General features: G+C 54.8%; 31 protein-coding genes and 1 pseudogene (1 of these 32 running past the window's edge). 23 read left to right on the top strand and 9 right to left on the bottom strand.

Annotated elements, in window-relative coordinates:
• Positions 1-233: 233 nt before the first annotated feature.
• Positions 234-1,316, bottom strand: a complete 1,083-nt coding sequence (locus AYI96_RS16660; protein ID WP_039034192.1) for an adenylate/guanylate cyclase domain-containing protein — start codon at positions 1,314-1,316, stop codon at positions 234-236.
• A 122-nt stretch (positions 1,317-1,438) separates the two neighbouring features.
• The gene (gene mutH, locus AYI96_RS16655; protein WP_039034193.1) at positions 1,439-2,113 is read right to left on the bottom strand and encodes a DNA mismatch repair endonuclease MutH; all 675 of its coding nucleotides are present in this window, start codon (positions 2,111-2,113) and stop codon (positions 1,439-1,441) included.
• 698 nt (positions 2,114-2,811) lie between these two features.
• Between mutH and rppH the strand changes: the two genes are divergently transcribed.
• From rppH to AYI96_RS16605, 10 genes are all read left to right on the top strand, one after another.
• Positions 2,812-3,336, top strand: coding sequence for an RNA pyrophosphohydrolase (gene rppH, locus AYI96_RS16650; RefSeq protein WP_025010542.1), 525 nt, complete (start codon positions 2,812-2,814; stop codon positions 3,334-3,336).
• Between the two features lie 25 nt (positions 3,337-3,361).
• Complete coding sequence (gene ptsP / locus AYI96_RS16645; protein WP_039034194.1) at positions 3,362-5,596, top strand: phosphoenolpyruvate--protein phosphotransferase; 2,235 nt, start codon at positions 3,362-3,364, stop codon at positions 5,594-5,596.
• Positions 5,597-5,643: 47 nt separating this feature from the next.
• On the top strand, positions 5,644-6,444 hold the full coding sequence (locus tag AYI96_RS16640) for a sulfite exporter TauE/SafE family protein (RefSeq protein ID WP_039034195.1): 801 nt from the start codon (positions 5,644-5,646) through the stop codon (positions 6,442-6,444).
• 37 nt (positions 6,445-6,481) lie between these two features.
• The gene (gene lgt, locus AYI96_RS16635; RefSeq protein WP_039034196.1) at positions 6,482-7,309 is read left to right on the top strand and encodes a prolipoprotein diacylglyceryl transferase; all 828 of its coding nucleotides are present in this window, start codon (positions 6,482-6,484) and stop codon (positions 7,307-7,309) included.
• Positions 7,309-8,103 carry a thymidylate synthase gene (gene thyA, locus AYI96_RS16630; RefSeq protein ID WP_039034197.1) on the top strand — a complete coding sequence of 265 codons (795 nt, stop codon included), beginning with the start codon at positions 7,309-7,311 and terminating at the stop codon, positions 8,101-8,103. Before lgt ends, thyA begins: the two co-directional genes overlap by 1 nt.
• 117 nt (positions 8,104-8,220) lie before the next feature.
• On the top strand, positions 8,221-9,396 hold the full coding sequence (gene nhaA, locus AYI96_RS16625; protein WP_039034198.1) for a Na+/H+ antiporter NhaA: 1,176 nt from the start codon (positions 8,221-8,223) through the stop codon (positions 9,394-9,396).
• The gene (locus AYI96_RS16620) at positions 9,393-9,776 is read left to right on the top strand and encodes a hypothetical protein (protein WP_039034199.1); all 384 of its coding nucleotides are present in this window, start codon (positions 9,393-9,395) and stop codon (positions 9,774-9,776) included. Before nhaA ends, AYI96_RS16620 begins: the two co-directional genes overlap by 4 nt.
• Before the next feature lie 16 nt (positions 9,777-9,792).
• Positions 9,793-10,701 carry a transcriptional activator NhaR gene (gene nhaR / locus AYI96_RS16615; RefSeq protein WP_039034200.1) on the top strand — a complete coding sequence of 303 codons (909 nt, stop codon included), beginning with the start codon at positions 9,793-9,795 and terminating at the stop codon, positions 10,699-10,701.
• A gap of 98 nt (positions 10,702-10,799) precedes the next feature.
• Positions 10,800-11,039 (top strand): succinate dehydrogenase assembly factor 2, encoded by a 240-nt coding sequence (locus AYI96_RS16610; protein ID WP_028779782.1) that lies wholly within the window; start codon positions 10,800-10,802, stop codon positions 11,037-11,039.
• Positions 11,020-11,442 (top strand): protein YgfX, encoded by a 423-nt coding sequence (locus tag AYI96_RS16605; RefSeq protein WP_039034201.1) that lies wholly within the window; start codon positions 11,020-11,022, stop codon positions 11,440-11,442. The genes AYI96_RS16610 and AYI96_RS16605 overlap by 20 nt, the downstream gene beginning before the upstream one ends.
• Positions 11,443-11,458: 16 nt before the next feature.
• Here the strand turns inward: AYI96_RS16605 and nadB are convergent, their stop codons facing one another.
• Positions 11,459-13,069 (bottom strand): L-aspartate oxidase, encoded by a 1,611-nt coding sequence (gene nadB, locus AYI96_RS16600; protein ID WP_144362025.1) that lies wholly within the window; start codon positions 13,067-13,069, stop codon positions 11,459-11,461.
• 199 nt (positions 13,070-13,268) lie between these two features.
• Between nadB and rpoE the strand changes: the two genes are divergently transcribed.
• The 11 genes from rpoE (at position 13,269) to acpS (ending at position 22,814) form a co-directional block, all read left to right on the top strand.
• A complete protein-coding gene (gene rpoE, locus AYI96_RS16595; protein WP_144362024.1) occupies positions 13,269-13,847 on the top strand; it encodes an RNA polymerase sigma factor RpoE in 579 nt (192 codons plus the stop codon).
• A gap of 24 nt (positions 13,848-13,871) precedes the next feature.
• A complete protein-coding gene (locus tag AYI96_RS16590; RefSeq protein WP_039034203.1) occupies positions 13,872-14,492 on the top strand; it encodes a sigma-E factor negative regulatory protein in 621 nt (206 codons plus the stop codon).
• A 9-nt stretch (positions 14,493-14,501) separates the two neighbouring features.
• Positions 14,502-15,434, top strand: a complete 933-nt coding sequence (locus tag AYI96_RS16585; protein ID WP_039034204.1) for a MucB/RseB C-terminal domain-containing protein — start codon at positions 14,502-14,504, stop codon at positions 15,432-15,434.
• 10 nt (positions 15,435-15,444) lie between these two features.
• Positions 15,445-15,924 carry a SoxR reducing system RseC family protein gene (locus tag AYI96_RS16580; RefSeq protein ID WP_144362023.1) on the top strand — a complete coding sequence of 160 codons (480 nt, stop codon included), beginning with the start codon at positions 15,445-15,447 and terminating at the stop codon, positions 15,922-15,924.
• A 117-nt stretch (positions 15,925-16,041) separates the two neighbouring features.
• Entirely contained in the window at positions 16,042-17,832 is a 1,791-nt protein-coding gene (gene lepA / locus AYI96_RS16575) for a translation elongation factor 4 (protein ID WP_101053493.1), read from the top strand.
• A gap of 437 nt (positions 17,833-18,269) precedes the next feature.
• Complete coding sequence (gene lepB, locus AYI96_RS16570; protein WP_025887849.1) at positions 18,270-19,184, top strand: signal peptidase I; 915 nt, start codon at positions 18,270-18,272, stop codon at positions 19,182-19,184.
• On the top strand, positions 19,181-19,864 hold the full coding sequence (rnc, locus tag AYI96_RS16565; RefSeq protein ID WP_144362022.1) for a ribonuclease III: 684 nt from the start codon (positions 19,181-19,183) through the stop codon (positions 19,862-19,864). The genes lepB and rnc overlap by 4 nt, the downstream gene beginning before the upstream one ends.
• Complete coding sequence (gene era, locus AYI96_RS16560) at positions 19,861-20,850, top strand: GTPase Era (RefSeq protein WP_144362021.1); 990 nt, start codon at positions 19,861-19,863, stop codon at positions 20,848-20,850. Before rnc ends, era begins: the two co-directional genes overlap by 4 nt.
• 8 nt (positions 20,851-20,858) lie before the next feature.
• Positions 20,859-21,584, top strand: a complete 726-nt coding sequence (recO, locus tag AYI96_RS16555; RefSeq protein WP_144362020.1) for a DNA repair protein RecO — start codon at positions 20,859-20,861, stop codon at positions 21,582-21,584.
• A gap of 112 nt (positions 21,585-21,696) precedes the next feature.
• On the top strand, positions 21,697-22,434 hold the full coding sequence (gene pdxJ / locus AYI96_RS16550; protein ID WP_071477137.1) for a pyridoxine 5'-phosphate synthase: 738 nt from the start codon (positions 21,697-21,699) through the stop codon (positions 22,432-22,434).
• Positions 22,434-22,814, top strand: coding sequence for a holo-ACP synthase (gene acpS / locus AYI96_RS16545; protein WP_144362019.1), 381 nt, complete (start codon positions 22,434-22,436; stop codon positions 22,812-22,814). The genes pdxJ and acpS overlap by 1 nt, the downstream gene beginning before the upstream one ends.
• A 144-nt stretch (positions 22,815-22,958) precedes the next feature.
• Here acpS and AYI96_RS16540 read toward each other — a convergent pair.
• The 5 genes and pseudogenes from AYI96_RS16540 to AYI96_RS16520 form a co-directional block, all read right to left on the bottom strand.
• Positions 22,959-24,347 (bottom strand): annotated as a pseudogene (locus AYI96_RS16540) (PfaD family polyunsaturated fatty acid/polyketide biosynthesis protein); the annotation flags it as partial.
• A 268-nt stretch (positions 24,348-24,615) separates the two neighbouring features.
• Positions 24,616-30,516 (bottom strand): beta-ketoacyl synthase N-terminal-like domain-containing protein, encoded by a 5,901-nt coding sequence (locus AYI96_RS16535; RefSeq protein ID WP_260853017.1) that lies wholly within the window; start codon positions 30,514-30,516, stop codon positions 24,616-24,618.
• Between the two features lie 15 nt (positions 30,517-30,531).
• Positions 30,532-32,667 carry a PfaB family protein gene (locus AYI96_RS16530; protein WP_144362017.1) on the bottom strand — a complete coding sequence of 712 codons (2,136 nt, stop codon included), beginning with the start codon at positions 32,665-32,667 and terminating at the stop codon, positions 30,532-30,534.
• Positions 32,664-40,262 (bottom strand): type I polyketide synthase, encoded by a 7,599-nt coding sequence (locus AYI96_RS16525; RefSeq protein ID WP_144362016.1) that lies wholly within the window; start codon positions 40,260-40,262, stop codon positions 32,664-32,666. Before AYI96_RS16525 ends, AYI96_RS16530 begins: the two co-directional genes overlap by 4 nt.
• A complete protein-coding gene (locus tag AYI96_RS16520; RefSeq protein WP_039034214.1) occupies positions 40,259-41,044 on the bottom strand; it encodes a helix-turn-helix domain-containing protein in 786 nt (261 codons plus the stop codon). The genes AYI96_RS16525 and AYI96_RS16520 overlap by 4 nt, the downstream gene beginning before the upstream one ends.
• A 400-nt stretch (positions 41,045-41,444) precedes the next feature.
• Between AYI96_RS16520 and AYI96_RS16515 the strand changes: the two genes are divergently transcribed.
• Both AYI96_RS16515 and AYI96_RS16510 read left to right on the top strand, forming a co-directional pair.
• Positions 41,445-41,729 carry a hypothetical protein gene (locus AYI96_RS16515; RefSeq protein WP_144362015.1) on the top strand — a complete coding sequence of 95 codons (285 nt, stop codon included), beginning with the start codon at positions 41,445-41,447 and terminating at the stop codon, positions 41,727-41,729.
• 160 nt (positions 41,730-41,889) lie between these two features.
• The gene (locus tag AYI96_RS16510; protein WP_144362014.1) at positions 41,890-42,618 is read left to right on the top strand and encodes a 4'-phosphopantetheinyl transferase family protein; all 729 of its coding nucleotides are present in this window, start codon (positions 41,890-41,892) and stop codon (positions 42,616-42,618) included.
• Between the two features lie 61 nt (positions 42,619-42,679).
• Here the strand turns inward: AYI96_RS16510 and queF are convergent, their stop codons facing one another.
• Positions 42,680-43,438, bottom strand: partial view of an NADPH-dependent 7-cyano-7-deazaguanine reductase QueF gene (queF, locus tag AYI96_RS16505; protein ID WP_186300084.1) — the 3' portion only. It continues 99 nt past the right edge of the window; 759 of the gene's 858 nt are visible here — the last part of the coding sequence; its start codon lies off the right edge, out of view; the stop codon is at positions 42,680-42,682.

Here is a 43,438-nt window from a genome sequence, read left to right as displayed (position 1 = left end):
TCAATGGCGGCTTCCATGTCAAATGTAGGTTTGGTCATTTGAATATCCTTTTGGGTGTATATTACTCAAATGACACAGATTTATGAACACTACCAATTAGTTGTCTTGTGAGGTGTAGAATGAAATTTAAACTGTTATTGATTTTTTGTGTGTCTATGCTGTTTGCTGGATGTGCTTCTGTACCTACTGAAAGGGCGTTGCCACTTAAAATTTAGCCCTTAATAGGCTGTTTTTTATGACTGATTGCCTTGTTTTGGTTTAACCCCGAACACTTCAATGGAGTGTTGTTTACCCTTTAACTTGACCGGTCCTAAATTGGTGAGCTGATACTCGCTGTCATCATTTTCCAGCCTAGCTACCAGCGCGCCGGAGAGCAGCATCCTTTGTCCTAAGGGGTTACACTGATCCTGTAGTCGCGCTAGGGTGTTGAGCACGTCGCTGAAGAAGCTGATCTCCTGTTTTTGCACCCCGACCACAGCTGCAACCACTTGGCCACAGTGAGCCGCCGCCTTGAATTTGGGGACAAAGCCATAGTGTTCTTCAAAATAGCGTCGCTGCCAATTGAGCTGCTGGCTGAATTCAAAGTAGATATTCATACATCTGTCGTTAATGATGCCGTCTTCCAGCGGCCAATGGATGAGCACGGCATCACCCATGTAACGATAGATCTCGGCATCATTGTTGGTGACTGTATCGGAAAGCAAGCTGAAACTGTCCTGTATCAGCCGGGCAAAGCGGTAATCCCCCAGAGATTCGGCATGGGTAGTGGAAGCTACCATATCGAGATAGAGAAATAGCCGCTGTTCATATCTGGGCTTGTGATACTTACCCAGACCTATGTTTAACAGGATCCTGGGGCCTACCAGTAGTCCCATCTGTTCAATAAAGGCGAGCCCGACCCTGACTACCACCAGATAAATAATTAACGCCTGGAATGAGGGACTATAGAGGATATGCACTGTCAGCATCTGCCTCAAGGTTGCCATATGGTTCTCTATGGCCCACATATTCAGGTACTGGGTCATATAAGCCAAAGTGGTGGCACCCAAGAGCAGAAACAGCCCTTTAAAGATGACGGAGAAGACATAGGGCAGGCGATTGATGGCACTGAAGTCGGCTATCAGGTTTGACATCCAGTGCAAGCTACCGAAAATAATTCCCATGTAGGCGGCCAGCGTCGCGAGATCCGCCGAGCCGACAGCCCACTGAGGTAGCTCAGTGGTTTGGGCATAGCGAAAAAATACAAAAGCTGCCATAGCTACTGTCCATGCCATTATGGCAAACAGAAGCTTTTTGGCCTGGCGACGCGCTCTCACGGGGTAACTTCTATCCTAAATTAACGGGCCTTCTCAGGATGCGCTAGTTTATAGAATATACCCCTCTGATTTCCAGTGGTAATTGTGATCTTAATCAAGGCAAGTGCCGATTAGAGGCGATATCAGCCAAAAAAGCGCTCAAGTAACCCTTTTGTGAACTGAGTTTTGAGATAAAAGCCCCTGGGGTTGGTCATCTGGATACTGCCATCCTCGGCAATACTCTCGGTTAACACCTTACTGTTGGCCGCCTTTGGCCTTAACTGTAATACTTCACCGTGCCTGGCCGTGATCTTGCTGACCTTGCCCATGCTGATAAGCTCCATGATTTCTTCCCAATCCTGGCGCAATAGCCTGTCTTCCTCGACGCTTGGTTCCCATAAAAGCGGCGAGCCGATACGTCGGACACCCGGGGGAAGATCCCTGTCCCCCTGAACCGGGATCCACAGTACCCGCTGCAATTTGTGATACACCAGACTCTGCTCCCAGCGCAGTCCTGAAATATTGGTTAGCGGCGCGACACAGACATAGGTGGTTTCCAGCGGCATACCGCGTTCATCTATTGGAATGCTCTTCAGTTCTACCCCAAGGTGCAGAAAGTCCTGTTCGGGCTTGGAGCCTGCGGTCGCTCCCAATGCCAGCTCCAGTAGTTGTCCGGTCCAGCCTTTATCACGGCGAAAGTCTTTGGGCACGGCTACCCCTAAAGATTCGGCGAGCTGTCCCAGAGTCAGCCCGGCGATATCGTCGGCGCGCTTTAGCAGTTGTGCCAAGGAGCTTGGCGGCAAGATATTGGTTTTCATGGCGTTGATTTTACCTGAGCGGGATTGGATAACAAGTTTGTGCAAAAAATGCTCATTGCGATGTCGGGTGAAGTCATCCCCAAAATTAATTTCTCTATCATTATGTTTTTATTGACTAAAGTTTTCATCTTCAACTATAGGGGAATGGATTTCCTGAGTTACTCGCCGATTTCCCCTGTGTTGCCAACAAACTTATCCACAGCATTTTGGGATAACTGAACAATTATGGCCGCAATAAAACAAATAATGGTCGGTGTCAACCGGGTTTTGACGCTGTTTTTCAGCTTGAAAGTCGAGTTTTTGTCCGTAGGGTGTGAATAAAGTTTTGTGACATTGCCGAGAAATTGCTTCTGATCGAGTGCGGGTTAAAAAGTGTACTATTGGTGGTTTGGTTGTGGTTGTATTCGTTTTTGCGCCTTGTATCATTATGTATTTTAAGTGTTTTTGTTGGGTTTGTGTCTTTGTCAATTAGGAGGGGAAGGTTGTAAAAAGCAGCGTTTCCAGAAGTTCAGCCGAGTTTCAAACAGAGATATCCACAGTTTTTGTGGATATCCACTCAAGCAGAGATGGTTAATTGTTGATAAAGTGGAAAAGCTTATTTGATTATCCAAAGAAAAAGCCGTAAATAGAGAATTGCTGCCGACGTGGGATTGTGAAACAATCGAATCATTGAAATTTATCGCTTTTTCGGAGTCCATGTGATTGACAGCGACGGTTTTCGCGCAAATGTGGGCATCATTATCTGTAACAGATTTGGCCAAGTAATGTGGGCCAGGCGTTTTGGTCAGCACTCCTGGCAGTTTCCCCAAGGGGGATTGGATGACGGTGAATCCGCCGAAGATGCCATGTATCGAGAGCTGTATGAAGAAGTCGGGCTCAGGCCGGAACATGTGCAGATATTAACATCCACCCGCTCCTGGTTGCGATACAGATTGCCAAAGCGTTTGGTGCGCCAAGACAGCAAGCCTGTCTGTATCGGTCAAAAGCAGAAATGGTTTTTGCTGCAGCTCAAGAGTCAGGATAGTGCCGTTAACTTGAATTCGTCCGGCCATCCTGAATTCGATGACTGGCGCTGGGTCAGTTATTGGTACCCTGTGCGTCAGGTCGTATCTTTTAAACGTGACGTCTACCGGAAAGTGATGAAAGAGTTCGCCACCACGGCTCTGGCATTGCAGACCCGGGAGCCTTCACGCCGAAGGGGACGACAAAGAGCAGCAGGCTGAGGTTTGATATCGAAAGGGGGAACAGGTGTTAAACACGCTCAGGGATATTACTCAGGCAGTTGCGGCCGCAAGGGATCTTGAGGCTGCCCTTGAGCTATTGGTCGGCCAGATAAAGGCCGCCATGAGCACTCAGTGTTGTTCTATCTATATTCTGGATAAAAATGAGTTGGTCCTCTCGGCCACTGATGGTCTTAAGCCCAGTGCCGTTGGCCAGGTTCGCATGCCGTTGACCGAAGGTCTGGTGGGCTTGGTTGCTGAGCGTGAAGAAGCCATCAACCTTGCCGATGCCAGAGCACATCCCAGATTCAAACTCTTTCCCGAAGTGGCTGAAGAGGAATATCGAGCTTTTCTCGCCGCGCCTATTATCTATCAGAAACAGTTGCTTGGCGTCATAGTGGTGCAGCAGCCCAGTGCCCGTCAGTTCAGCGAAGGGGAAGAAGCTTTTCTTATGACGCTGGCGGCGCAGTTGGCCATGGCTATTCGCGGCCTCAAACAAAAGGCCAGCGTCAAGGAAGATCAGCTGCAAATCCTGTTTCAGGGCACACCGGCTTCCAATGGTATCGCCATTGCCCATGCTTTGGTGCTGGGTGGTCAGATATCCCTGGAGCAGCCGGATCAAACCGCAACAGATATCCCCAATGAGCTTGAACGCCTCAAGGCGGCAATCGAGCGTTGCCGTAACACTCTGAGCACCCTGGCACAGCGTTTTGACCGCGAGCAGGATGAAGAGGTGGTGTCTATCTTCTCGGCGCTGCAGCTCTTGCTGGAAGAGGCCAGCCTTGGGGGCGAATATCGCGATGAAGTGCTTGCGGGTTGGTGCGCCGAGTCGGCGGTCAGCCGCGTGTCTTTGCGTTATATCACCCAGTTTATGGCGATGGAAGACCCCTATCTCAAGGAGCGGGCCAGCGATATCCGTGACTTGGGGCAGAAGGTGCTGCGCCAGTTGATTGAGCCGGAACGGTTGGAGCTCAATGCCGATAAGCCGGTTATTCTGGTGACCCGTGAAGCTGATACCACCTTGCTGGCCGAGTTTCCGCGGCAAAAGTTGGCCGGAATAGTGACAGAACTTGGCGGGGTCAACTCCCATGCTGCTATTCTGGCCCGGGCGCTGGGTGTGCCGGCCATCACAGGGGTCGACCAGGTTTTGGCTGCCGATATCGACAAGAAGCTTTTGGTGCTCAATGCCACCCGCGGTCAGCTGATGGTGTCGCCGTCTCCAGCCGTGGTCGGTGAGTACCGCAGTTTGTTGTCCGCCGAGAGAGCGTTACAGCGGCAATACGCCAGAGAACTGAACCTGCCGGCCGAGACGGTCGATGGCAAACGTATTCATCTATACATGAATGCCGGCTTACTCAGTGGTTTGGCCTCGGAAATTGCCGAAGGCGCCGATGGTATTGGGCTATATCGCACCGAAATCCCTTTCATGTTGCAGCAGCGTTTTCCCAGCGAGTCTGAGCAGGTCAAGGTGTATCGCCAGGTGTTGGAGGCGGCATCGGGGCGCCCCGTGGTGATGCGCACCCTGGATGTGGGCGGAGACAAACCCTTGCCTTATTTCCCCATCAAGGAGGAAAACCCATTTTTGGGCTGGCGTGGCATTCGTTTGTCGCTGGACCATCCAGAGCTGTTTCTGGTGCAAATTCGCGCCATGCTCCAGGCCAGCGGCAGCGGCGAGCAGCTGCATATTCTGCTGCCCATGGTCAGTAATCTCGATGAGATAGATCAATCGCTTGAATATATCGAACAGGCTTATTCCGAGCTTAAGTCGGATGTGAATCCTGAGCTGAAAAGACCCAAGGTGGGCATTATGCTGGAGGTGCCGGCGCTGTTGTTTCAACTGGATGAAGTTGCCAAGCGGGTCGATTTTGTTTCGGTCGGCAGCAACGATTTGACCCAATATCTGTTGGCGGTGGATCGCAACAACCCCAGGGTCAGCGCCCTGTTTGACAGTTATCATCCGGGGATATTGCGTTCGCTGAAACAGGCGCGGGAGACCTGCCGTCTATATGGCCTCGGTGCCAGTGTCTGTGGCGAGTTAGCCGGTGAACCCGGTGGTGCCTTGCTGCTGGTTGCTATGGGCTACAACCGCTTGAGTATGAACCAGGGGAGCTTGGCCAGAATAAATTATCTGCTGCGGCGAGTGCGCAGCGATGAACTCGAGCAGTTATTGGCCGAGGCATTGACACTCAAAAGCGGCAACGAAGTGCGACAACTGGTGCACGATTATTTGGGGCAAAGAGAACTGGCAGCCATTCTCAATTGAACCTGCTATGTCGGGTATGGAATAACAACAAGAATTAAGGAACCTCTGTGGACGCATTTCTCTGGGTATTTGGTGTTTGTCTGGCGTTGGGAGCTTTTGTCGGCTTTATGGCCGGTTTGTTGGGGATAGGCGGCGGTCTTATCGTGGTGCCGGCGCTGCTATATATTTTACCCAAGGTGGGGGTTCCTGCCGCGCAGTTGCCCCATGTCGCCATTGCTACTTCGTTGGCGGCCATTATTTTGACCTCTTTTTCATCCGCCCGCGCCCACCACAGCCGCGGCAATATTCCTTGGCCGCTGTTTAAATCCATGTTGCCGGGTCTGGCACTGGGGGCCTTGTGTTCGGGTTTTATTGCCGAGTTGATCCCGGCCGATGATCTGCGCCGTGCCTTTGCCGTGTTTGTTATTCTAATGGCCGCCCAGATGGCATTTCCTTTCCGTCCATCAGCGAAAGAGGGCTTGCCGCCATTTCCCGTGTTGCTTATCGTCTCGGCGATGATTGCCATTATTGCCGCCTTGATGGGGATAGGCGGTGGGGTGCTCTTGGTGCCTTTCCTCACTTGGTGTGGGTTGCAGATGCGTCAGGCGGTGGGTTTTTCATCGGCTACCGGCCTTATTATCGCCCTTTGGGGCAGTTTAGGGTATGTTATCGCAGGCTGGAATGCCCCTGATATGCCAAGTGGTACTTTGGGATATGTCTATCTGCCGGCTTTGCTGGGTATTATTGCTTCCTCAATGTTGGTTGCGCCTGTGGGGGTCAAAGCGGCCAGCACCTGGCCGACGCCTGTACTGAAGAAAATATTTGCACTTTTATTGGTTGTTGTGGGTCTTAAACTTATTCTGGCCTGATCTGCGCCTTGGTTAATTTAGGAATCGTCTTTCTGTTATGGCTTTAGAATTTCCCAATATTGATCCTGTGATCGTCTCTTTTGGCCCCTTTGAGCTGTTCGGCCAGACTTTTGAACCGGCTTTGCGTTGGTATGGTTTCATGTACCTGCTGGGCTTTTTGGCCGCTATGATACTGCTCAACCGTATGGCTGACAGATCCAAGGGGTTATGGAGCCGCGAGCAGGTCTCTGATCTGCTGTTCTATGCCTTTCTCGGGGTGATCCTGGGGGGCCGCATAGGTTATGTGCTCTTTTACCATCTGGATTACTTTATTGCCGACCCCTTGTACCTATTTAAGATCAGCGAAGGCGGCATGTCTTTCCATGGTGGTTTGATGGGGGTTATTCTGGCCATGCTCTACATCGCCTGGAAACAGAAGCGCAGCTTCTTTGCGGTGGCGGATATGGTGGCCCCTGTGGTACCTATCGGCTTGGGGGCCGGGCGTTTGGGTAACTTTATCAATGGTGAGCTTTGGGGCCGGGTGACAGATGTACCTTGGGCCATGGTGTTTCCTTCCGGTGGCCCTGAGCCTCGTCATCCTTCACAACTGTATCAATTTGCCCTCGAAGGCGTTGCGCTGTTTATTTTACTGCAATGGTTCAGCAAACGCAGTCCCAAGACCGGAGCCGTGTCCGGGATGTTTTTGCTCGGCTATGGTATCTTCCGCTGCATAGTGGAAACGGTCAGGCAGCCGGATGCTCAACTCGGGCTTTATTTGGGCTTTTTGACCATGGGGCAAATACTGTCAGTGCCCATGATCCTCTTTGGACTCTATCTGTTAATGCGTAATGCGCCGCAGGCCGGCGTGGTGAAGGACAAGCAGTAATGCAGCAATATCTTGATTTAATGCAACATATTTTAGATGCCGGTACCGAAAAAACTGACCGTACCGGCACGGGAACCCGCTCTGTATTTGGCTATCAGATGCGTTTTGACCTCAGTAAGGGGTTCCCCTTGGTGACCACCAAGAAGTGCCATTTGCGCTCCATTATTCATGAGTTGCTCTGGTTCCTGAAAGGGGACACCAATGTTGCTTACCTGCATGAAAATAAAGTGACGATTTGGGATGAGTGGGCCGATGAATCCGGTAATCTGGGACCGGTTTACGGCGCTCAGTGGCGTAGCTGGCCAACGCCCGATGGCGGTCATATCGATCAGATTACCCAGGTGATAGAACAGATCAAATCACAACCTGACTCCAGACGTTTGATTGTCTCCGCCTGGAATGTCTCCGAGCTCGACAAGATGGCGCTGGCGCCTTGCCATGCCTTCTTCCAGTTTTATGTGGCCGATGGCAAGTTGTCTTGTCAACTGTATCAGCGCAGCTGTGATGTGTTCCTGGGGCTGCCGTTCAATATTGCCAGTTATGCGCTGTTGACCATGATGGTAGCGCAGCAGTGCGATCTCGAATTGGGCGATTTCGTCTGGACCGGCGGTGATACCCATCTTTATTCCAATCATATGGAACAAACGGCGCTGCAACTCAGTCGTGAACCCAAGTCTCTGCCACAAATGAAAATTATTCGCAAGCCTGAGTCTATTTTTGACTACCGATTCGAAGATTTCGAGTTGTCAGGTTACGATCCTCACCCTCATATCAAAGCACCAGTTGCCATTTAAAAACAGTTTTTTAGCGAAATACCTCGTATATTTCGAGGTGTTTCGCAGAAACTTTCGATTATTCTTACCTAAATCCATCTACTACACTCAAATCAATTATGTTTTTGGGAGTTTAGTATGGAAAAGGCACTTCGGAATTTCCTGAGTCAGGAATCTGCCGGCGGCATCTTGTTATTGATTGCTGTAGCCTTGGCAATGGTCTTGGCTAATTCACCACTAGCCGGCGTTTATCAAGGTTTTTTGGATACCCCGATGCAGTTGCGTCTCGGGGCGCTGGATATCAACAAGCCCTTACTGTTGTGGATCAACGATGGTTTGATGGCGCTGTTCTTTCTGTTGATCGGTCTTGAAGTTAAGCGTGAATTACTTGAGGGAGCGCTGTCCAGCGTTTCCAAGGCATCTCTACCCACTTTTGCTGCTATAGGCGGCATGCTTGTTCCGGCCGCAGTCTATCTGCTGTTTAATGCCAATGACCCTGTGACCCAGGGGGGCTGGGCTATTCCGGCCGCGACCGATATCGCCTTTGCGCTGGGGATAATGGCACTTTTAGGCAACCGGGTTCCTGTTGCGCTCAAGGTGTTTTTATTGGCGCTGGCAATCATAGATGACCTGGGTGTAATCGTTATTATTGCGCTGTTCTATAGCAGTGATCTGTCGATGATAAGCCTGGTGATTGCTGCTGCTGCGGTTATAGGTTTGATTATTCTGAACCGCCGCGGTGTAACTGCGCTTGGCGCTTATGGCGTGCTTGGGGCCATTCTTTGGGTTGCCGTACTCAAGTCCGGGGTTCATGCCACTTTGGCCGGGGTGATCATCGCCTTCTGTATTCCGCTGCGCGACAAGCAAGGTGGTTCACCGTCCGAGCATTTGGAGCATACGCTGCACCCTTGGAGCACTTTCCTGATCCTGCCGGTATTTGCTTTTGCCAACGCCGGGGTAGCCTTGGGCGGTATGTCGCTGGAGAGCCTGGTATCGCCTGTACCTCTGGGGATCGCTTTGGGTCTGTTGCTCGGTAAGCCGATTGGTGTGGTGTTGTTCAGTTTTATTGCAGTTAAGTTGCGTCTGGCAGAGTTGCCTGAGGGCATTGCCTGGCGCCATATCATGCCTGTGGCTGTGATGTGCGGTATAGGATTTACCATGTCGATGTTTATTGCCTCGCTGGCATTTGAACATGGTGGCGTTGTCTATAGCGATTTGGCCAGGTTGGGGATCCTGATCGGATCTATGTTGGCGGCAGTCGTGGGCTATTTCTGGCTGTCAAAAGTGTTACCTGAAAAAGGAGAAAAGGAATGAAAACAAGCATAATGGCAGGACTCATTCTGGCGGGCTTAGCCCCTTTGGTTCAGGCGTCACAGATAGAAGCCTGTGTTGCAGACAAGGAAGCTGTCCTGTGTCAGAGTTACCTTGAGGGTGTTGTTGATGGTGCGCTTATGTATAAGCCTCAGGCGGTAGGTGCCCGCCTGGACAGCAACGGTTATGAAGCCCGCGCGCTTAAATATCGGGGTGGTAAGCGTTTTCAGGAAGCCAATCGCAAGTATTGCCTGGAGAGGATCCCGGATAGGGAGCAACTGGTACAGGGGATCAGCGAAGCTTTTGAAAGCGGCGAGGTCAAGGATATAGAGACACTGCAGCTTGCCGTGAATAATTTGCTGGACTGTCAGCGTTTGAAGTAAGGAGTCGGGGCAGCCTATGTCTCATTTGAACTATAACCACCTGTATTACTTTTGGATGGTGCATAAGCAAGGCTCAGTGACCAAGGCTGCCGAGACACTCTGTTTAACCCCACAAACCATTACCGGCCAGATACGCACTCTGGAAGAAAGGCTTAAGGGGAGTCTGTTCAAGCGGGTGGGGCGTAATCTGGCCCCCACTGAATTGGGCGAGTTGGTGTTTCGCTACGCTGATAAAATGTTCAGCCTCTCCTATGAGATGCTCGATGTGCTCAACTATCGCAAGGATGAGTCCATTCTGTTCGAGGTGGGCATTGCCGATGCTCTCTCCAAGGCGTTGGCTAGTCGAGTTTTGATGTCGGTTATCCCAGCCAATAGCTCCATGCATCTTGCCTGTTATGAATCGACTCACGAGAGTTTGATGGCCAGGCTCAGAGAACACAAGCTGGATATGATACTGTCGGACTGTGCCGGTGAGTCTCTCAAATATCCGGAAATTCTTTCCAAGAAACTGGGTGAGTGCGGTATTGCCTTCTTCTCGGCGCAGGAGTTCAAAAGTGGCTTTCCTGAATGTTTGGAAGAGGGGCCCCTGCTGATCCCGAGTCGGCGCACTTCCCTGGGCCAGCAGCTCTATCGCTGGTTTGATGAGAAACGCCTTAATGTCACGATTCTCGGCGAGTTCGACGATGCGGCTATGATGAAGGCCTTTGGCTACTTCCGTAAGGGGATATTTGTCGCCCCCTCCATCTATCAGCAGGATATTCTCGAGCACAACATACGTCTGCTCGGTGAAACCATGGAGATCAAAGAGGAATATCATGTGATGTTTGCCGAGCGAATGATCCAGCATCCGGCGGTGCAGCGTTTGCTGGAAACCGATTTTGGTGAGCTATTCGCCGGTCGTGATCTTCAGGTGCAGCAGTTCTGATACGAGTGGATGATTAAGGCGGATATTCGACAGCGCTGACGCCAGAATGTAAACTTGCGACAAAATTCTTGATTGGAGCATGATAGGTGTCTGACTTGATGAGTACCCCCAGGGTAAAGTGGGCATGTCGCCGTGGTATGCTGGAGCTTGATGTACTGTTTCAACCCTTTGTGGAACAGCATTACGAGACTCTGAGTCCTGAGGATAAGGCCTTGTTTGTTCGTCTGCTTGAGTGTGAAGACCCGGAACTGTTTGCCTGGTTTATGGGGCATGAGCAATGTCCGGATCCGCAACTGGCACAGATGGTAGTGCGCGTTCGTGGTCGGGCAGCGCCATAGATTTCAGCTCAGTTCTTCCTTCAGCCAGTATCTGAGTCTAACTGTGCTGGCTGCTGTTTGCCTGAGCAGCTTTTTTGCCTGGCCGGCGTTGGATTATCCTTTTTATTTATCGTTCAAATACCTATGTTTACTGCTAATGCTGGCAGGCTTTGGCCTTGCGCTGTTGCGTTTGCGCCGCTGGCAACTCTGTTTCTGGCTCAATGATTTGGGTGAAGGACAGTTCGTACCCGGTTCGAGTTTTAAGCTCAGTGGCAAACCTTGGGTCAGCCCCTTTGTGGTGACTTTTACTTATCAGGGGGAGGATAACTGCGGGCGTTGCTGGCTGTTTGCCGATATGTTTGACGACACAGACTATCGTCATCTGTGTCGTCTATTGTTGCAGCGCTCAAAGTCCGCTAACTAAACTGATTCCAGCCCAGTTACTCCGGCTGCAGAATGGTAGGCTGCGGATTATCCAGTTTCTGCGGATGATCGATATTACAGTGCAGGCCGCGGCTTTCCTTACGGGCCATGGCGCAGCGGATGATCAACTCGGCCACCTGCACTAGGTTGCGTAATTCCAGCAGGTTGTTTGTGACGTGGAAGTTGCTGTAATACTCCTGGATCTCCTGTTGTAGCATGGCGCAGCGGCGCAGGGCCCGCTCCAAACGCTTGTCTGAGCGTACAATGCCGACATAATCCCACATAAAGAGTCTCAGCTCGTGCCAGTTGTGAGCAATAACCACTTCCTCATCCGAGTTACACACCTGGCTTTCATCCCAGGCCGGGATATTACCGGGCATGGCAATTTTACCTAGTTGGCTTTGAATATCGGTCGAAGCGGCGCGAGCGAATACCAGACACTCCAGCAAGGAGTTACTCGCCAGGCGGTTTGCGCCGTGCAGTCCGGTATAAGCCACTTCACCTATGGCATAGAGACCATTGAGATCAGTCTGGCCATGAAAATCTGTCATTACCCCGCCGCAGGTATAGTGAGCGGCAGGCACCACAGGGATAGGTTCCTTGGTGATATTTATCCCTAAGTCCAGGCAGCGCTGGTAAATGGTGGGGAAATGCTTGATGACAAATTCAGGATCCTTGTGGCTGATGTCCAGATAGACGCAATCGGCGCCGAGGCGTTTCATTTCATAGTCTATGGCCCTGGCTACAATGTCTCTGGGCGCCAGTTCGGCGCGTTCATCGAAGTCAGGCATAAAGCGACTGCCATCGGGACGGCGCAGATAGGCGCCTTCACCGCGCAGGGCTTCGGTCAGCAGGAAATTACGGGCATCTGAATGGTATAGACAGGTCGGATGGAACTGATTGAATTCCATGTTGGCTACCCGGCAACCGGCACGCCAGGCCATGGCAATACCATCACCACTGGCGATATCCGGGTTAGAGGTGTACTGGTAAACCTTGGAACTGCCGCCGGTCGCCAGCGCGACAAACTTAGCCTTGATGGTTTCCACCTGCTCAAGGTTACGGTTCCAGACATAGGCGCCCAATACCCGGTTGCCCGGACGGCCCAGTTTACGGGTGGTGATCAAATCTATGGCGTTGTAACGCTCAAGCGCCAGAATATTGGGGTGGGCCTGGGCCATCTCCTGCAGTGTGGTCTGTACCTCTTTGCCGGTGGCATCGGCGGCGTGCAGAATACGTCTGTGGCTGTGGCCGCCTTCACGGGTCAGATGGTAGGCGCTGTCATTGATGCTGCCATCGGGGTTTTCTTCCTTATCAAAGGCAACACCGCATTCAATCAGCCATTGCATGGCGGCGCGGGCATTCTCGGCCGTATAGGTTACCACGGCTTCATCACAGAGTCCGGCGCCGGCGACCAAGGTGTCGGCCACGTGGGATTCTATGGTATCCTCCTCGTCGAAAACCGAGGCTATGCCCCCTTGGGCATAATAGGTCGAGCCTTCGTTGAGAGGACCTTTGGAGAGTAAAATGACTTTGGTTTTTTCAGCCAGGTGAAGGGCGAGAGTCAAGCCCGCTGCACCACTGCCTATGACCAGGACGTCAGATTGGTGTTCAACTACTTGTTTCATCGGGTATCATGAGATGTGACTGGGGGTTCGGTTATGGTAAACCAACTCGCAAGGGATGGATACAACTCAGCTCAGGTTATTCGCAGTACATTTTTTGCAAAACATCAGAACTTTTTCGAAGCACGCTAGTCTACATAAGTGAATATGATTCGAGCGACTGAGAAATCAGCATTATAAGATTTGGGAGAAGTCGGCTCGGATGAGTGGACAAATAAGTGATCAACAACTGGTTGAGCGCGTACAACGTGGCGATAAAAACGCTTTTAACCTGCTGGTACAAAAGTACCAGAGTAAGGTCATCAATCTGATATCCCGTTATGTACGGAATCAGGCTGATGTAGCAGACGTGGCGCAAGAAGCTTTTATCAAGGCTTATCGGGCGTTACCTAATTTCCGCGGTGAGAGTGCCTTTTATACCTGGTTGTACCGAATAGCAGTAAATACGGCCAAGAATCATCTGGTGTCACAGGGGCGCAGAACACCTGCGAACGATGTTGATGCCGATGAAGCCGAATTTTACGATGGCAGTGATGCCCTGAAAGAATTCGCCTCTCCTGAGCGGTTGATGCTTTCAGACGAGATAAAGAAGACTGTTTTCGACACTCTCGAATCGCTGCCGGAAGAGTTAAAGATGGCTATCTCCTTGCGTGAGCTTGATGGTATGAGCTACGAGGATATTGCCAATGTGATGGATTGCCCTGTAGGTACTGTGAGATCCCGTATCTTTCGCGCCCGGGAAGCCATCGATAAGAAGCTCCAGCCTTTGCTGGAAAGATGACCCTTTAATAGAGACAGGTGAGTAATGGATAAATTAGGTCAGGAGTGGGTTTCTGCGGCAGTGGACGGCGAAACCGACGCTCAGACGCTGGCAGAACTGGCTGGTGACACTGCTTCTCACGACAAGTGGCGTAACTATCATCTTATCGGTGATGCCATGCGTGGCGAGTTGCCTTCTGCTATCCCCTTGGATCTGTCCGCCAGTATTGCGGCCGCTATCGACAAGGAGCCGGCGATTGTTGCGCCTGTCACCTCAACTCAGGTACCTGAGGACGTTGAGCCCCAACGTCAGCTTGCTTCCGGCGGTAGAGTGATTCCCATGTTCAAACAGTTTGGCCAGTATGCGATTGCGGCCACTGTTGCCATGGTTGCCATTGTTGGTGTTCAGAACTACAACCAGACACCTGAAAGCCAGGATCCTGCATCCCCAGTGCTTATTACCCGTCCATTGGTGGGCAGTGCTTCACCTGTTAGCCTGCAAACCGGACCGGTTCAGCAGCCACAGGGGTATACCAATGAGCAGTTGATTGAGCAACGTCGCAGGATTAACAGCTATATTCAGGATCATATGTTGCAACAGAGATTGAATGCCGGTGTGGTTATGGATAACAATAGTGAGGTCGTTCCTGTTCCTATGAATCGTTAAGGAAATCTCTTGCGCCTTTTCCTCTTGGCCCTTCTGGCCTTCGCAGTGCCTGCCTTCGCGCAGGATGATATGTCCGCCAAAGCCTGGCTTGAAAAAATGAGTCAGGCTTTGCGCGAAAAAGAATACAAGATTTCGCTCATCCAACTTCAGGCCGATAATATTCGGCCTTTGGTATACCTGCACGGTAAAGTCAACGGTGAGGAAGTGGCCTTTCTCGAACACCTCAATGGGCCGCCGAAAAATGCGGTTCGTGTCGGTAATATAGTGACCTTTATCGAACACGAACAGCCCGCCTATAGTATTAATGCCAAGCGTATTCAAGGAGTGATGCCAGCGGCCTTCTTCGGTGACAGCGGCAATATCGAGGCCGGATATCAATTGGTGTTGGGGGGGCGTAGCCGTATCGCCGGCCGTCCAGGACAGATGATCCGTATTTTGCCCAATGATGAATACCGCTATGGTTTTCAGGTGTGGATGGATATGGAAACCTTCCTGCCGCTGCGCTATGACATGCTGAATCAGGACAAGCAGTTGCTGGAGCAGTTGTTAGTCATCGAATTGATAGAACTGCAAGAGACCGCACCTCTGCTGGTGGAGGCCTACAAGCAGGAATGGCCTGCGGTGATGAACTCCTCAGAGCGTGCAGATGGCCAGAATTGGCAGTTCGATTGGCTGCCGCCCGGTTTTCAAGTTGTGGTTCGTGATCACCATCGCCTGATTGGCAGCCATGAGCCGGTGGAATACATAGCCCTGACCGATGGCTTCAGCAATATCTCTGTCTACGTCGCCCGCGCCGGTGACGCGCCTATGCCGGAAGAGCTGATGACCCGTAATGGCCTTTCCATGGCGGCCGACCGAGTCGGTAACCTGGAAGTGGTTGCTGTCGGTAAGGTGCCAACACAAACGCTTATCCGTATCGCTTCGGGTTTAAGACTGGAGTGAGGACAGGGTTATGATGGAGCAGGTGGCTAAGGTTATAGGCACAGACAGTGACGGTTGGGTCAAGGTGCAAGTGGAATTGAAGAGCGCCTGCAATCACTGCTCCAGTAGCGAATCCTGTGGTACTTCTGCGGTTGCCAAGGCGTTTGGCAGTCGGCTGCAGGAGTTTTCTCTGCCCAGTACTGAAACTTATCCAGAAGGCACTCTATTGCGCTTAGGCTTGCCGGAAAGCGTAGTGCTCAAAGCGGCAATGCTGGTTTACATGCTGCCTTTGGCCGGGCTGTTTTTAGGCGGCTTGCTTGGGCGCTTTATTGCCTCGCTTGCCGGGTTCAGTACAGATGGAGGGGCCATATTCATGGCGATCATCTTTGTTTTGCTGGCTTGGAAATTGGGCAAGTCTCAGGCGCGCAGGATTGAAAACCGGGCTCAACCCGTCATTCTCGCCAATCTTGGCCAAGTAATGGAGGCCGCTTCAGAAAGCAAGTGCCACTAATTCCGTCATTCCCACACAGGCTCAAAGTGTGAATCTAATTGGTATTGGCCCAGCAATCGGGTACAATTTCGCACCTTTGAGCACAGTCTCCCATTAGAATTTAGTCATTGCAGCATAATGAAACATATTAGAAACTTTTCGATTATTGCCCATATCGACCATGGCAAATCTACCCTCTCAGATCGCCTTATCCAGGTTTGTGGCGGCTTAACCGACCGTGAAATGGCTGCTCAGGTGCTGGATTCAATGGATCTGGAGCGCGAACGCGGTATCACCATCAAGGCCCAGAGCGTGACACTCGACTATAAGGCCAAAGACGGTGAAGTCTATCAGTTGAACTTCATCGATACCCCAGGGCATGTTGACTTCTCCTATGAAGTTTCCCGCTCGCTGGCGGCTTGTGAAGGAGCTTTGCTGGTAGTTGATGCCGGTCAAGGGGTTGAGGCCCAGACACTGGCGAATTGTTATACCGCGCTGGAAATGGATCTGGACGTTGTTCCTGTACTCAACAAGATTGACCTGCCACAGGCTGAACCCGAGCGGGTGGCGGCCGAGATTGAAGATATAGTTGGCATTGAAGCCAAAGATGCAGTGCGCTGCTCTGCCAAGACAGGTATCGGCATAGACGAAGTGCTGGAAACCATAGTGGCACAAATCCCACCACCGGAAGGTGACCCGGAAGGGCCTCTGCAGGCACTGATTGTTGACTCTTGGTTCGACAGCTACCAAGGGGTTGTGTCCCTGGTGCGGATCAAGAACGGCGTGCTCAAGAAGGGCGATAAGTTCAAGGTCATGAGCACAGGCCAGACTTACAACGCCGACAAGGTGGGGATTTTCACTCCCAAGCAGAAAGAAAAAACTGAACTGAGAACCGGTGAAGTAGGCTTTGTTATTGCCGGTATCAAAGAGATCCACGGGGCCCCCGTGGGGGATACCCTGACCCATGCCAAACACGGCGCGGAAAAACCGCTGCCGGGCTTCAAGAAAGTGAAGCCTCAGGTATACGCTGGTGTGTTCCCCATCTCTACCGACGACTATGAAAACTTCCGTGATGCGTTGAATAAACTGAGCTTGAACGATGCTTCACTGCAGTTTGAGCCGGAAAACTCCACTGCTCTGGGATTTGGTTTCCGTATTGGTTATCTGGGACTTCTGCATATGGAGATCATCCAGGAGCGATTGGAGCGGGAATATAACCTGGATCTGATCACCACGGCACCCACTGTAGAGTATGAAGTTGAGCTGACCAATGGCGATGTTGTCTATGTGGATAACCCATCGGAGTTGCCGGCACTCAACTATATCGAAGAGATGCGTGAACCTATTGTCGAAGCCAATATTCTGGTGCCCAAGGATTACCTGGGCAATGTGATCACTCTCTGTGTTGAAAAACGCGGTGTACAGAAGAATATGGTTTACCACGGCAACCAGGTGGCACTGACCTATCATATTCCGGCGGCTGAAGTCGTGATGGACTTTTTCGACAGGCTTAAGTCCACCAGTCGTGGCTATGCTTCGCTCGAGTATAACTTTGTCTACTTCCAGGCAGCCGACATGGTGCGTTTGGATGTTTTGATCAATGGCGATAGGGTCGATGCACTGGCGATGATCATCCACAGGGGCAACATACGCCACCGTGGTATTGCTCTGGTGGAGAAGATGAAAGAACTGATCCCGCGGCAGATGTTTGATATTGCAATCCAAGCCGCAGTGGGCAGTCAGATTGTGGCCCGTTCGACCGTGAAAGCACTGCGTAAAGACGTAACCGCCAAATGTTACGGTGGTGACGTTTCCCGGAAGAAGAAACTGCTGCAGAAGCAAAAAGAAGGTAAGAAACGGATGAAGCAGCTCGGTAACGTGGAAGTTCCACAGGAAGCCTTCCTGGCGGTATTGAAACTGAACGAGTGATCCTGTGGCGCCGCGGCGCCCTGGATAGCAACATCTCATTTGCGCCGCATTTTGCGGCGCTTTAGTTAGTTTAAGGGGAGACCTGTCCCTGGAACGGCAAATATGGGTAAACTAACTAAGGAAGGTGCGAATAAGTCCCATGTGTGCTCTGCGTCGGCTTACAGGCCTGGATGCAAGGCGTGGTTCGCAGCAAATGGCCCTAGTCCTTTGCAAGAAGCACAACACAGCAGGCAGGCTTGTAAGCCACGCCCTTCGGGGCTTGCACAGCAACCGGCTCTCTGCGTTATCCGCCTTTGGCAGGCCCCGGCATGCCTTCAGTCAGATGCCTTGAACGCCAATTGCTGTGTAAGCCAGAGTGCCACGAGGACTTGTTCGCACCTTCCCTAAAGCTGACAAGACTTATTCCAATTTAATACAAGGCAGGAGTTAAATAACCAATGGCAGCCTATTTTTCCATTATTCTGGTGCTGGTGACCTTGGTCAGCGGCCTTATCTGGGCGCTCGATGCCTTTGTGCTGGCCCCCAAGCGTCAGGCTAAACTGGCACTGGCCCAAGCGCAAAATGGCACCCTGACCGATGAAGTCACTGAAAAAATTATCCAGGAGCCAGGTTATGTGGAAACCTCTAAGTCCATTTTCCCTGTGATAGCCTTTGTGCTAATCCTGAGATCTTTTTTGTATGAGCCGTTTCAGATCCCTTCCGGCTCCATGATGCCAACACTGCTGGTGGGTGACTTCATTCTGGTGGAAAAATTCAGCTATGGCCTGAAAGATCCTGTATGGCGCAGCAAGCTGGTGGAAACCGGCGAGCCGGAGCGCGGCGACATCATAGTATTTAAATACCCTAAAGATGAGCGGGTCGATTACATCAAGCGGGTTATCGGTTTACCAGGCGATAAGATCATCTATCGCAACAAGGAACTCTATATTCAGGAGGCCTGTAAAGAGCAACAACCTTGTCCAGGTCCTAAACTGGTATTGAGAGCACCGGTCAATAAAGGCGAGTTCCAGGATGATGGCGTGGATCTGCTGCGTTTTCGCGAGCAACTGGGTGAGGTGACTCACGATATTCTGATTAACCCGGCCCGCCCTGAGCCATCGGCCTTCTATTACCGTGAGCCAGGCTTTGCCCAAGGGGAGTTTGTCGTACCTGAAGGTCACTACTTTGCCATGGGCGATAACCGCGACAACAGTACCGACAGCCGTTTCTGGGGCTTTGTACCCGAAGCGAATCTGGTAGGTAAGGCTGTGGCAATTTGGATAAGTTTTGAGTTTGAGCGCCAGCCTCAGGATTGGTTACCTACCTGGGTGCCAAGCGGTGTGCGTTTTGAGCGTGTAGGTGGTTTGAAGTGAGAGAACCTGTGAAGAATTTTGCCCGTCTGTGTCGTACTCTGGGGTATGAATTCAATAAAATGGCACTGCTGGAGCAGGCCATGACTCACAGAAGTGCGGCCAACAAGCATAACGAGCGGTTGGAGTTTCTCGGAGACTCTATCCTGTCGATAGTGATTTCCGATGCCCTGTATCATCAGTTCCCCAAGGCGACCGAAGGCGATCTCAGCCGGATGCGTGCCACCTTGGTACGCGGTGATACCCTGGCGCAAATCGCCAAGGAGTTTAAGCTGGGTGACTATCTGACCCTGGGTCCAGGCGAGCTCAAGAGTGGCGGTTTTCGCCGCGAATCCATTCTCGCCGATGCAGTGGAGGCCATCATAGGCGCCATCTACCTGGACTCTGATCTGGAAACCTGTCGACCACTGCTCTTGAGCTGGTACCAGCAGCGACTGAAGGCGATTCAACCCGGGGTCAGCCAGAAAGATGCCAAGACCCAGCTGCAGGAATACCTGCAGGGTTATAAGAAACCTCTGCCTGAGTATAAAGTGGTGGCGGTTTCCGGCGAGGCGCACGATCAGACCTTTACCGTAGAATGTCGTATCGAAGAGCTGGATCAAGCCGTATCCGGTACCGGCAGTTCACGTAGAAAAGCCGAGCAGCAAGCCGCTGCTGGGATATTGGAGTTACTGAAAAAATGAGTAAGATCCCAGAGGTACCGGCCCAGGAGCCGAGCCTGGATGAACTGCTGGCCAAGATGAACCAGCCGTCACCGACACCCGCCTATGATGTCACTTACTGCGGTATGGTGGCCATAGTCGGTCGCCCCAATGTCGGCAAGTCCACCTTGCTCAACCGTTTGCTCGGCCAAAAGGTGAGTATCACCTCCCGTAAGCCGCAAACCACCCGCCACAGGATCATGGGGATCCACACCGAAGGTCCATCGCAGATAGTCTTTATCGACACCCCTGGATTGCACATAGAGGAAAAGCGCGCCATCAACCGTTTGATGAACCGCGCCGCCGCCAGCTCGCTGGCCGATGTTTGCATGGTGATCTTTGTGGTCGATGGTCTCAACTGGACCGCCGATGACGAAATGGTGCTCAATAAGCTGCGTCATGGCGGCAATGAGCGCAAGACAGTGCTGGCGGTGAACAAGGTCGACTATATCAAGGATAAAGAGACACTGTTTCCGCACCTGGAAGCCCTGGGGCAGAAATATGCCTTCGATGAAATTGTGCCCATCTCTGCCAAGTCGGGTACCAACGTTGGCCGCTTGATGTCGCTGGCGAAAGAATCACTGCCCGAGAGCGTGCACTATTTCCCGGAAGACTATATTACCGACCGTTCACAACGCTTTATGGCCTCTGAAATCGTCCGTGAAAAACTGATGCGTTTTCTTGGTGATGAGCTGCCTTATGATGCCACGGTGGAAATCGAGCAGTTCAAGATGATGGAGAATGGCGTCTATCAGATCAATGCGCTTATTCTGGTTGAACGTGACGGTCAGAAACGCATGGTGATCGGCAAGAAGGGCGAGCGAATTCGTACTATCGCCACCGAGGCCCGCAAGGACATGGAGCAATTATTTGATAACAAAGTGTTCCTGGAAGTCTGGGTCAAGGTGAAGTCGGGCTGGGCCGATGATGAACGTGCCCTTCGCAGTCTGGGTTACGGCGAAGACTGAGGTCGACTATGCTGCGAGGCTATGTGCTGCACGCCCGGCCCTATCGGGAATCCAGCATGTTGTTGAACCTGTTGGTGGATGGCCTTGGTCGGGTCGACGCCGTTGCCAGAGTCGGCAGTGGCAAGCGCTCGATAAAGAGCATAGTGCAACCGTTTCAGCCGCTGCTGTTCCAACTGACTGGCCGCAGCGACCTCAGAACCCTGACTCAAATTGAAAGTGCGTCCCCGGCAGTGCCCCTGTCCGGGGACGCTTTATATGCGGCCATGTACCTCAATGAACTCTTGGTGCGGGTACTTGGTAACCACCAGAGTGGCGAAGCGCTGTTTTTCAGTTATCATCAGAGCCTGCTGGCGCTGGCCAAGGGCTTTGAGCAGACAACACTGCGCTATTTCGAGCTCAGACTCTTATCCGAGCTTGGCTGCATGCCCTCATTGCTGAAGGATGCCGATGGCGCCGATATCCAAGCTGATGGCTGCTACAGATTCATTCCCGAACAGGGGTTCATCCCCTTTGTTGGTGATGCCAAGCGGCAAGAGGCGCTACCGGGAAGCACTCTGTTGGCATTGGCTGAAAATCGCCTTCGGCAAGAGGATTGGCAAACCGCCAAAGCCTTGACCCGGCAATTGCTCCGGCCACTGCTCGGCGATAAGCCACTGCTCAGCAGGCAGTTGTTTGCCCGCCGGGGGGGAAATTTGCCAAGGGAGCCACAGCCGCAAAACCGAGGGGATAAATGAGCTCTTCAGCCCGCTTTTTTCAAATGCTGCCGTTACAATGGGCAGAGAATAGAAACTGCTTTTATACCGCCGAACAGGCCGGTGCATTCCAGGAATTATCAAGGAGTTACAGATGAATCGAATCTTGTTAGGGGTGAACATAGATCATATCGCCACCTTGCGGCAGGTGCGTGGCACCCATTACCCGGATCCTGTGCATGCAGCGGCCGTGGCAGAGCACGCCGGCGCTGAGGGGATCACTATCCATCTGCGTGAAGACAGACGCCACATAGTGGATCGCGATGTCTATCTGCTGGCCAAGACGCTCAAGACCCGGATGAATCTGGAAATGGCGGTCACCGAAGAGATGCTGGATATCGCCTGTGAGGTTAAGCCTGCCTATGTTTGTCTGGTGCCGGAAAAACGTGAGGAGCTTACTACAGAGGGCGGTTTGGACGTTGCCGGTCAGCAGCCTAAAATCGCCGCTGCGGTTAAACGTTTGGCCGAGCAGGGCATTAAAGTATCTCTCTTTATCGATGCCAACCGTGAGCAGATAGATGCTGCCGTTGCCGTGGGTGCGCCCGTGATAGAAATTCACACCGGCCGCTACGCCGACGCCCACAGCGCTGAAGAGGAGAGCGAGGAGTTGGCCCGTATCACGGAAATGGCGGCCTATGCTCATGGCAAGGGCCTGGTGGTCAACGCAGGGCACGGGCTGCACTATCATAATGTGAAGCCGATAGCGGCCATTCCCGAGCTGCATGAGCTGAATATCGGTCACGCCATCATAGCCAGGGCGGCGATAGACGGCCTGGACAAGGCGGTCAGAGATATGAAGCAACTCATGTTGGAAGGTCGCAGAGGCGAGTAATGGCTGTGCTGGGACTGGGTACCGACATAGTGGAAATCGCCCGCATTGAGGCTCAGTTGGAGCGGGGCGGAGATAGGCTGGCCAAACGGGTGCTGACCGAGGCCGAATATGCCCGCTTTCAGACGTTGAGCGACCCGGCGCGATTTCTTGCCAAGCGCTTTGCGGCCAAGGAAGCGGCTGCCAAGGCGCTGGGAACCGGAATCGGCCGCGGAGTCTCGTTTCAGCATATTCATATCAGCAACAATGCCGATGGTGCGCCCCAGCTTGAATTCAGTGATGGGGCGGGCCAACGCCTGGAAACACTGGGCGCCAAGCGGGCACTATTATCCATTGCCGATGAACGTCACTATGCGGTGGCGACTGTTGTTCTGAGCGACTGAGCTTCAGTCGGAACAGTAAGCTCAGTTTGACAAGTCGCTCAATCCATTCATTCTAACGGCATACTCGCTCGATTGATGGTGACTGAGGCCAGAGGTAGGTTATTAACTTGCCTCTGGCCTTTTTGCATCAAGATTCGCTTCTTATCAGTCCAGCGATTTCAGCGGCCGATAATGGCCCAGGCTGGATGGCAGGGCTATGCCCTGGCTTCGCAGCTGGTTGACCCGGTTTTGATAGGCGGCGCCTACGAGCAGTTGCAGTGCCAAGTCCACGGCGCGGCGCTGACGGTAATCATCCAGGTAGCTATCCTTGGCCCAGGCGTTGAAGGCGCCCAGTGCCGGCCCGGCCCAGATCTGGTAATCCATCTCCCTACCGCTTTCCCCTGTGTTGGACCAGCGGCTCGATAGCCCCAGATACCAGCGAAAAATAAGCGCCATCTTGCGCTTTGGATTGCCTTCGGCGCGGCGAATTTGTTCGGGATCCCGCGCCATAAAGTGGGCAACCGTGCCTTGCCAGATTTCATCCAGATTGGCGCGAAACACCTGAGTTTCCAGCTTTTGGCGCTCATCGGCCGGAATGGCCTCTATCGAGTCGTAGCGGCTGTAAATTTCGTACAGTTTATTGGCCCGCATGGGGAAGAGGGTGCCGCGTTTTACCACTTGCAGCTTGACGCCCATCTCAAACATATCTGCGGCCGGTGCCATGGTGACATCGGCCATTTCCACTGTCGCCAATAGCTTACGGCTGTGCTCGCTGGCACCGGCTTCGATACAGGCCTGATTGATAGAGCCGGTAACAATAAAGGCGGCGCCCATATTGAAGGCCGCCAAAGCGGCATCCGGCGTGCCTATGCCGCCACCCGCTCCAACCCGGATAGGTTCTTGGTAGGCGTATTTCTCCTGCATTTTATCCCGCAAGGCGATAATGGTGGGCAGCAGGGTAACCAGAGGACGATTGTCGGTATGACCGCCGGAGTCTGCCTCGGCGGTAATGTCGTCGGCCATGGGCACCTGCCGGGCAAGTTCGGCCTGCAGTTCGGTGATCCATCCCTGGCTCAGCAGCTGCTGGAGGATTTTCTCCGGCGGCGGCGCCATAAAGTGGGCGGCGACTTCGGTGCGGCTCACCTTGGCTATCACCTTGTTGGCGATTAGGGTGTTGCCGTCACTGTCCCGGCTCAGTCCGGCCACCCGATATCTCACTATGTGAGGGGTCAGCGCCAGAAAGGCCGAGGCTTCGACCGTACGCACCCGGTGTTTGAGGTAGAGCTCGACCGCGCCTTGTTCGAGTGCCGGTTCGCTGGGGCTGTGGATCAGGTTAAAGGCGTAGGGCCCGCTTGGCAGAGCTGCCTGAATTCGGCTGATGGCGGCTTCCACTCGGGCGGGCACCAGACCGGCGGCGCCGAATGAGCAGAGAATGCCGGCCTTGCCGAGGGCAATCACCAGATCTTCGGAGGCGATACCGTTGGCCATGGCGCCGGCATAATAGGCGTACTTGACTTTGTGGCAGGCGGCAAAGGCCGGATCGCCGAGCGCTGCTGCGCTGAGTGGCGGCACCATGGCACAAATCGGCAGTGTATTGCCGCTAGCACTCGCCTCGGCAAGCTGCGCCTGATTGGCAAACAGGATTTCCCCTTTGGTTTGTCTGGCGACAAACAGCGGCTTATCCAGCGCCTTGATTGCGTTGTTGGCACAGTTATCCGTGGCCGCAAAGACATCATCACTATTTGGGTTCAGGGCCCAGGGCCAATTGAAGCTTGTCATCTTGTTGCTCTCATTATCTGTTCGGTTGTTTTTGCCTGAGGGCTCAGGCTTCTTCAATGGCCAGAGCCAGATCTTTTATTTCATAAATTCGCAGGCCATCTTTGGCGAGCCATGCATCGGCTGTCAGTGTGACTCTGTCCGGCGTACCTTCTATGGCTGTGATATGCAGCTCCAGCGACATCTGCCGGTTCAGGGGATTGATCTGACCGCGGTATTTCCACTGCACCTGACTCAGGCAATGGGCGAATCTTGGGTTACTGAATTGGCTCCCAAGCCCGGCGTCCAGGGCAAAGGCACTCAGGAGTTCCAGCATGGCTTCCACCCCGAGCGAGCCCGGCATCACAGGGTCCTGATGGAAATGGAAGCGGAAGAACCAGTCAGCGGCATCGATTTTGCGCTCGCCATAGATGTAGCCCAAGTTGGAATGGCCGCCTTGGCGGCAGATGCGGATAGAATCGACAAAGTTGAGTCGACCGCCCGGCAGGCGCAGGTGTTTTTGCTCCCAAGAGCCATGATAGAGAGCGCAATCGGCGGCGCGAAGATCATAGCTTACATCGGCCTCAAGCCCCTGCTGTTTATCCCAGGGCTCGGTCACCTTGCCGTTATCCAGCCCCAACTGGTTTTTCAGCGCCTCGGCCTTGAAGTAACCAAATACTGCCTCGCCTTCATAGAAGGGTTCACCATCGGCGCTGAGCACAAAGCTGAAGCTCTGGATGATGTTGGTGCCCGCCTTGACAGTGCTCAGCAAACGCGAGTCGTTGCTGATGGTCTTGCCACGCAGGTCAAGCCGGCGCAGCAGTGTGCCTTTCCCGTCGAGGTTACGGAAGAAAAGCTCAGTGTCGCCATAGCCCAAGGTGGTGCCCATGTAGCCGGAAATAAAACCGTTGGGCTGCAGCGCTATCTCCATCAAAATCGAGTAGGGCATATGCGCCGGGTGACTGTTTTCACTGAAGTACCAAGCCTTGGGCGGCACTTCATATTCGCCGATGCAGGAGGCCGGAGACTTGAAGTCGCCGCGCTTGCCAATCACCTGTGTCACCCTGGTGGTGAGCTGCAGATCGCCGCAGGGGGTGCGCGGTGGGATAAGTCCGCGGTAGGCGGCAAAGTCGGGGCCGAAGCAGTTCTCAATATCGCCGGTGGCGAACTCGAACATGTGCCAGGGGGTAAAGGGCGCAGTATCGGGCCTGCGATTCGGGTAGTCCGGTGTTACTGGCGCCGGAACATGTCTGACCGGGAACACGCCGTGAATGGGCTGAGAGTCCGGGCAGCTTTCCTGGCTCATCAAGGGAGCATTGATGGATGCCTGGCGCCCGGCGTTCAGTGCCTTGTTAGCATCACTTGCCGAGGCGGCAGGGTGTTGCGGCTTTCTGCTGTGCTCCTGGTTGCTGTCATCGGCATACCTGTGGCAGTCTTCATCTTCTTTGAGCATGACGCCCAGATTCTGGAAGTCCACCACCACCTTGCCGTCGAGCAAGATCTCAATATTGGCCTTGGCCCAGGGGCTGGGGGTCAGCCCTATTTCGGTGACTTCCATCCGATAGGTGAGACGATTGGATTGCGGCTGTACCTGTCCGCGACAACGCACCTTCTGCGGCGCACTTTCCAGTGGTTGGAAGCGGCCATTGCGGGTGTGTTTGTGCAGGCCAAGATAGAGCATATAGAACTGCAGCAACTGACCGCAGCCCTCGGCCATCAAGGAGCCGGCCATCACCTGATCGTCCTTGAAATGACAGGGAAAATACCAGTGATCCGGCTCCAGTTGCTTGTGTCCTTCAACCAGGCCCAGGCCCCAGGCGCCGCCACTTGACTCGACTCTGCTGACCTCTTCGATCATCAGGAACTTTTCCGAGGCAAAACACAGCGAGGCTTGGCGGTAACCCAAGTCATGTGAAGGGCCAAAGCAGGCGCCGATATCACCGCTTAGCAGCTGCCTCATTCGCTGATAATCAAATACCTGTTGTTTACAGTGGATCAAGGGCTGGAATTGGCGCTTGTTCGCCATCGCCAGATTGCGGGCCTTGCTCTCCTCTTCGGTGCGGATGACCCCCTTGCCATCGGCCAGCTCGGCATCGGTGAAGAAACCGGCGCAGCCGTTGTCCATCTTGAGGATCAGACGTTCGCCGACAAAACATTCGTAAGAGAAGAAAAACAGCAGGGTATCACCGTTGCGGGCGAAGTGATTGATGGAGATGTCATATCTCAGGGTATCACCGCCACGGGGCAGATCGCCGAGGAAGGTGAGGGTACAGTCGAGCAAACGGTAGACCCGCTCGCCCTTGTTCTCCAGATCTATGCCGAGATAGCTTATCAGCATCAAGTCGCACTGGCCCGACTCCACGGCCACCGCCCAGGGGATCTGGCCATCGACCAGATAGGGGGCGTCCACGGGAATATCATACTCCGTGGTCATGGTGCTCGGTTTGTATTCGCCAAGACGGGCATTGAGTTTAGTCACCCTGGAGACCAGCAGATAATCTGTGGTGGGCAGTCGCACCCGGCGGCGGTAGCTGTCGATCACGGCATACTCGGGGCCGAATACCGGCGCTATGTCGCCCTCGGCGTATTGCACCAGATCCTGATAATTCCAGATACAGGGTTTGTCCTTGGGCACTTGGGATGTCGCTTTTGGGGGAATGGTTTTGGCAACAGCTTTAGCAGCCGTTTGGACCGAGTCATTGGGCGTGCGCGCTGGCAAAGGCGCTACAGAGGCGGAGCTCTGGTCTGCCGAGCGCTTGTCTTCTGAGCCGATATTTTCGGCGCTTAAGCGGTTTTCGGCCGCAGCTCCGGCGCCCAAGAGGGCGCTGGCCAGTGCCAGTCCGGTTTCACGGCTCTTGAGAAAGGCCTGGTGCGCTTTACGTGCCAGCCGTTGATTATCTGCCAGTGCCTGCAGGTGCGCTTCGGTAGCGGCTTTATGGGGGGCGGCCGCAATTTTATCGCCGGGCACGGATTGTCTGAGAGCTGATGGGGCGTGCTGATTGTTCACCGGGCTGAGCTCCTGAGAGTGTTCTTGAATGAGTTCCTGAGTGAGCTCCAAGGTCAGTTCACTGTTAACTTGTTGGCTGCTGGTGTGTATTGCAGGCGCTGCCTGGGCTTGAGTGTTCTTTGCCTGGGCAAGCTTTTGGCGAATGCCGGTCTCGTGTTTAAGCTCGGCGGTGGCGATATGCTGCTCTATGGCGTCACCGCCAAGGGTGATGGTTTGCCACAGCTGGCGGACATTTGCGCCGGCTATCTTTGGACTGGGCTTTTCACTGGCCCCTTGACTGCTCTTTTTATTCTGCGTGCGGAGCGCCTGTTGCAGGCGCGCCTTTTGCTCCGCCGACTGTTGCAAATTAACCGCGGCGCAGCGGCGCTCGCCATCTATCAGCAGGGTGTGGGAATCTTTATCCCTATCCTGGGTCAGGCGCAGCAGCGAGTGCAGCAAACTGGCCATCCCGGCGGCGGCAAAGCTGTGCCCCATACGCGAGACGGCGCTGTGGCTGGTGGCCGCGAGACGACGAAAAGCCTTGAAGCTGGGGCTGTGCTCATCTATCTCAGGCTGTGCGTCCCGGCAAAGTGCTTGCTCCCTTGAATCTGTCGCAGAGAGAGTCTCAGTAGCTGCTAATGCCTCTGATGAAAACGGCTTGAAGCTCAGCTCTGTCAGGGCGCCGTAGCGGCCGCTTTGATGCGCAACTGACGGCTTCAGCACCAAGGCGCCGGCGCCTTCACCCGGTAACAGTCCAAGCTGTTGCAGACGCTTGCCCGAGTGCAATACCCGCTCGGCGCTGCCGGCGAGATCCACCGCTGCCACCACCACGGCGTCCAACGCCTCGGTGCGGCAGAGATTGGCGGCCACTTCCAACGCCCGGGGAACCGACAGCTCGGCGGCCGAAATACTGAAAGCCGGGCCGTTGAAATCCCATTGGGAGGCGACCCGGGAGGCCATGATGTTGCCTATGTAGCTGGTGTATTGATTGAGGCTGGCGCTGGGCAGTACGCTGTCCATCGCCAAACGCTCGAGTTCGAGATACTCATCTTGGCTTAGGTTGATGCCGGCATCGTTAAGGCTCTGGCTAATCTGGCTGTGCAGATTGACCCGGCCGCGGAACTGATGCAGCTCAAGCTCGGTTTCCATGGCGACCAACACAGCCACCCGGCCACCCATGGGCAGATGGGCATCGCGAATCGCATCATCGGCCACCTTGAGCAGCAGTAATTGCTGCGCCACCAGTCTATCTCCCGGATGGGGCGGCAGGCGGAATTTGAGAAAATCCAGTTCAAACTTGTCTATGTAGCCGCCATTGGGAGCCTGTTCAAGCCCTATGCTGGAGAGCAAAGAGCGGTTGCGCTCCAGGCCTTTCCAGCGTTTGGGGGGCAGGGCTCTGGTGGCCGTTTGCCCTTTGGTTATCAGCTTGGCGAGCGTCTCGAGCGAGTCGGCGGCGCCGAAATGCGCGGCGGCGCCCTCAATCGCCAGGCCCTCAGTGCCTTGGTGTTCAGCCGCTTCCGGCGAAGGTTTGGTCGGAATAAGCTCTTTGGCAGTATCTGGCCCTGTGAGCAGCAAGTGGGCGTTGCAGCCTCCGAATCCGAATACTGATACCCCGGCAACCGAGCCGGGATTGCCCGCTTTGGTCGGCCAGGGGATGGCGCTGCGCACTATATTGTGCTCGCCAAACACGCCGTTGGGCGAACTCAGCGGCGCCGATATTCTCACCGAAGCAGGTAACAGCTTGTGTTTCATCGACAGCAGTAACTTGATGATGCCTGCCATGCCGGCAGCGGTCAGCAAGTGGCTGAGGTTGGACTTGACCGAGCCGATTTTAGGCGCGGCGCAGCCTTCCAGACGAGGGCCGAAAAACTGCTCCATGGAACTGAGTTCCACCTTGTCACCCAGAGGTGTACCCGTGGCGTGGCACTCAATCACCTCCACCTGGGATGGCGCGATATTTGCCGCCTCGGCGGCCCGTTCAAACGCCAGTACCTGGCCCTTGCTGGCGGGGCTTAAGACAAACTGGCCGCGACCATCGTTGGAAAGCCCAGTGCCTCTGATTATGCCGTGAATGGTATCGCCATCCCTTTGGGCATCGCTCAGGCGCTTGAGCACTAATACGCCGCAGCCTTCACCGGCAAACAGGCCGCCGGAATGGTTATCCAGCGGGGCGCTTTGGCCCGACTCGGGGAAGGCCTGGAAAATGGAAAAGCCCATATGGATAAAGAAGGGATCTGCACCGCTGACGGCACCGGCCAACATCACATCGGCGCTGTGGTTACTGAGATAGTCGCAGGCCAGGCGCAATGCATAGACTGAGCTGGCGCAGGCGGCATCCAGGCTCAGGCTGGGGCCGCCAAGGCCCAGGCAATCGCACAGCAGTTCAGAGCCCTGGGCGGCGATATCCGTATCCCAATGGCGAATGCTTGCATCTGTGCCTGGGCCGGTATTTGCGTCTGTTCCCGCATCTATGGCTGACGCCAATGGCGGCATGCCGGGGAAACGCCGTCGCAGCGCCGTATCGACACTGTGATGATACAGCGGCAAAAAGGCCTTGTTGGAAGCTCGGGTCGGGAACGAAAGCGTGCCCATCACGGCGCCGCAGCGCGCCAAGTCGGAAGCGTTTTGTGCAGGGGTTAGCCCGGCGCTTTGCAGGGCCTTGCGGGCGCAATCGAGTGCCCACAACAGGTGCTGATCCCAGGTTTGGGCACCCGTTGCCATCTCATCCGCTGATCTTGCATAGCCCTCGGGCGAGAAGTTTAGCTGGCGAATATAACCGCCCTGATCACAATAGAAACGGTCGCTCTGGCCTTTTGCGCCTTGATAATCGTTGACACTGGCGCCCAATTGGCTGTCATTCAGGGAGCTGATGGCATCCCGGCCTTCGCTGAGCAGTTGCCAGAAGGCGTCCAGATCCTCACAGCCCGGGAAGCGGGCGGCCATGCCAACTATGGCAATGGGCTCGGCTTGTTTACTTGTCACTCTGTTCTCACTTTCTCACGTCACTAAGTTATCGGGCCGGGCAAGCTGTGGATACAGTGCCGCTGTGGCCAGTGGGACCCTGTGGCTGATGAGTCGAGCCAGGGCCTTGAGTAATGCTTTGTTGTCGGCGGCGCCGCTATGTTTGCGATCGCAGCCAAAGGCCTTGATATCGCTGGAAAGCTGTTTTCCGGCCATCGCCTGAATAATGCTGCTGGTTTGGCTGTCGGCGCCGACCTCCAGAAACAGTTGCGCGCCATGTTTTCGGGCCCGTTGCAGCAGCGACTCCAGATTGAGTGGCTGGCTGAAACAAGTCGCTATTGTCTCGGCTATCTGCTGGCGCTCAAGCCTGGCAGGTTTGAGCGGCTGCTCGCTGCCGGCGCTGATATAGATGGGCTGCGGCTGTTCAAGCTCACCCGAGAGTGGCCTGTCATAAAAGGCGGTCAATTCGGGCTTTACACGCAGGGCCGCCGGTGTGTGCATGGCGGTGACCCGGTTGGCGGCAACGCCGCGTTTGCCAAGGGTCTTTATCAGTGTCCGGCACTGAGCCTCATCCCCGGCCAGCACGCAGCTTGGCCCCTGACGTATGGCGAGGTAGACCCGTGAGTAAGCCGGGTTTTGCAATAATGGCGTGATGCTGTCTGCATCAATGCGCAGCAGAAAACTGTTCCAGTAGATGGCATCTCTGGCATCGAGTTGCCACTCCTGGCGCACGGCTGTGAGCGCGCCCGATATCTGCTCCGAGAAAATCCGGCTTTCCAGCGTAGGTTTAACCAAAGCAAAAGGCTTGTCCCAGACGCCATTGGCGGCAAACATGGCCGCTTCGCCCATGGAGTAGCCGATGGCAAAGGCTGGGCGGAGCTTGAACTCCCGCCGCAGTATCTGCGTCAGCAGCACACTGGCGCCGACCCCGGCAACGGCCTGCTCGGCGAGTGTCATTGTTGGCGCCGGACTGGGTGCGGCCTCTGCTTTATCGCTCAAGGCTGTTTCTTTGGAAGCATCGCTCAAGGCTGTTGGCAGCAGGGTGGATAGTGCGACATTTTCGGCTGTTGCCGCGGCCTCAAAATCGGCATAACTGTTGGGAAAGGCCTGTTTTAAGGCGCCGAGCATGCCATGGTAAGCCGTGCCGACACCCGGGTAGACAAAGCAGAGGCGAGCAGGGCCCAGTGGCTTGGCGCAAAAAACGCTGCCATTTGGCGTAATAAGCTCAAGCTCTGGCAGTTCGGCCAAAGACGTTATTTTTTGAAGCTGACCCATGAGCAATTCGCTCTCGGCAATAAGCTCGGTGGCATCTCTGCCAATAAGCACCAGCGAATAGTATTCGCCGCCCTCGGGCGCTGTGCCTGAAAAGCTCTGCTCCAGGGTTTTTAATTCATCCGTCAGCCAGCGCGCCAGAGCATGAGTGCTCATCGATTGGCTCAGGCGACTTTGGGCCTGCTGCAGCGCAGTTTGCGCCTCACTGAGCAGAGTCTTTGGGCTGGCAATCAAGGTCAGCGGTAAAAGCCAGGGCGCTCCTTGGGGGCAAAGGCCAGAGGTTGATTCTTTTCCAGAAGCCAAGCCGCTCAAGGCTGTTTTATCATAAGAGCCGCTCAAGGCTGTGCCTTGGCTGAGGATCAGCGCCATAGCCGGGGAGTTACTGGCCAGCGCCAGAGACTTGCCTTGAAAAGGCAACCCCGCTATTTTCTGCGCCAGGCGCCGCTTGGCAAATGCCTCCAGTTGCAGGCATAACGGCTCAAGTTCCAGCGATTGCTCCAGAAACAGAGTGTCCCTTTCTTCTATCTCCGGGCGTTTTGCCTGCTGCCAGGCCTGCTTAAGAAGCTGCTGCGGCTTGTGAGCGCCATGGCTTAAGGCCTGCAGCAAGGCTTGGGGATGCAGTCTTGCTTGCGCCGCATCGACTGCGCTTAGCAGCAATAGCCGCTGCTTTGATGGCAGCACCAGGCTCAGGCTTGCCCCGGCCTTGACCTCGGTCACCAGCCAAGGCCAGTCGGGAGCCTGATTGCTATCAAACGCGATAGTGCGCAAGGCAGCCCTAAGCTTGGGCGCCAGGCTTTGCTCCTCTTCGACCAGGCACAGTGCCAGCCGCAGCGGCTTTTCGGCCGCAGACTCAGCTGGCTTTACTTCAATGTGAGGCATAGGGCCTATCGCTTTGCTCAAGGCCTTTCTCTATTACCTGTGGCGGCCTTGGCCGGTTCAAAGGCGGCATTGAGCCCCTTGCTAATGGTGACCTTGGCATTTTCCAGCCCGGTTTGCAGTTGGCCCTCGGCGTTGAACAGGGCCAGATCGGCGCTGAGCTGACGGCTGGAGTGCTTGGTCACCTGCAGGCGAATAAGGCCGGTGTCATTTTCAGGCAGCAGGGCGTTTTGCCAGAGCGCCGCCAGGGAAGAGGGCAGGCTGGCGGCATCGTATTTGAGCCGGGCCCAGATCAACATGGCCTGCAGCAGTGCGTCTTGCTGGATCAGGGCGCGCTCTTCGCTCGATGCGGCATCCGGTAGCCGGTATCGGCAGCTAAGCCCTTGATCGTCAAACTGCAGCACCTCAGTAATGGCCTGCAACTGCGGGCCATGGAACAGGGCGCCGCTGTGATAAAGCTCACTGCCTTGACGCACTTGGAGCTCACCTTCGCCGATCTCGGGCCCACTTTCACCTGTTTCGGGCATAGAAACATGTGCCAGTGGCTGACTGGCGGGCTGCTGCATTAACGGTTGCTGCATTAACGGCAGCAGGGTCGCCTGATACTGAGGCCGCTCATCACAGCTGATGCTCGCCTGCAGCTCGCCGTCGGCTCCCAGAGTCAGGCTGAGCTGCAATCGCTTTTCATCACTGTCAAACACCACGCCTTTGAGCAGCTTATAGTCCACGGCGCGCCAATCGCCGCCAAAGAGGCTCTGGGCACTTTGCAGCATCCACTGGAGCGCGCAGACAGTCGGCCATACCGGATTGCCGCCTATGCAGTGATCTTTCAGCAGCGCCAGCTCCTGGCGCTTGATGCTGCGACTCAGGGTTTGCGAGCTAGCTTGGGCCTCTGGCACATCTGTGTGGTTCAGGCCTTGTTTGCCCCCCGGGCCTTGCATACTGGAGCCAATCAACAGCTGCGGCTCCGAGTGGGTCAGAATCGCCTCGGCAAACAGCTTGGCACCGGCTTCTCTTGGGATCACATAGACGCCGCGGGACTCAAACATCTGCTTCAGCGCAGCATTGACCATGCCGCCATCCCAGGGGCCCCAGTTGAAACTGATCACTCGGGTGGTTGGCAACTCATGATGCAGCCGATGAGCGGTTTTATTGAGAATTTCATTGGCCATGGCGTAGTCGCTCTGGCCTGTGTTGCCGTAGAAACCGGCGGCGGAGGAAAACAGCGCCAACAGTTTTAAGTGCTCGGCGGCCTTTTTGTTTGGCGCCAAGGTACTGAGCAAGGCGGAGAGGCCGCCAACCTTGGTGCCTGTAACCAATTCGAGTTCGGCGAGGGTCTTGTCGGCGATGTGTTTATCGGCCAACACCCCGGCGCCGTGAATAAGCCCGCTGATAGGCGCCAATGCTTGAATGGGCGCCAGTGTGGACGCGACCGCATCCGGGTTACTGACATCCAGGCTCAGGTATTCGGCGCTGGCACCTATGGCCTCAAAGCGCTTGAGCGCTGCGTGTATCTCAAGCGCGTTGACCAGAGGTTTTATCAGGGCTTCCACTTCCTTGGGCGAGGGCTTTTGCCCCTTGGCCAATAGCGCGGTGATTGCGGCTGCTTTTAGCTGACCGCTCTCAAGCCCCTTGGCCCAATCGGGGAATGCTTCCAATGCCAAGGCCTTGCTGCGACCGGCGAGAATAAAGTGACTACCACTTTGGCGGGCCAGCGCCAGGGCACAGTCCAGGGTGACGCCTTTTGCGCCCCCGGTCACCAGTATTTTATCTGAACTATCGAGTCTGCATGGCGCCAGGCTTGTATCGGCAGCATTCTGGTCATCGGCCGAAGTCGCTACCAGGGTCACTCTGCCGGCGGCGCTTTTGCCCCACTCCAACGGATCCTGACTCGGGCTGTAGAGCGCATCCATGACTTGCGAGGCCAGCGCCGAGGCATCAAGCTCAGGAGCAAGATCCAACGCGCGGCAATGCACCTGAGGCCACTCCTGCGCCAGGGTCTTGGTTAAGCCAAACAGGGCGCTCTGATTCAATTCACAGGGCTGACCGCTGAAACCCAGCTGACCATCCATGCGCGCCACAGTGATAAAGGCGCGGCGGCCTTTTGTCGGCGTTTGCCAGGCTGGGCTCAAATGCTTGGCGAACAGGAAGCTCAGTTGTACCTGAGTCTTGGCCGTGATGTTGAGCGGCATCAACTCTTCGAGTTGTTCCCGCGGCAGTTGTGGCTGCAGATGGATATAGATGGCCACTTGCTGTTTGAGCCCGGCGATGAGCGCCTTGACACCGGCATCATCATTGCTGGCCAGAGTCAGGATTGGCAGTTTGCTATCCAGTGCCGATTGCGAATCGGTTGCCGCCGGGCGCACCAGAGTGACATTGATGCCACTGTCTGTCAGTTTCTTGGCCAGGACACCGGCGTTGTGGCCGTCATCGAGCAGCAGCGCACAGCTGTTCGCGGCAAACAGAGCCTCGGCGCTTGCGCCTGAGAATCTATCTGCCGCCGGCAGCTTTTTTAGGCTGACTCCCGCATGGGGCGGCAAGGCCACACTCGGCTGAGTGTTTGGCGTCTCATCGGTTTGGGTTAGCGGCTCGGCGGCATGCTCAGCGTTTGAACCGGCAAAACAATCTATGATCTGCCCCAGGGTGCGGCATTCGCTTAAGCTTGCGGCGTCCAGCTGTGGCAGCTCTGGCAATTGGTCCTGCACTGTGCCGAGAATTTCCACCCGCTTGATGGAATCGATACCGAGATCGGCCTCCATATCCATCCCCAGCTCAAGCATTTCGGCCGGGTAGCCGGTCTTGTCGGCCACTACCTGCAGCATGATTGCCGTGATATCACTCTGATTTGAAACTGGCTCAGGCTGCGCGCTTGAATCCACTCCGGCGCTTTGCTGCAGATAATCGACTATCTGCCCCAGGGTGCGGCATTCACTCAAGGTTGCGGCATCCAATTGTGGCAGCTCAGGCAATTGGTCCTGCACTGTGCCGAGAATCTCCACCCGCTTGATGGAATCGATACCGAGATCGGCCTCCATATCCATCCCCAGCTCGAGCATTTCGGCCGGGTAGCCGGTCTTCTCAGCCACCACTTGCAGCATCAGTGCCGTCACATCACTAGCTGTGTTTGATTGAATCGGGCTTGGCTGAACGCTTGAATTCACTCCGGCGCTTTGCTGCAGATAGTCGACAATTTGCCCCAGGGTGCGGCATTCACTTAGAGTTGCGGCGTCCAGCGGCGGCAGCTCAGGCAATTCATCTTGTACTGTGCCCAAGATCTCCACCCGTTTGATGGAATCGATACCAAGATCGGCTTCCATATCCATCCCCAGCTCGAGCATTTCGGCCGGGTAGCCGGTCTTGTCGGCCACCACTTGCAGCATCAGAGCCGTGACATCATTCTGATTTGCATGAGCTGTGTTTGATTGAGCTGCGTTTGATTGAACCCGGGGTGGCTGAACACTGGCGTTCACTCCGGCGCTTTGCTGCAGATAGTCAACAATCTGCCCCAGGGTGCGGCATTCACTCAAGGTTGCGGCATCCAATTGTGGCAGCTCAGGCAAGGCATCCTGCACTGTGCCGAGAATTTCCACCCGTTTGATGGAATCGATACCAAGATCGGCTTCCATATCCATCCCCAGCTCGAGCATTTCCGTGGGGTAGCCGGTCTTGTCGGCCACCACCTGCAGCATCAGTGCCGTCACATCACTAGCTGTGTTTGATTGAGCCGCGTTTGACAGGGCAGGGCTCGGCTGAATTGGCTCGGGTTGTACACTGGAATCCACACCGGCGCTTTGCTGCAGATAATCGACAATCTGCCCCAGAGTGCGGCATTCACTCAAGGTGGCGGCATCCAATTGTGGCAGCTCAGGCAAGGCATCCTGCACTGTGCCGAGAATTTCCACCCGCTTGATGGAGTCGATACCGAGATCGGCTTCCATATCCATCCCCAGCTCGAGCATTTCCGTGGGGTAGCCGGTCTTGTCGGCCACCACTTGCAGCATCAGCTCTTCAACACCTGTGCTTGGCTTGGCTGTGGTTTCGGCTACTGCTGGGGCTGGAGCTTGAGGCCGGCTCTGTAGCGCTTGGCTGGGTTGCTGTGGCGAGCTTGCTGCTTTTACTGGCGCTGCGGCGTGAGTTACAGGCGCTGCGGCCTGGACGGGCACAGACACAGACACTGGTACTGCTTGGGCCTGCTCTATCTTGGTCAACACAGCATTGGTCAACACAGAATTTGGTAACACAGCGCCGCCCTGAAGTTGTTGCAACAACTGCTGGGCACCGAGATTTTGCGATTGAATAAAGTCGTTGTGGATCTTCAACGTCTCGGCCTGGTGCTGGTGGAACATGGCCAGGGTCTGGTTGAGGCTGTCAGGAATCGCTTTACCTGCCGTTGCCAGTTTTACTTGCTCGGCGAGCAGTTGCTGTACACTGTTGCCATATTGCAGCGGGATATTCAGAAACTGCTGATGCAGCTCGGCCAACTGTTGCTGGGTGCTGAAAAACTGCTGTAATCCGCTGCCGCCGCTGTTCGCTGGGTGGCCATTTGCTGCCTGTGGCGCTGTAGCTTGGCTCGGTTGACTCGGGTTTTGGCTTGCGGCCGCAACTGGGATCTCGACGATTTTTTCCACGACTTTCTCGACTATTTTTGTCTGTTGACTGATCCGGCCCTCTTTGAGTGAGGCCGCCATCTTCTGGGCGGTCGCCGGGCTGATATAGTTACTGGCACCGAGCTTGATAGTCATCGGTGAGGCTTTGTGTTTGGCCTGGGTTTGTACGGCGCGATAGGCATCGGGATCTGTCAGAGGCAGGCCCGCCAATGCCAGGCTGAGCAGGGCTTGCTTCAGCTCAGTGTCGGCGGCCAGTGAATCGATACAGCTTGGGCTGTCCAGCGACAGGAACAGGCATTCGGCGGCGCGATCGCCCAAGGTGGCTTGCGCCAACCTGGCCAGGGTGTTTTTCGGGCCAAACTCGACAAATATTCTGGCGCCGTCCCGGTACATGCTCTCTATCTGCTCACTGAAGCGCACCTGCTTGAGCATATGCTGCTCCAGGTTGGCTCTGAGGCTTTCGGCATCCTGTGCCAGCTTGTCACCTGTGGCATTGACATACAGAGGCGTTTTCGCATCGCTCAAGCCCTGGCGGGCAATCGCCTCGGCAAAGGGTTGCTGCGCATGGGCCACCAGCGGAGTGTGGAAGGCACCGGATACCGGCAGCGCTATGGCGCGCAAACCTGCCTCGTTCAGCTTGAGGTTGAGCCGGGCCACAGCTTCACTCGCGCCGGCAATCACAAGCTGAACCGGGCTGTTGATATTGGCTATCTGCACCTCGGGTTCAGTCTGCAACAGTTGCTCGAGCGTATTTCGCTCAGCGGCTGAAGGCAGGATAACGGCGCTCATGGCGCCCGGATCTTTATCTTCGGGGACACTGGCCATGGCATCGCCTCGGGCGAAGGCCAGCGCGTAATAGCTCTCACGGCTCAAGGCACCAGCGGCGCGCAGTGCCGACAGCTCACCAAAGCTGTGACCGGCCAGCATATCCGCCTGGAATCCGGCCTGGCAAAGCAGAGTGAACTGTCCCATGCCGAGGGCGCCAATGGCGCTTTGGGCAAAGCGGGTATTGGCCAGTGCCAGTTCATCCTCTTTGCTGGCCTGGGGTGAGAATTTGGCTATCGGGAACACCCGTGCCGACAAGGGGCCCATGCCGTACTTGTCGGCTACGCCCTGGCGGGAAAACTCACGGTCGGCGGCGGCAAATTCGGCGCGAAGCTCGGGATAGAGCTGGGTTAGCCCAGAGCCCATCTGTAGATACTGACTGCCTTGACCGGCAAACAGGGCGGCGGTCAAGGCCTCAGTCAAAGGCCCACTGCGGTACTCGACTCCCTGCTGTAGCCAACGGGTTTGCGGCTGTTCTTCCGCCGTGCTTTGCAGCTTGTTCAAGGCCTGTTGCAGCTTTTGCTGCAGCTCTATGGTGTCGCAGGCAAGCAGTCCCAGCCTGGGGCCTTGTACCTGTGTCTGGCTGCCGAGGCGATAGGGCGCGCACAGGGTTTCAAGGTCGTCATGGGCATCTGACTCCAGCGTCTTGAGCAGAGCGCTTATCTCTTGCTCCAGCGTAGGTTTGTCCGGCGCGCAAAACAGCAGCGGCAAAGGCGTGCGTCTCAGGCGCGAGGGGTGCTTGGGTAATTCGGGGCTGTGCTCTTCCAATACCAGGTGGAAGTTGGTGCCACCAAAGCCAAAGGAGCTGACGGCGGCGCGCCTTGGCGTACCGTCGGTTCTTGGCATCCAGGGGCGGGTTTGAGTGTTGAGATAGAAGGGCGATTGCTCCACTGCCATCTTGGGGTTGGGCTGCTTCACATTGATGGTGGGCGGCAACACCTTGTGATGCAGCGCCAATGCCGCCTTGATCACCCCGGCGGTGCCGGCGGTCGACTTGGTATGGCCCACCTGTGACTTGATTGAACCCAGGGCGATATGTTGCAGCTCAGGATTATCCTGGCTCATTACGGCGTTGAGGCCGCTGAATTCGGCCACATCACCGGCGGCCGTACCTGTGCCGTGGGCTTCCATCAGGCCCAGAGTATGGGGCGGGAACCCGGCATCATCATAGGCCCGCTGCAGCGCCTTGGCCTGGCCTTCGGGGCGCGGCGCGTAAATGCTCTTGAACTTACCGTCGCTGGAGGCGCCAACCCCCTTGATCACCGCATAGATGCGGTCACCGTCGCGCTCGGCATCCTCCAGGCGTTTCAGCGCCACCATGCCTATGCCTTCGCCTATCATCATGCCGCGGGAGTCGGCGTCGAACGGCTTTATCTGCTCGTCGCTGGTAAAGGCCGGGGTCTTGGAGAAGCTCATGTACATATAGGCAGAGTTGTCGGTGCAGACGCCTCCGGTGAGCATCATATCGCTGCGGCCTTCGGTCAGCTCGGTGAGCGCCATCCGCATTGCCGCCAGCGAGCCGGCACAGGCGGCGTCGACCACACAGTTCATGCCGCCGAGATCGAAACGGTTGGCAATCCGACCGGCGATAACATTGCCGAGTGACCCAGGGAAGGAGTTTTCCTCCCAGTGTATATATTGGTCCTGGAATTTGCGGATCAGCATTTCGCTGTCCTGCTCACTGACGCCACTCTCGCGAAACACCTTTTTCAGCACAGGGTATTGCAGCCTGGCATTGAGGCTTTGGCTGATCTTCTGGCCACCGCCAATCCCCAAGGTGATACCGATGCGGTCGCGGTCATAGTCCGAGCCTTCATGGATACCTGCATCCTCCAACACCTCTTTGGCTACCACCAGCGACAGCAGCTGTGAGGTGTCGGTCAGTTCGAGGATATTAGGCGGCAGACCAAACTCCATGGGGTTGAAATCCACTTCCGGGATAAAGCCGCCGCGCTTGCAGTAACTCTTGTCGGCGGCTTTCTTGTCGGGGTCAAAATAGTCTGCCACTTGCCAGCGGTCGGCGGGCACTTGGGTGATGGCATCTATCTTGTCGCAGATCAGATCCCAAAACTGGTTCAGATAACGACTGCCGGCAAACAGGCTCGCCATGCCGACTATGGCAATCGGCGTGTCTTTCAGCCTTTTGTTGAGGCGTTTGTCTATCTGAGAGGCTTGTGCTTGGCTCATTGAGCATCTCCATTGGTGGCTGCAAGTTGCGGCCTGGGTTTGCGCCCTGCCTTGGCGGCAGCGGGAAACCTGGATTGGAAAATATGATAGTTGCGTACCAGCAAGCGGCGCAGTGCAAACGGGGCTCGCTTGAGGACGTAGGCTATGTAGCGGTCGGCGGCGTGGGTGTCGTCATCCTGATAGATGTCGACATAGACCCAGCCGCTGACGGGATCCATCCCTATGAGTACCGAATGGGTCTGTTGGCCAATGGGAATACTCATGGCTTCGACCTGAACCACAGTGTGTTCATCGGTACTGGGCAGCATCAACGCATCGGCGAGCGTTTGGCTGTTGAGGGTGTAGGTTTGCATCTTGCTGCCGCTGTAGACCGGCAGCTTATTGAAGTGTTTCGGCGGCAGCGAGTGCGCAGCATCAATATTGTCGAGCCGGGACGCGCCGTGGCGTTTCAGACAGCGGGCCAGCCCGGAGCGCGAAACATGGGGATTGATAAACTCTTGGGTGACTTGCAACAGCCTGTCCAATGGCAGCTTGAGCTGCCAACGCAGTCCGACAACCACATATTCCTGAATATCGCTCAGGGTAGTATTCAGATGATGCGGGGTATGGGATTGATCCTGGGTCGACTCGCGTTTACGCCACTTGCGAACGGTTGCTTCACTGATATTCAGTAACCGTGCCAGTTGGCTGACATTGAGCTCCGACTCCTGGATAAAGCGGCGCATTTCCGGGGTGGTGGTGGCATTGCGATGGCGCCGTTTTCCGGTTTGAGTTTGCTTCATAATCAGCTGGGACTGGGCCTTTGGGCTTCCTTTCTCGCCTGTCTGCTATGGTTGCAAACTTCCACAATACTGAGCGTCAGGCTGTTATTTCAGTAACAGGTGAAGCAGATTACCAGTGCCTGCCACTCGATACAATCATCTGGGACTGAAAATCCTGTTTTTGTTTTAAGGCACTTACTCGCAAATGAGTCCGGAATGACTTGTTGTTGATTTGTTTTTAAATTGATGTAGTTTGGTTGTTTTGGTTTTTTGTGCTGTAAAAATGGATATCTGATACCTATTTATCCCTAATCCCCTGTGGTGTGTTGCCGCTTATATTGCAGCTTATGTTGCAACCTGGGTATCTGCCTTTAGGGCAGCTGGATGAACTGGCATCAGCAACAGAAATGGAGAGTGTCAGGTGTATTTAACAAAAAATAATCTACTGGGAATGGCGAGTGCGGCCTTGTTTACAGTACTCGGCGCCGGTTGCAGTGGTACCAGAGCCACGACCGCCGAGTTGTCGCCAGAGGACGCGGCCCGCCAACAAAGACTCGATGAACAGGGATACCGCTGCGATCGGGTTAGGGTTACGGGAAGCAATATTCCCAACCGCCGCTGTACAACCGCCCAGCAGCGGGACAGAGAGCGGGAAGAGGCGAGAGCCTATGTCGATAAAATGAATCAGCAAAACATGAATGATTAAGGAAGGTGCTAATAAGTCTTCGTGGCCTTCTCTTTTGTAGAGAGTGGCTTGCACAGCAATTGGCGTTAAAGGCACTTGAGACCGAGGGGGAGGCCAGGGCAAAATAGCCTACTCCCCCTTGGTTTTTTTGGAGCCTCCCATCAACGCCGTTCAGCTCTTTTTGTATCCCTTACGCCCGAGTGAGCCTTTAAAACTCAAAGATCTGGCGCTGTGCCTAGCGCCGGCCGAGCGGGAAAAGTTTGCCCGAATAAGCCATAAAGAGGTAAAGCAACGGGCAATAACAAGCCGCGCCTTGCTGAGAAAGACCCTGAGTACTCAAGCGCCGCTTGCAGCCCGGGAGTGGTGTTTCGATTATGGTCCCCAGGGTAAGCCGCGCCTTTGTGATGAGCAGTTTCAACAGACTCAGCTGCATTTTAACCTCAGTCACAGCGGTGATTGGCTGCTGTTGGCATTGCTGAAACATCCTTCTCCTGAGTTGCAACTTGGCGTCGATATAGAGCGTTTACGGATGCGCACGGCTATCGATACTGTGATGGGCCACTATTTTGCGCCTTTTGAGCTGCAGCAGTTACGAAATCTGGATGATGCCGCGCGGCGAGAGGCGTTTTTCGACCTCTGGGCCTTGAAAGAGTCTTATATCAAGGCGACCGGCAAGGGGTTGGCGCAGCCGCTTGATGGGTTTGCGTTCGACTTGAGCTCAGGGGAAGCATGCTCGGCCGAGCGGCCTGCCGAGATTGTTTCGATGCGCCGCGGGCTTTTGTTAAAGCCTAAGGAAAACACCCGATGGCAGAGTTGGCTTGGCCATATGGAGCCGGGTTATCGATTGGCCCTGACCATAGGGGCGCCTGCAGCCATCAACTGGCAATTGCAGTGGCACCTTGGCCAGTAGCACTCTGAAATAGGTAACGCGCAAGAATGAAAAAGCGGCCTTAAAGCCGCTTTATGTTCGATTACTGTCTCGCCAGGCGTTGGCTTTCCGGCACGTGCTCAAAGTCACTGCGGAAAGGGTTGATGTCCAATCCACCTCTGCGGGTGTAGCGGGCGTAGACGGTCAATTTACTGCAATGGCAGAAACGCTTCAGATCGGTGAATATTCGCTCCACACACTGTTCGTGGAACTCGTTATGCTGGCGGAAAGAGATCAGATAACGCAGCAGTTTTTCCCTGTCTATCTTGGGGCCCTGGTAGCGGATCATCACGCTGCCCCAATCAGGCTGCGAGGTGATCAAACAGTTGGACTTAAGCAGGTTGGAGTTCAAGGTCTCGGCGACTATCTGCTTGTCGTCTGTGCTTTCTTCGAGCCATTTGGGGTTGAACTCATAGTCGTTGACTTCAATATCCAGATCGTCAATGCAGTGCCCCGGCAGCTCAACAACTCTCTGGCTGTTGAAGTGCTTGGGCTCAATCACTCTGACTTTTACCTCGCCATTGGCACAGCGGCTCAGATCTTGGGTCAGGGTCTGCTCGACGGCTTCAGTACTGTCAAAGCGAGTTTGATTGAAACTGTTCAGATAGAGCTTGAATGATTTGGACTCAATTAAATGCTCACTGTTGAGATCCAGCTGGAACTCGGCGATGGCTACCATGGGCTTGCCCTTGGCATTGAGCCAGGAGAGCTCATAGCCGGTCCAGATATCGGCCCCCTGAAACGGCAGAGGTGCACTCAGGTTGATTGCATCACGGTTGAGTTTGCGGGGCACTCCCTGCAA

Origin of the sequence: Shewanella sp. MSW, assembly GCF_007636515.1 — a bacterium.
Taxonomy (GTDB): Bacteria; Pseudomonadota; Gammaproteobacteria; order Enterobacterales; family Shewanellaceae; genus Shewanella; species Shewanella indica.
The sequence above is the reverse complement of the archived record's forward strand: the minus strand, read 5'-3'. Positions and strand labels throughout refer to the sequence as shown.

Excerpts from the sequence above, each read along its gene's own strand:
- AYI96_RS16525 (WP_144362016.1), bottom strand. The coding sequence starts at position 40,262 with ATGAGCCAAGCACAAGCCTCTCAGATAGACAAACGCCTCAACAAAAGG.
- nadB (WP_144362025.1), bottom strand. The coding sequence starts at position 13,069 with ATGAAACAAGTAGTTGAACACCAATCTGACGTCCTGGTCATAGGCAGT.
- thyA (WP_039034197.1), top strand. The coding sequence starts at position 7,309 with ATGCAGCAATATCTTGATTTAATGCAACATATTTTAGATGCCGGTACC.
- mutH (WP_039034193.1), bottom strand. The coding sequence starts at position 2,113 with ATGAAAACCAATATCTTGCCGCCAAGCTCCTTGGCACAACTGCTAAAG.
- AYI96_RS16590 (WP_039034203.1), top strand. The coding sequence starts at position 13,872 with ATGGATAAATTAGGTCAGGAGTGGGTTTCTGCGGCAGTGGACGGCGAA.
- pdxJ (WP_071477137.1), top strand. The coding sequence starts at position 21,697 with ATGAATCGAATCTTGTTAGGGGTGAACATAGATCATATCGCCACCTTG.
- nhaA (WP_039034198.1), top strand. The coding sequence starts at position 8,221 with ATGGAAAAGGCACTTCGGAATTTCCTGAGTCAGGAATCTGCCGGCGGC.
- AYI96_RS16620 (WP_039034199.1), top strand. The coding sequence starts at position 9,393 with ATGAAAACAAGCATAATGGCAGGACTCATTCTGGCGGGCTTAGCCCCT.
- lgt (WP_039034196.1), top strand. The coding sequence starts at position 6,482 with ATGGCTTTAGAATTTCCCAATATTGATCCTGTGATCGTCTCTTTTGGC.
- rpoE (WP_144362024.1), top strand. The coding sequence starts at position 13,269 with ATGAGTGGACAAATAAGTGATCAACAACTGGTTGAGCGCGTACAACGT.
- AYI96_RS16610 (WP_028779782.1), top strand. The coding sequence starts at position 10,800 with ATGAGTACCCCCAGGGTAAAGTGGGCATGTCGCCGTGGTATGCTGGAG.
- recO (WP_144362020.1), top strand. The coding sequence starts at position 20,859 with ATGCTGCGAGGCTATGTGCTGCACGCCCGGCCCTATCGGGAATCCAGC.
- era (WP_144362021.1), top strand. The coding sequence starts at position 19,861 with ATGAGTAAGATCCCAGAGGTACCGGCCCAGGAGCCGAGCCTGGATGAA.
- AYI96_RS16520 (WP_039034214.1), bottom strand. The coding sequence starts at position 41,044 with ATGAAGCAAACTCAAACCGGAAAACGGCGCCATCGCAATGCCACCACC.
- acpS (WP_144362019.1), top strand. The coding sequence starts at position 22,434 with ATGGCTGTGCTGGGACTGGGTACCGACATAGTGGAAATCGCCCGCATT.
- lepA (WP_101053493.1), top strand. The coding sequence starts at position 16,042 with ATGAAACATATTAGAAACTTTTCGATTATTGCCCATATCGACCATGGC.
- AYI96_RS16580 (WP_144362023.1), top strand. The coding sequence starts at position 15,445 with ATGATGGAGCAGGTGGCTAAGGTTATAGGCACAGACAGTGACGGTTGG.
- nhaR (WP_039034200.1), top strand. The coding sequence starts at position 9,793 with ATGTCTCATTTGAACTATAACCACCTGTATTACTTTTGGATGGTGCAT.
- lepB (WP_025887849.1), top strand. The coding sequence starts at position 18,270 with ATGGCAGCCTATTTTTCCATTATTCTGGTGCTGGTGACCTTGGTCAGC.